This window comes from Photorhabdus sp. RM96S (assembly GCF_042879335.1).
GTDB lineage: Bacteria > Pseudomonadota > Gammaproteobacteria > Enterobacterales > Enterobacteriaceae > Photorhabdus > Photorhabdus kayaii.
Genome location: NZ_JBHFKT010000006.1, coordinates 1 through 56611, shown reverse-complemented (window position 1 = coordinate 56611; position 56611 = coordinate 1). Strand labels below are relative to the sequence as shown.

Sequence of the window (56611 nt, the reverse complement as noted above, 5' to 3'; positions counted from 1 at the left end):
TTCTGCAATAGCAGGAGCTGAAAGGGATAATATGATCCAATAAATCAAACTGCGCATATAAGGCATCTGTTATTAATTAGAATTGACACATTGTATCTCAATTCGCGCTTGAGCCCAAAAAAACGCTGCGGGGATGATAATGAGAAAAATTCTCAACAAAGTGCTTTACAAAACGTATTGATAACCATTATCATCTGTATCGCACTTCCGGGGAACAGTTTTTGTATCTCAGGAAAGGCACGACATTGCTCACATTGCTTCCAGTGTTTTTTAGCCAGCTCGGGTGCTGGCTTTTTTTTATCTGTAATCCGGATCACTTATCGCCGACGTTGATATCATGTTTCTTCATTAAGCCTCGTAATTGATAATAGGTCAGTCGTAGTTTCTCTGCTGCTTTTCTTTGGTTAAATCTGCTCTCTTTTAATGATAGCGCTATTAATTGTCGTTCGCTGTCATGTTGCCACTGTTTCAAATTAACGGGCAGTGAAGGCAGAAGTTGTGAAGATAAATCATTATTATCATCAACATTGGCTATAAAATGTGGTGTGGAGGCGAATGGGTTAATAATAATATTATCAAGTTGAGCAGAATTTTCGCCGTGACGATAAACTGATCGTTCCACAACATTTTTCAGTTCACGAATATTACCGGGCCACGTGTAATCCTGTAACTGTTGTCTTGCCTGGTCAGTGAACCCGGGAAATAGTGGTAAATCAAGTTCGCGGCACATCTGAATAGCAAAATGCTGCGCTAACAACATGATATCCTGCTGTCTTTGCCGCAATGGTGGGATTTTAACCACATCGAAAGCCAGCCTATCGAGCAAATCAGCGCGGAATTGCCCCTTAGCTGCCATTGCGGGCAGACTCTCATTGGTCGCGCATATCAGTCGAGCGTCAACTTGTAATGATTGGCTGCCGCCAACGCGTTCAAGATGCCCATATTCAATGACACGCAATAGCTTTTCTTGAACTTGCATTGGTGCGGTTGCCAATTCATCAAGAAATAGCGTTCCTCCATCAGCACGTTCAAATCTTCCTTGGTGCCTCTTTTGTGCACCGGTAAATGCGCCAGCTTCATGACCAAATAACTCTGAATCCAATAAATTTTCATTCAGAGCCGCGCAGTTTAGGGAGATAAATGGGCCTTGCCAGCGGGGAGATAAATAATGCAAACGGCGGGCAATCAGCTCTTTACCGGTTCCGCGTTCCCCAATAACGATAACCGGTTTGTTTAATTTTGCCAGCGCGGATACCTGTTCCAGAATTTCAATAAAGCTGTTTGCTTCACCCAATAGGTTTTCTGTGGCGTCATTCATGGTTATTTTCACCGATAATTGGTTATTTTAGCCACTTTATTACGTTGTGATAAAAAGTTAAATAAAAAAATTTCTTTATATTTCATGAAAATAAAGTAAATGAAAAGTTGGCACGACTCTTGATAGATAAAAGTGACATGAATAGTATTAACCAACCTTAACCAAAGAGGATAATTTGTTATGGGTATTTTCTCTCGTTTTGCTGATATCGTGAATGCCAATATCTCTTCATTACTGGATAAAGCGGAAGATCCGCAGAAAATGATTCGTCTAATGATTCAGGAAATGGAAGACACTTTAGTTGAAATTCGCTCAACTTCCGCCCGTGCTCTGGCAGAGAAAAAGCAGTTATCTCGCCGCATTACCGCAGGTGAACAACAAATGCACGACTGGCAGGAAAAAGCGGAACTGGCGTTGAATAAAGAGAGAGAAGATTTGGCACGGGCAGCCCTGCTTGAAAAACAGAAAGTGGCTGCTTTAGTGGATACATTGAAACATGAATTGACCATACTGGAAGAGACACTTGAGCGAATGAAAGGGGAGATTGTTGAGCTTGAAAACAAACTTAGCGAAACCCGAGTAAGACAACAGGCATTGGCTTTGCGTCATCAGGCGGCCGCCTCTTCCCGACAGGTTCGTCATCAGCTAGACAGCGGTAAAATTGATCAGGCAATGGCTCGCTTCGAACAATTTGAACGCCGTATCGATCATATGGAAGCGGAAGCAGAAGCCGTGGGCATGGGAAAACAAAAATCGCTGGATCAACAGTTTGCTGAATTAAAAGCAGACGATGAAATCAGTGCGCAGTTAGCGGCAATGAAGGCTAAAATAAATGCTAATAAAGAACAACATTAAGTGTTGGCGCACTCAACTAACCATTTAAGGAAAAGTGATGGGCTCTATATTTCTTGGCATTCCGCTGACTATTTTTGTACTTTTTGTGTTACCCATCTGGTTGTGGTTGCATTATAACAACCGGAATTCAAACCAAAGTCAGTTAGATCAGAATGAAATTCAGCGTCTGGCAGAGCGTGTACAACATATGCAGGCACGAATCAAAACATTGGAAGATATTCTGGATGCGGAACATCCTGATTGGAGGCAATCATAATGTCGAATGGTAACCGCCGGAAACTGTATCGAATACCTGAGAAGGGCAAAATTAAAGGTGTTTGTGCTGGGTTGGCCTATTATTTTGATGTACCAGTACGTTTGATTCGTGTCATCGCGGTATTGTCACTCTTTTTTGGCCTGTTTGGTTTTGTGGTTGTTGCTTATATTGTACTGGTTTTCGTCCTTGATCCGGCACCCACGGGTTATACCGAAGAGGCCCATTTTTCAGTACAAAACTTGCTGAATGAAATCGATTATCAATTGAAATCGGGAGAGATTCGTCTGCGCCAAATGGAGCGTTATATCACCTCAGAAACGTTCAGCGTTCGCAGTCGTTTCAGGCAGCTTTGATAGCAAAAATTACCTATGGCTCGGCTGATACAAAAAAATTGTTGTAATACTTATCTCAGGAGAGACATGAAACGGCTACAAAATGAATTAACTGCGTTGGTGAATCGTGGGATGGATCGCCATTTACGGTTAGCTGTAACAGGATTAAGTCGTAGTGGTAAAACAGCGTTTATCACATCTTTGGTTAATCAGTTACTTAACCTCCATAGCGGTGCCCGGTTGCCGCTATTTTCTGCTGTGCGTGACGGTCGCTTGTTGGGTGTAAAACGGGTTCCTCAACGTGATTTGGGCGTTCCTCGTTTTACTTATGATGAAGGGTTGACCTCACTTTACAGCACACCGCCAGCCTGGCCGACTCCGACGCGGGGTGTCAGTGAAATCCGTCTGGCACTTCGTTACCGTTCTGGGGATTCTCTGCTGCGCCATTTTAAAGAAACTGCCACGTTATATCTGGAAATTGTGGATTATCCCGGCGAATGGCTGTTGGATCTACCGATGTTGGCGCAAAGTTATTTAACATGGTCACATCAGATGAATAGCTTATTGCAGGGACAAAGAGCTGCATGGGCAAAACCTTGGTTGGAACTTTGTAAACAGTGCGATCCACTGGCACCCGCAGATGAGAATCTGTTGGCTGCTATTGCTCATGCCTATACGGAATATTTGGTTAAATGCAAAGAGCACGGTTTACATTTTATTCAGCCGGGGAGATTTGTTCTGCCCGGTGATATGATGGGTGCTCCGGCTTTACAATTTTTCCCGTGGCCGGATATCAACAATATCACTGAGTCACGATTTGCTCAGGCAGATAGACACACGAATATCGGTATGCTGCGTCAGCGCTTTGAATATTACTGCCAGTCGGTGGTGAAAGGGTTTTATAAAGCGCATTTTCTACGTTTTGATCGACAGATTGTGTTGATAGATTGTTTACAGCCATTAAACCGTGGACCACAAGCATTTAATGATATGCGTTTGGCGCTGACACAATTAATGCAAAGTTTTCATTATGGTAAACGAACGCTCTTCCGCCGCCTGTTTTCCCCTTGCATTGATAAATTAATGTTTGCTGCCAGTAAAGCCGATCACATTACCGCAGATCAGCATGCTAATTTGGTTTCTTTACTCCAGCAATTGATTCAGGAAGCCAGACAAAATGCGGTTTTTGAAGGTATCAGCATGGATTGTGTTGGCCTGGCATCGGTACGAGCGACAGAAAGTGGCGTGATTGAACACAATGGTGAAAGTATTCCGGCGTTGAAAGGATATCGGCTTACAGATGGTAAACCGCTGACATTTTTTCCCGGAGAGGTGCCACGGCGTTTACCTGAGGATAACTTCTGGCAAAAACAGGGTTTCTCTTTCGAAGAGTTTAGCCCTTGTCCGGTAAATGTGGATACACCATTGCCTCATATCCGGTTGGATACCGTGCTGGAATTTTTAGTGGGAGATAAAGTGAAATGACGGAGCCCTTGAAGCCAAGAATTGACTTTACAGAATCCTTATCGGGGCCACAAGAGCCGGTTTTAAAGCCTGCTCAGATCTTTAATGAAAAAGACACAGCAAATTTTTGTCCTGCTTCACTGGAACTTGAGGCTGAAGAACGCGAAGGTCAGGTAGAAGGGATAGTTAATGCAGCACTGAAACCTAAGCGTAGTTGCTGGCGTAGAATGGTATATGGTTCTCTGATGTTATTGGGGGTGAGTGCTGTTGCTCAGTTTGTGCAGTGGATTTATCAATCATGGCAGCAACAGGATTGGAGCGCATTAGGTGTAGCGGCAGCCGGGGGCATGATTGTCTTTGCGGGAATAGGTTCTCTTGTCAATGAGTGGCATCGTCTTTATCGGCTAAGAATGCGGTCTGAGGAACGCGATACTGCGAGAGCGTTATTGCAGCATCATGGCGTGGGTAAAGGGCGGGAATTTTGTGAGAAGTTGGCAAGTCAGGCGGGTATCGAACAGCATAACCCGGCGTTACAGCGCTGGCGAGCCGCTTTACATGATACACATAACGATCGTGAATTGGTGGTGTTGTACAGTAAATGGGTTCAACCTGTTTTGGACTCTCAAGTCAAGGCTGAAATCAGCCGCTGTGCTGCGGAATCGGCATTAATGATAGCAGTTAGCCCGTTGGCCATTGTCGATATGGCATTTATTGCCTGGCGTAATATCCGGCTAATTAATCGTATTGCAGCTCTATATGGTATTGAACTGGGATATTTCAGTCGTATTCGGCTCTTCCGCCTTGTTCTGCTGAATATTGTTTTTTCTGGTGCTTCAGAAGTGGTGCGGGAAGTGGGTATGGATTGGTTATCGCAGGATATCGCTGCGCGTCTTTCTGTCAGAGCCGCTCAAGGGATCGGTGTAGGTTTACTGACTGCCCGGTTGGGTATTAAAGCGATGGAATTATGTAGGCCATTACCTTGGATAGAAGGTGATAAACCCAAATTAGGAGATTTCCGTCGTCAGCTAATCACTCAACTTAAGAATATCCTACCAAATAAGTCTAAGAATATAGTTAATTAAATGATATATACTTTAATTCTATATGAACGCACAAAATATCCAGATAACGACAATATTTTACGTTATTTTATTAGTTTGTTTTATAATCAATCTTAGAGTTTGTTTATTTTAGTGAAAGTTTCAAATACTGTGTTATACCCAATGGATTTCAAGATGCATCGCGACGGCAAAGGAGCGAATCCCCGGGAGCATAGATAACTATGTGACCGGGGTGAGTGAGTGCAGCCAACAAAGAGGCAACTTGAAAGATAACGGGTATATTTGCGACATTAAAAAACCGGAGTCTGGTCAATTTTTACTGACAGAACGCTTCATATGAATAATTGTAGAGAGTAGTATTTTAAAAAATTATATGTATTAGTGTAAATAAGGTCAAAACAGATGCGCTTAGAAGTTGCTTGCCATGATCGAATTGGGCTGACCCGTGAACTGCTCGATCTACTGGTATTAGAGAATATTGATTTAAAAGGGATAGAAATATCTCAAATCGGCCGGATTTACCTTAATTTTTCACAAGTTGATTTCAATGTATTTCGTAAATTGATGGCAGAAATTCGCCGTATTAATGGTGTTATTGATGTTCGTACCGTCTCTTTTATGCCTTCAGAAAGAGAACACAAAGCGATGTGTGCCCTGTTGGAATCCTTGCCTGAGCCTGTTTTTTCAGTTGATCTGAAAGGAAATATTGAGCTTGCTAACTCCGCGGTGTTTAAGCTGTTTGGTGTTAGTGAGGAACAAACTTATCAAAAACCTATCGGGCAGTTTATCAGCGGTTATAACTTTTCGCGCTGGTTTGAAAATAAAAATATCCAGCAACGTGTGGAAAGGATAACTCTCAAAGGTCTGGACTACCTGATGGATATTACTCCTATTCAGCTGATTGATGAAAAGCAGAAAATGCAATGTGTTGGCACAGTGATTATGCTCAAATCTGCTGCTCGAATAGGGAATCAACTGAAAAAACTGACTGTCAATGATGGTAGTGAATTTAAGGCGATTATCGCTGTTAGCCCAAAAATGACTCAGCTTATTGAACAGGCTCGTAAAATGGCGATGCTGGATGCGCCACTGTTGCTGATTGGTGAAACAGGAACTGGCAAAGACATTTTGGCAAAAGCCTGTCATTTGCACAGCTTACGCGGAAAACAGCCCTTTTTGGGGTTGAACTGCGCATCGATGCCGGATGATGTAGTAGAAAGTGAACTGTTTGGCTATGCTGCCGGCGCTTATCCGAATGCGATTGAAGGAAAGAAAGGTTTCTTCGAGCAGGCTAATGGCGGCACTGTTTTACTGGATGAAATTGGCGAAATGTCGCCACAGATGCAAATTAAGCTGCTGCGTTTTCTTAATGACGGTACTTTCCGCCGAGTAGGGGAAGAAAATGAAGTCAAAGTGAATGTCAGAGTTATCTGTGCTACACAAAAAAATCTGGTTGAATTGGTGCAGCGAGGGGAATTTCGCGAAGATCTCTATTATCGTCTTAATGTGTTGGCGATTACCCTCCCGCCGTTGCGTGATCGTAAAGCAGATATTATGCCGCTGGTGGAGTATTTTATTGAGCGTTTTTCTGAAGAACAGGGAGTACTGAAACCGAAATTGTCCCCTGAACTTCCCCACTTTCTGACGAGTTACAGTTGGCCCGGTAACGTAAGGCAGTTACAAAATGCCATCTATCGGGCGCTGACTCAGCTTGAAAATATGGAGCTGACGCCGCGGGATATACAACTGCCAGAGTTTGAAACAGAGGTTTCTTTTAGTGAAGATGTGTTCAATGGTTCTCTGGATGAAATCAGTAAACGTTTTGAACGTTCGGTGTTAACGCGTCTTTATCGGCACTATCCCAGTACGCGTAAACTGGCTAAACGTCTTGGGGTATCGCATACTGCGATTGCCAATAAATTGAGAGAATATGGTCTGAGTAGCAGGAAGCATGCTACCGAATATGAGCCGGATGGTGATGAATAAAATAATGCCCACCGGAAGTGGGCATTATATCCCGTCATCTTTCAAGTTGCCTCTTTGTTGGCTGCACTCGCTCACCCCGGTCTCATAGTTTGCTATGCTCCCGGGGATTCACTCCTTTGCCGTCGCGATCCATCTTGAAATCCATAGGGTATAAATCATGGGATTTATTTCAGTGCGGCCAGTGCGCTATCGTAATTTGGCTCATTAGTAATTTCATCAACCAGTTGGCTATAAATCACGTTATCGCTTTCATCAAGCACAATGACTGCACGGGCTGTGAGACCGCTCAGAGGACTACCGCTGATGGCAACGCCATAATCTTCACTGAAAGTACCGCCACGTAGGGTAGACAGCGTGACGACATTTGATAACCCTTCCGCGCCACAGAAACGGGACTGAGCAAAAGGCAGGTCGGCAGAAATGCACAGTACGACGGTATTTTCCAAATCATTCGCTACCTGATTAAATTTACGTACTGATGCCGCACAAACACCGGTATCGATACTTGGGAAAATATTCAGCACCTTACTTTTTCCGGCATAGTGGCTAAGAGAGACATCGGAGAGATCTTTGGCTGTCAGAGTAAAATCTTTCGCTTTTTCCCCTGATTTTGGGAACTGGCCGCTTACGGCGATATCATTGCCTTGAAATTTTACTGTTTGTGTCATAGCTTTCTTCCTCTGATAAATGAACCACGATTGCCCAGTGTAGAAGAATATTCAGTTCTTGCCCATCAAAAATAGTGTTTGTGAGAGTAAAATTGTCTGATTGTGTCATTCTGACAATGGCTTATAATTTAGTAATGGGATATCTATTTTATAACAGGGCAGATTATTACCTTATGCGCTATTTCAATCTGATTTCTTGTGCACTACTTATCAATAGTTTTCTTATTATCAATAGTTCTCTTATCACCGTTTCTGCTTTTGCTGCGGAAGTTCCTCCTGGCACTCAGCTTAATGACAAACAGGAACTGGTTCGTCACCTAAAAGACGAACCGGCATCCTTAGACCCGATTAATGCTGTGGGTTTGACAGAGGCGCAAGTTCAGCGTGATCTGTTTGAAGGTCTGGTGAATCAGGATGCGTATGGCAATGCTATTCCCGGTGTCGCAACAGCGTGGAAAACCGCGGACAACAAAACGTGGTTTTTTACCTTGCGTTCTGATGCCCGTTGGTCAAACGGCGAACCCGTTACCGCGACAGATTTTGTGTATAGTTGGCAGCGGTTGGTCACTCCAGCTAATACGTCATCTTTTGCTTGGTTTGCCGCACTAGCGGGTATTGAAAATGCTCAGGAAATTATTGACGGTAAACTGCTACCAGCAAAACTGGGTGTTGAGGCCATTGATAAGCACACATTAAAGGTGACATTAAACCGGCCTGTACCTTATTTTCCCAACCTGACTGCGAATTTCAGTCTCTATCCGGTAAATAAGAAAACAGTAGAAAAATATGGGAAAGAGTGGATAAAAGTTGGTCATTTGGTGGGGAATGGTGCTTTCAAATTACATGATCGAATTGTTAATGAAAAAATCGTTCTGACACCAAACCCTTATTACTGGGATCATAAAAAAACCGTCCTGACCAAAGTCACATTCGTACCAATTAATCAGGAATCGCACGCGACTAAACGCTATCTGGCGGATGATTTGGATATTACCGAATCCTTCCCGAAAAATATGTATAAAAAATTGCAGCATGAATTACCTGGACAAGTCTATACGCCGGATCAGTTGGGGACCTATTATTACGCTTTTAACACCCAACGTGCGCCAACGAATGATGCCAGAGTGCGTAAAGCGCTTTCTATGACAATTGACCGTAAAATTATTGCGGAAAAAGTCTTGGCGACAGGGGAGAAACCTGCCTGGCATTTTACGCCGGATGTGACCGCGGGTTTCCATCCAGTGATCAGTGACATGGAACAACATACGCAAGCAGAATTGGACCAACAGGCTAAAGTTTTGTTACAAGCGGCTGGTTACGGGCCGAACAATCCATTGAAACTTTCTCTGCTCTATAATAATTCTGAAAACCACCAGAAAATTGCGATTGCTATTGCCTCTATGTGGAAGAAAAAACTGGGGGTGCAAGTAAGTTTGATGAATCAGGAATGGAAAACTTATATTGATAGCCGTAACACGGGTAATTTTGATGTTATTCGTGCATCTTGGGTGGGTGATTATAACGAGCCATCTACATTTCTAAGCCTGCTAACGTCAACGCATAGTGGCAATATTGCTAAATTCCATCAGGCAAATTACGACAAACTGCTACAATCTGCTAGTTTGCGAACAGATGATGGCTTAAGAAACGATGACTACAACAAAGCGGAGCAAATGATTGCTGAACAGGCGCCTATTGCACCGATTTATCAGTACACTAACGGCAGGTTGATAAAACCTTGGTTGAAAGGATATCCGATCACCAATCCAGAAGACGTGGCATATAGTCATACTATGTACATAATTAAGCATTAAGGGTAAGGAGCTGGATGTGGAAACCATTTATGGCTCATCATTGCAAGAGGCTGATGCAGTCTATGCTTGTCAGTTTAATGGTCAAGGCGGTATGACGCCGATTGACATGAATGGATTAGCCACACCAGCTCAACCTTTCTGGCAACATCTGGATTACCACAATCCCAAAAGTTATCGCTGGATAATGGACACGGATCTGTTACCAGAAACAGTCAAAAAGGGGCTGGCCGGAGAGAGTTTTAGACCAAAAATAGTTCGTACCGGAGATGGTACGATGATTACGCTGCGAACAATTAATAGCAATAAAAGTGAACGTCCCGATCAACTGGTAACGTTCCGTATTTATATTAATTCTGAAATTATCGTTTCCAGTCGCCATCGTAAAGTTCATTCACTGGAACAGGTACTGAGTGATTTACAGAATGGGATAGGCGCGAAAACGACCGGGCACTGGTTGGTTGAAATAGCTGATGCAATAACCGATGAAGTGGGTAATTTTATTGAAGATCTTCATGACAACCTTATTGAGCTTGAGAATATGATTCTTGAGCAACGGATACCGGGGCGGGGTGGGTTGGCTTTACTGCGTAAGCAATTGATTATTCTGCGCCGTTATATGGCGCCTCAAAGAGATGTATTTTCTCGTCTCGCCAATGAAAGATTACTCTGGATGAGTGATGAAGATCGTCATCGAATGCAGGAAATATCTGACCGCTTAGGAAGGGAATTGGATGATTTGGATGGTTGTATTGCTCGCACAGCGATTATTTCAGATGAAATTACCTCTATGATGGCGGATGCGATGAACCGTCGTACTTATACTATGTCATTATTTGCCATGATTTTTTTACCGACAACATTCCTGACTGGATTATTTGGTGTCAACCTTGGCGGTATTCCTGGTAATGAAAACCATCTGGGTTTTAGTATTTTTTGTTTGCTGTTATTGGGATTGATTATATTTGTTGCCTTCTGGTTAAAAAGAAGTAAATGGCTATGAAAATTAAATAGTTATTTGGAGATATGAAACATAACTACGGAGAAGTGTTACTAAAACTAGTCCTTAATTTGAGATATATCAATATTCACTAGTCGTCATTGAGGCATGATAACTCTCGCAGGTGAAAACAACGTTAAGCGATGAATGTTGTTCTCCGTAATTGTAGTTTTTCTCACATATACCCTATGGATTTCAAGATGTATCGCGACGGCAAGGGAGCGAATCCCCGGGAGCATAGAGAACTATGTGACCGGGGTGAGTGAGCAGCCAACAAAGAGGCAACTTGAAAGATGACGGGTATAAGTCTTTATACAGAATAATTGCCCATTCTTGTGCCGATATTAATTTCTAATGTCGGCTTTTTTTATTTTTCATTTGTTGCTTTAGGAAAATAAATAAAAATCAAGACGAAAGTGAAAGAGAAGCAGAAATTAACGCTCTGAAGTATATCCAGAGCGGAATAACTATTTGACTTCAATGATATCCAGCCGTTCTGATTGATAATCGGGTTGATCTTCTATATCAACAACGGGTTGTATGGGTAATTCCTCGCGGTCAAAGGCGAGATCGCCACCATCGATAATTTCGCTGTCGTGAGTGATATTTTTAAAATCGAATAGATTAAAATCGCTGAGATGTGATGGAACGACATTTTGTACCGCACGAAACATGGTTTCAATTCTGCCCGGATAACGCTTATCCCATTCCCGTAACATATCCTTGATAACCTGGCGTTGCAAATTGGGTTGCGAACCACAGAGATTACAAGGAATGATCGGGAATGCTTTGGCGGTTGCATAGCGCTCAATATCTTTCTCGCGGCAATAAGCGAGAGGGCGAATGACAATATGTTTACCATCATCACTCATCAACTTTGGTGGCATACCTTTTAGTTTGCCGCCATAAAACATATTGAGAAATAAGGTTTGCAAAATATCATCACGGTGATGGCCTAATGCAATTTTCGTTGCGCCCAACTCAGTGGCAGTGCGATATAAGATGCCACGGCGTAGGCGGGAACAAAGAGAACAAGTTGTTTTACCTTCGGGTATCTTCTCTTTCACTATGCCATAAGTGTTTTCTTCGACAATTTTATATTCGACACCCAGTTCATCCAGATAAGCGGGAAGGATATGCTCAGGAAAACCGGGTTGTTTCTGATCCAGATTAACTGCAACAAGTGAAAAATTAACCGGAGCACTTTTTTGCAGATTTTGCAGGATGGACAGCAGGGTATAGCTGTCTTTACCACCAGAAAGGCAGACCATAATGCGATCGCCTTCCTCAATCATATTGAAATCAGCGATTGCTTGACCGACATCACGGCGTAAGCGCTTCTGTAATTTGTTCAGGTTATATTGTTGTTTCTGATCCACCACGGACGCTCTGTAAATAATATTTAAATGGGATTTAGGCGGTGGAGTATACCATTTTTGTTACCTTAACACCTTAAAGAGTTTGTGATAGCTTCCGTCCGTTTTTACCTGTTGATGCGGATGGATTGACAGTTTTTTCTGTATGGAAGATGAAGATCGTCCATACTCTAAATTCTGTTGATAACCGGTATCAGAATGGAGATGAAAATCAAAACTCTGGTTGTTAAATTTGTTGAACTAGGGGTTCAATCGAACTATTATCACGTTAGGTGATATAAATTTATATCATGTTAAGTGACATCAATTTGATAAAAAACCGGTGAGCCATGTAGTACCCATGACAAATGGGATTGTTACCTATGTAAACCTTTACTGGTATCTACTAAACAAGAGAGGTGTAGATGATGAAAAGATTTATTTGTGATGAATTCGAATGGGTTTAACCATTAAAATAGTAGAGTATACAGGTAATGGACAGGTTAAGCGAAAAGCGGAGCAGAGCCTCCGCTTTTTTAAGGATGATGATATGGCAGCAGAAAGTTCGATTATTTTGAGTGAAAATTGGCAATATGCGACGGCCATCGCCCAAATAGATAAGTGCATTTGCAGTAACTATCGGTGTAATTGTTGCTATATGTGCCATAACAAGTAACTCAAAAACGGCTAGAAAGTCACAGACGGCTATTTTTCTTTCTGAAAGTAGAGTCACAAAGTTATCAGAAAAATCCATGAGTCAGGTAGGTCCTTTAGATCTTATGTCTATGACGAAGATCTAACAGAAGAAAACGTTGAAGACAGAAGGCGCATTCACTATTTTCTTAACTTTTTTGAAAGGGTATCAGTTAACGTAAAAAATAACATTTATGATGAATGTATGTTAAAGGAAGTACTGTATAGTACGGCAGTTAAAAACTTTGAGATAGTAGAACCTTTTATAAAAGCTTTGAGAGAGAAATTTAATAGCCAAACTTATTACCAAGAATATGAGTGGCTTGCTAGAAAGTGGCAAAAAGATCCGTTGAAAATCAATAGAAAATAAGATAGACCCGTCTCACTCGGTTTTTTTATCTTTAATCAGCTTGTTTCGGCAGGCTTTTTTGTGAGTGAAATTTTTTTGATTTATTTTGTAAATAGCTATAGAGATAATCATAAAAATATATAATGAAATGTAAGAAATAAATAAGATGATATATGTGACTCTGTTTATATTTATATTTAAATTAAATGTTAAATATAAGCTTGTAGTCTGTCAGGTGTATTTGAAATATAAAAAAAATATCATTCCAATAGAGAAGGATAATATGCTGATGGAGTTAGTCAAAATATAGATCTTTAACCAATTTGTCATATTTTTCGGTAATCGCTGAATAAAATCGTAGGACTCTTTATACATATATTTACTATCCTTTTCATTGATTCTTATTATTTTTCCAATGAGTAATTGGTAAAAAAACATAGCAACTTGAAACTGACCATAAACACCCCAAAAACGGCCAAACTTTACGCCTGCTGATAAATAAAGTCCCTTTCCTATATATGATTCAATAATTTCATCCATTTTACTCTGATTTATTTTGTAAATAATGATTGACACAACTAAAAAAACAAGAAATAAAATATAAAGGATAGTCATAATGATAAGAGTTAATCTGTTCATGTTAATTTCCTGTTTGTGTTTTAATCAATAGGGTGTGTTTTATGTATTCGTTAAATTCTTGTATAACAAGAGAAGTAGACAGCTTAAGATGAATAAGAATATAGAGAATAAATAATAATAGATAATCATTATTGATGCAAGTTTTTTAGGTATACTCTTTGCGAACTCATATGCTTCTTGCGGGATGGAATTACCTATAAAAGCACGAGATATTATAGTCTTTCTTCTAGTTATTATCTGGTAGAGGAAACATGATAGATAATAACTCCCATAGAAGCCAGAAAACGATATTACATATATAATTTGTGGTATAAAAAAACCATTTTGTATATATTCGCCTCTGATTTCTATGAAGGATTTTTTATTTATTCCATAAAAAACGAATAAAGATGGCAACAAAAACATACTAACTAAAAATAAAGAAATCATGATAAAGTTAACTGTATTAATTAAGATGTTCATGTTATTTACTTACTATTTTGTCTATTAAAAGATCTCCTGCTTTGCTTCCGGCAACTCCACCTACTACACTACAGACAGCTACGCATATCCATTTAGCACGATGAATAATATTTTTGAATTAATATTATTATTGTTAATATGAGAGCAAATGCTACACCTATATAAGTGATAATGATGCATGTTTTCATCCAATGCGTTAAACTGGAGGGTAGATTTTGAATAAAGTAATAAGATTCTTGGTGCATGTATTTACTATCAGGCTGATTTATCTTCATTTTTTTTCCAGTTAACAGCATGTAGAAGAACAAAACGACGTGAATCTGATCACGCATCCTTCCGAAGCGTTGTATTATTATGCCTGTTGGTAAATAAAGTCCTTCTTCTATATATAATTCAATAATTTTATCCATCTTTTTTTGGTTTATTTTGTAAATGGCTATTGATATAACCAAAAATAAAATAGATAAGAAAAAACATATGGTCATTACCAAATCCAATATGCACATAGTCAATTTCCAATAAACGAATCTACAACGAATTCAGCAGCCTTTTCGCCACCTTTACTTCCAACATAGCCTCCTGCTAAACCGCCACCAACCATGCAAAGTCCGGCAACTAAACCTCCTGTTGCAGCTCCAAGAGCAACACATGCTGCTCCTGCTGCCATAGTGCCACCATATCCTATGGCCATCCCACCACCCGTTCTACCAACAAATTTACTATATTCTTTGATAGCCACTTTTTCACATTTTCCGGTCTGCCCATAATTACAGGCATCAATAACCTGGCCGGTGGTATCGGTAAAGTCTAAGCCGATTGCAACCCAGCCACCATATTTCATCCATTTAACCATTTTAGCACTGCGGGTGATTATATGACTATATCCCTTTATCGCGCCAATCCCTGCTTTATCCCATTGGTGAGCAATGGCTTTGGTTGATAATTTTAGCGCATGTTTTAAATTAGGATGTTGGTCGATTTTCAAAGAGAGTCGGCCAACTTTATTTAATAATCCCTTTAAGTTACCCATAATCAGTTGTCTTTCTACATAAAACTCGGGACTGGCAAATTTTCGGTTTAGCCCATTTAACCGATATTCTCTTTGATAAAGCTTCTGTAACTTTGACAGATTTTTTTGATTTGGGAGAAATAAGTGTTACCCAGTGATGATGCGGTACCAACCAAGGTTCCTCCTTGATCAAGTACATAGTGAAACAGGCCAAAATGACGATGCAAAAACACAGCATATTCATTAGGCAGAGCTGAAACGGATTGGTTGACTTCATACTGAGATTGTTTTAATAGCTGTATGATATGCGGGGGATTATAGGAATCTGGATCTGCTACCAGCAGAATTTGCCCCGGTTTCAGGAATCGGTAATTTGAATTTAATGCCATAAAATAGCGAGCCGCTTCGCTATTTGAATGGCTGAATAACAGACTGGCTTGAAAACTTAATCCTCCCGGTTGCTGTACGACACAGAAACCGGGTTGAATGTTTCTTTTCATAATACTCTATTTGTTCCTGTGGTAGCTTTTAACATGTTGGCCTGACGTTAGATGACATAACTTAATCAGATAATCGGATTATTTTCAACATATAATAAATGGGTTTCTAATCTCTACAGAGTGAGAATTTATAGGGAGTCGGTGATGTATAAATTCAATCTGATGTTGTCGGTTGATATTGATTAATTTGCAGTTTTTTCTTTGCTAAAGGATAGTAATAGTGAATGGAATTTGTTTATATATTTGGTCTGACTACGAGCCTTCAATATTTACATTTATATAAGATAATTAACAATTTGTTACAATTATCTTATGGAAATTACAATTATTTTATTGAAATCAAAGGAAAATAACTCAGAATGAGAACTTGAACATAAGGTAAATTAAGTAGGTATAGTTATGGCAAATATGATTTATGTGACGATAAAAGGTGAATCTCAGGGGCTTATTTCTCAAGGATGTTCGACTTTGGATTCCATTGGTAATCGGTATCAGCATGGACATGAAAATCAAATTATGGTGTTGCAATTTAATCATGGTCTGACAGTTGCTCAGAATGTTAATTATCAGCCGGTAAACTTCATTAAACTATTAGATAAATCTTCCCCATTGTTAATGATAGCGGCAGCTAATCATGAAAGATTGGAGTTGACATTTGATATTTATCGGACTTCTCAAATAGGTTCACAGGAACTTTTTTATTCCATCTTGCTCACTGGGGCAAAAATTTGTGATTTAAATGTTAATTGTCCGCATGTTATTAATGATAATAACGGCCAGCCGGAGGAAGTTATTTCAGTTCAGTATGTTAATATTACTTGTCGGCATCATATGGCGGGAACATCAGGATATTGTATTTGGGATGAGATGGTTTATTGATAAATGCAGTTTATACGCTTATATTTTGGTTGGGATATAAGTGTATTTTTTAAATAAGTATACCCTATGGATTTCAAGATGCATCGCGACGGCAAGGGAGCGAATCCCCGGGAGCATAGGTAACGATGTGACCGGGGTGAGTGAGTGCAGCCAACAAAGAGGCAACTTGAAAGATGACGGGTATATATTGCCATTGATATAAGGAAGAGTGTCCATCCTATATTAATGGCAATATACTTTTATTCAGTGAATTAATATTGGAAGGTAAGCGTTGAATAAAATTGTAATATTATTGATGCATGTATTTACTATCAGGTTTATTTATTCTCATTTTTTCGATTAGTAATTGATAAATAAATAGCAACTTGAAACTGACCATAAACACCCAAAAAACGGCCCAGCTTTACAGCTACTGATAAATAAATCCCTTTTTCTATATATGATTCAATAATTTTATACATCTTGCTCTGATTTATTTTGTAAATAATGATTGAGACAACTAAAAAAACAAAAAATGAAATGTAAAGGATAGTCATAATGATAAGAGTTGAACTGTTTATGTTAATTTCCCATTGGTATTTTAATTAATAGGGTGTGTTTTATGTATTCGTTAAATACTTGTATAACAAGAGAAGTAGACAGCTTAAAATGAATAAGAATATAGAGGCAGAAAATAAATGATAATAGATAATCATTATTGATGCAAGTTTTTTAGGTATACTCTTTGCGAACTCATATGCTTCTTGCGGGATGGAATTGCCTATAAAAGCACGAGATATTATAGTCTTTCTTATAGTTATTATCTGGTAGAAAAAACATGATAGATAATAACTCCCATAGAAACCGGAAAACGATATTACATATATAATTTGTGGGATAAAAAACCCATTTTGTATATATTCGTCTATAATTTCTGTGAAGGATTTTTTATTTATTCCATAAAAAACGAATAAAGATAGTAACAAAAACATACTAACTAAAAATAAAGAAAGCATGATAAAGTTAACTGTATTAATTAAGATATTCATGTTATTCACTTACTATTTTATCGATTAAGAAATCTCTTGCTTTGCTTCCGGCAACTCCACCTACTACACTACCGACAGCCACACATATCCATTTAGCACAATGAATAATGTTTTTGAATTAAGACTATTATTGTTGATGTAAAAAATAATGCTCCACCTATATAAGTGGTAATGATATATATTTTTATCCAATGAGTTAAGCTGGAGGGTAGATTTTGAATAAAATCATAAGATTCTTGGTGCATATATTTGCTATCAGGATGATTTTTTTCATTTTTTTTCCAGTTAACAGCCTGTAGAAGAACATAACGACTTGAAACTGATCACGCATCCTTCCGAAGCGTTGTATTGTTATGCCTGTTGGTAAATAAAATCCTTCTTCTATATATAATTCAATAATTTTATCCATCTTTTTTTGGTTTATTTTGTAAATGGCTATTGATATAAGAAGGATAATTGTTGAAGAGATGTAAAATATAATTAAAATAATAAGAGTGATTATGTTCACATTAAAGTCCCATTGAATTTTTAGTATGATTAAGCGTATTTTTGAAATAGGCATATTGCCATTGATATAATAAAAAATGCAACACTTATATTGATGGTAATGAAACATATTTTTATCCAGTGAGTTAAATTGGGGGGTAAATTTTGAATGAAATCGTAAGACTCTTGTGGCATATATTTACTATTAGGTCTATTTATTCTTATTCTTTTTCCTGTTAATAATTTATAGAAAAATGCGGCAGTATAAAATTGACCGTGAATACCCATAAAATGCCCCATGTATGCTCCTGATGATAAACAAAAACCTTTTTCCATATATAATTCAATAATTTTATCCATCTTTTTTTGATTTATTTTGTAAATAGCTGCTGATATAATGAAAAAACCAATAAAAGAAGCGCAAGAAATAACCAAGATGATGAAAGTGATTCTATTCATATTAAAGTCCCATTGAAGATTCAACAATAAGTTCAAGGAACCATTCTCCACCTTTACTACCGGCATAACCACCTGCAAGACCACCACCCATCATGCAAATTCCAGCAACTAATCCCCCAGTTGTAGCACCAAGAGCAACACATGCTGCGTCTGCGGCAATTCCACCAGCATAACCAAAGACTGCTCCTCCGATTGTTCTACCTGAAAATTTACTATATTCCTTGACGGCCACTTTTTCACATTGTCTTGTTTGCCCATAGTTGCAGGCATCAATAACCTGTCCGGTGGTATCAACAAAATCCAGACCAATGGCAACCCGGCCACCATATTTCATCCATTTAACCATTTTTTCACTTTGTATAATTGTTTGACTATATCCCTTTATTGCGCCAATCCCTGCTTTATCCCATTGGTGAGCAATGGCTTTGGTTGATAACTTTAGCGCATGTTTTAAATTAGGATGTTGATCGATTTTCAAAGAGAGTCGGCCAACTTTATTCAATAATCCCTTTAAGTTACCCATAATCAGTTGTCTTTCTACATAAAACTCGGGACTGGCAAATTTTCGGTTTAGCCCATTTAACCGATATTCTCTTTGATAAAGCTTCTGTAACTTTGACAGATTTTTTTTAATTTGAGAAAAATAAGAGTTACCCAGTGATGATGCGGTACCAACTAAGGTTCCTCCTTGATCAAGTACATAGTGAAACAGGCCAAAATGGCGATGCAAAAACGCAGCATATTCATTAGGCAGAGCTGAAACGGATTGGTTGACTTCATACTGAGATTGTTTCAATAGCTGTATGATATGCGGCGGATTATAAGCGTCTGGATCTGCCACCAGCAGGATTTGTCCCGGTTTTAGGAATCGGTAATTTGAATTTAATTCCATAAAATAGCGGGCCGCTTCGCTATTTGAATGGCTGAATAACAGACTTGCTTGAAAACTCAATCCTCCAGGTTGCTGTACGACACAGAAACCGGGTTGAATGTTTCTTTTCATAATACTCTATTTGTTCCTGTGGTAGCTTTTAACATGTTGGTTCAACGTTAGGTAACATAACTTAATCAGATAATCGGATTATCTTCAATATATGATAAATGGGTTGCTAATCCCTACAGAGTGAGAATTCATAGGAGTTTAGGTGATGTATAGATTCAATCTGACTTTGTCTGTTTATATTGATTAATATACGGTTTTTTCTGTGATAAAGGATAGAAATAGTGAGAGGAATTTGTTATATATTTAGTCTGACTACAAGCCGACAATATTTACATTTATATAAGACAATTAACGATTCATTACAATTCTTTTATTGAAATCAAAGGAAAACAACCCAGAATGAGAACTTGAACATAAGGTAAATTAACTAGGTGTAATTTATGGCAAATATGATTTATACCCGTCATCTTTCAAGTTGCCTCTTTGTTGGCTGCACTCGCTCACATCGTTATCTATGCTCCCGGGGATTCACTCCCTTGCCGCCGCGATCCATCTTGAAATCCATAAGGTATAGGATTATTTTTAACTTATATTTCTACCGGTTTTTAATTCTACCGCGCTATGTTTTCTTAGAAATCCTAAAGGGTATCGTACGAATGAGTCTGATCTAAATCTCAAAGCGATAACCTATCATTAGCGCTTTTCTATATTCCTTGTAAAATATCTCCAACGATTTTCCTGCCTGTACAGTACTTCTGTTGAACAGGTAGCAAATAAGGTTTGAATTGGATTTAAGGAACGAAATATATCAATTTTGTTACGTTACACCTTAAAGCGTTTGTGATAGATTCAATCCGTTTTTGTCTATTAATGTTGGTCGATTTATTTTTTCTACTATAGCGAGAGTAAAGATATGAATGGATTTGTATATTTAGCAATGGCAATTGTTGCTGAAGTTATAGCAACGGCTTCATTAAAAGCCTCTGATGGGTTTAGTAAATTATTCCCTTCTATACTGGTCATTGTTGGATACGGTATCGCTTTCTGGGGGTTATCTCAGGTAGTCAAAGTTGTGCCATTAGGAATCGCTTACGCCATATGGTCTGGCTTGGGTATTGTGTTGGTTTCTGTTGCCGCGATATTTTTATATCAGCAGAAGCTGGATTGGGCGGCTATTTTAGGTATGGCTCTTATTGTTGCTGGTGTAATGGTAATAAACCTGCTTTCTAACAGCAGTGCACATTAATTAACAATTAATAGTGTTCCTGTTTTCCCTGAATCGTTTTCTGGAGAAGAGATATGTTAAACGCCAGTAATAAGAAAGGATGCCAAACAGTCTTATTAGGAGTACTCTTTAGTCTTGCTGTATTAGCTGGTTGTAGTCGCCAGACAGGGAAAACATCCACCCAATATCAGGGGATACAATACTTTCAACCAAAAAATTTTCAACCAGAAGTTGCTCTTAGGGACAATGCCAGAGCAATTTGTTCTGATGTGGGTGGTATGCCTGCATTCGCAATACAATTAAATGGTGCGCAAATACCTGTTTGCCAGTTGGTAAATGGTAAGCGTTGTGATGAAAGGGCATTGTTGCAAGGTTCTTGTGCATCAATTTGAGGTAGAAATTAACCAACTTGATATGTGCAGAACATGCCGTTCGGATTTCCGGTTATAGGAGCCTTGGGCATAATTCTGCGAGTATACCCGTCATCTTTCAAGTTGCTTCTTTGTTGGCTGCACTCGCTCACCCCGGTCACATAGTTACCTATGCTCCCGGGGATTCACTCCCTTGCCGTCGCGATGCATCTTGAAATCCATAGGGTATATATTTGATTCATCAGACAATCATTTTCACCTGTCTGAGTTGGTAATTATTTACGAATAAAAAATTGGCTGATTAATACGAGTACAGCAGTAACTAAATAAGCAGCAAAAATACCGACTAGCCATTGTGGCATCTCTAAGGTCAGGAATTGCCATTGTCTTACTGAACAATCACCTGTAGCTTCGAATACAGAAGGAAGCCATTGGTTTAACGCCAACCATGAAGGGAAGTTTACGAAGAAATCACAGGTATTAAATGGAGAAGGGTGCAACTGCATCATAGTATGTTCCCATGCGAGTTGCAGGCCACTCCAGGCACTGTAGGCCCACAAAATAATAGCCAGCCAGCGTAACGGCGTTTTTGGTGCGATTACACCTAATATCCCAGCGCCCAACACACCAAACAGAGCAACCCGTTCATAAATACACATCACGCAGGGTTGTAATTTCATCGCATGTTGAAAATATAATGCCGAGCTTTCTAGTATTAGGGCAGTCAAAATCATTAATAGCCATGCGCTTCGTCCTTGTGAACAGTGGTTCAAAAATCGCATCATTTCCGTTTTTCCATGCAGATTAAGATAAACAATTGAGCGCCTATTTTGCCGATTTACAGGTAACAAAAAAAGTCAATTAAGGTAAATCTGGCTTTTCCGGGGAAAAATAAAACCGTATTGAGCGTAATCATTGCTCAATACGGCATGGGTTGGTTATGGCAAAGCAATTAAGCCCCAATGAACCATCATGTCAGTGACTGGAATTAGCAGAAATTCTACACACAGCAAACCGACCAGCGTCATGACAATAGTATAAGGTAATGCCATTATCACCATGCGGCCATAAGATAAACGAATCAATGGTGATAATGTCGACGTCAACAAGAACAGAAATGCGGCTTGTCCGTTAGGTGTGGCAACGGAAGGCAGGTTTGTGCCGGTATTAATCGCAACAGCCAGATATTCAAATTGTTTATGTGAAATCAGGCCCTCTTGCATAGCCGCTCTTGCTTCATTGATATAAACCGTACCGACAAACACGTTATCTGATACTGATGAGAGTAAGCCATTGAACAGATAGAACAGGGAAAGTTGGGAAGTTTCAGAAACCTGTAATACGAACTGAATAAATGGCGTAAACAGTTGCTGATCAACAATGACTGCAACGATAGAAAAGAAAACGGTTAGTAATGCCGTGAAGGGTAGTGCTTCTTCAAATGCTTTACCCAGTGCATGTTCTTCGGTAATACCACAGAACGACGTAGTTAGAATGATGACTGAAAGGCCAATTAGACCAACTTCTGCCAGATGAAATGCCAGTGCGACAATGAGCCATATACCGATTAGCGCTTGAGCAATAAGCTGTGCTTTTTCTTTACGTGTTCGTTTTGCGCTGGTTTTTTTATCGTAATCTTCCAATACCTGTCGGACGCGTTCTGGCAATTCTGTACCATAACCGAACAATTTAAAGTGTTCGACCAGAAAACAGACTAGCAGCCCGCAGATAAAGACAGGTAGGGTAATTGGAGCCATGCGAATAAAGAAGGTGACAAAATCCCAATTAACGTTTTTGGCGATAATCAGATTTTGGGGTTCTCCTACCATCGTCATTACACCACCGAGTGCAGTACCTATACCTGCATGCATCATCAGACTGCGCAAAAAAGCGCGAAACTGTTCAAGAGTTTGTTTCTTTTTTGCTATATCAGTACCATTGTCATATTTAGTATTAATTACATCATGCTGCTCAGTAATGAAGTTGTTGTAGATAGAATAAAAACCAAGGGAAACACTAATAACTACCGCGATCACGGTTAGGGCATCAAGAAATGCTGACAGGAATGCGCTGGCTAGGCAGAATGCTAAGGCAAGCATACGCTTAGATTTTATGGAGAGCAGGAGTTTGGTGAAAGCAAATAAGAGTAATTGCTTCATAAAGTAAATTCCTGCGACCATAAATATCAGCAACAGTATAACTTCCAAGTTATTAGCAATTTCATGACCAACTTGTTGAGGTGAGGTCATGCCGATAATGACCGCTTCAATTGCCAACAGGCCACCTGGTTGTAGCGGGTAACATTTAAGTGCCATTGCTAAAGTAAAGATAAATTCGATAACAAGCAGCCAGCCTGCGACAAATGGATTAATAAAGAAGAATATCAATGGGTTGGTGATGAGAAAGATGGTGATAGCTAGCTTATACCAATCTGGCGAGTTGCCGAGAAAGTTTTTTACCGCTGTTTTTAGGATACTGGTTTCCATTGCAATTAAAGTTCCTCTAAATTCGTAAAATTGTGTTCTTTAAACAATAGTACGCTTTTATACAGAATGTTTTAAGGGAAATGAGGTATACCCGTTATCTTTCAAGTTGCCTCTTTGTTGGCTGCACTCACTCACCCCGGTCACATAGTTATCTATGCTCCCGGGGATTCGCTCCCTTGCCGTCGCGATGCATCTTGAAATCCATAGGGTATATAACTAAGCATTAGTACGCTTTTTTTTCATGGCCGCCTTTACGCTTTCTAGACTACATAGCTATATTGAAGTTGCGTATTCTGATATAATTTCGTCTATTATTAGTTGAAAAAATCACGTTGGAATAATAAAAATATGGTCATTAAGGCTCAAAGTCCCGCAGGTTTTGCGGAAGAGTATATTATTGAGAGTATATGGAACGGCCGTTTTCCTCCAGGCTCCATTCTTCCGGCAGAACGTGAATTATCTGAGTTAATTGGTGTGACAAGGACCACCCTGCGTGAAGTATTGCAGCGTTTGGCTCGTGATGGATGGTTAACTATTCAGCATGGCAAACCAACAAAAGTGAATAACTTTTGGGAAACATCGGGTCTTAATATTTTAGAGACTCTGGCCCGTCTTGATCACGATCGCGTTCCTGAGTTGATTGATAACCTACTGGCGGTGAGAACGAATATTGCGGCGATATTTATTCGCACGGCTTTTAAGCACAATCCGGGGAAATCATTGGAAGTATTGGCAGAAAAAGAGCATGTGGAAGATAATTCAGAGTCGTTTAGTATGCTAGATTATGATATTTTCCGTGGTTTGGCTTTTGCTTCAGGTAATCCAATTTATGGCCTTATTATCAATGGGTTGAAAGGGCTATATACCCGTATAGGACGTTATTACTTCTCTAATCCTGAGGCGCGTAAATTGGCGCTGAATTTTTATCAGCAACTGGTGATATTATGTCGTGATAAATCTTACGATAACGTTATGGAATGTGTACGTAACTATGGTAAAGAGAGCGGTATCATTTGGCACAGTATGCAAAGTACGATGCCAAGTGATTTGTCTGAAGTGCGTCGCTGATATCTCGTTAGTATTTTTACTTAATCCCAGGCCTTATCCGATCTAGTCGTTTCAAATCAAAATTATTTTAAATTGACCCGGTGCAGAATACTCTGTACCGGGCGTTTTGTTTCTTTTTTCTCATTCAATCTCAAGCCAATTGTTAATGTCTCTATTTCAGAATATTATTCTGATTTTTTGGTTTTTTATTGGGTTTTTATTTTGATTAATTGATGGTTGTTGGTATCTTGTGGTTGTTTAATTGATTCATTTTTTTCACCGAAAAACTCAGAATAATAACTTGATATGAAATAATTAGCATGTGTTTCATATCGTAATTATTATCTTAATTTTATGATTTTAATATTAATTTTCATAAGTTGGGTATGTATAAATCACAAATAAGCCTGTTGCATAAATGTAATCTAATTGTGACCTAAATCATAAATGTAGATTATTGACGTGACCGATGATTGTTCTATATTGGTTTTTTATAACCAGCATATTATGCTTGCCTAAAATTTTAAATCGTCCGGGGGCCATGATGAAAATCCTTATTTTAGGTAGTGGTGTTATTGGTGTAACCAGTGCCTGGTATTTGGTACAGCAAGGTCATGAAGTCACTGTCATTGATCGCCAGGGAAGTGCTGCTGAGGAAACCAGTGCGGCTAATGCCGGGCAGATCTCGCCGGGATACGCGACCCCATGGGGAGCGCCGGGTATTCCATTGAAAGCGGTTAAATGGATGTTTCAACGTCATGCTCCATTGGCTATTCGTCCAGATGGATCGTTGTTTCAGTTACGCTGGATGTGGCAGATGCTGCGTAATTGTGATGCAAGTCACTATGCGATAAATAAGAGCCGGATGGTACGACTGGCAGAGTACAGCCGTGACTGTATCAAACAATTGAGGGCCGATACGGGTATTCAATACGAAGGGCGGCAGGGGGGCACGCTTCAATTATTCCGCACCAATAAGCAGTTTGATAATGCCGTGAATGACATCGCCGTTCTTGAACAGGAAGGTGTTCCTTACAATTTATTAACGGCAGATAAGCTAGCGACAGTAGAGCCGGCATTGGCACATGTCGCTGACAAACTGACGGGGGGCTTACAATTACCGAACGACGAAACGGGTGATTGTCAGCTTTTTACTAAAGAGTTGGCAAAAATGGCAGAAGCGGCAGGCGTAACGTTTCTGTTTAATAAACAGGTCAAACAGTTATTGGTGGAAGGGCATCGGATTACCGGCGTCCAGTGCGAAGATGGTGTTATGACAGCAGATAACTATGTTGTTGCAATGGGAGCTTATTCCACTGAATTACTGAAAGGTCTTGTCAAAATTCCAGTATATCCACTGAAAGGTTATTCATTAACTATGCCTATTGTCGATGCACAACGGGCTCCGGTATCTACTGCATTGGATGAAACCTACAAAATTGCGATTACCCGGTTTGATAACCGTATTCGTGTGGGTGGAATGGCAGAAGTTGTCGGTTTCAATTTGAATCTGCTTAAAGCACGTTATGAAACATTGAAAATGGTGGTGCAAGACCTTTATCCAGGCGGTGGCGATATTACTCAGACTCATTTTTGGACAGGATTACGTCCAATGACACCAGATGGTACGCCAATTGTTGGGCCGACTGAATATCACAATCTCTACCTAAATACAGGGCATGGTACATTGGGATGGACAATGGCATGCGGTTCCAGTCAATTGCTGGCTGATATTATTTCGGGTAAAAAGCCTGCCATTGCATCTGATGATTTATCAGTATTTCGTTATTTTAATGGTTTTAATACAAAATTGGTGCCATTTAGCCATCAATTACACACTGAACTGAGAGGCTAAATAGAATATGCCACGTCCGATTTCGGCAACGATCCATCTTGATGCATTGGAAAATAATCTGGCGATTATTCGTAATAAGGTCGGTAATAGTAAAATCTGGGCTGTTGTTAAAGCAAATGCTTATGGGCATGGTCTGCATTGTATATGGCGGTATCTTGATCAGGCTGATGGATTTGCTTTACTTGATTTTCATGAAGCGATTTTATTGCGGGAGCAGGGGTGGCAGGGGGCAATCTTACTATTGGAAGGGTTTTTCAAACCGGAAGATTTGCCAATAATTGATGAATATCAGTTGACAACGGTAGTGCATAGCCATTGGCAACTTGAAGCAATAGAAGCAGCCAATTTGAGTAAACCCATCAATATTTACCTCAAACTCAATAGCGGTATGAATCGATTGGGATTTCCTGTGGATCAATATAGCGCGGTTTTATCATTAGCAAGAGGTATCCGGCAAATTGGGCAAATAACGTTAATGTCACATTTTGCGAATGCGGATAATAAGGAGATCGGTGTTACTGAACAACTTAACGTTATTAATTCGGTGAGTCAGGGGTTGGATATTTCTCAATGTTTGGCTAATTCAGCTGCTTCTTTGTGGTATCCACAAACTCATAGAGATTGGGTACGTCCCGGTATCGTGCTTTATGGTGCCTCACCGAGTGGAAAGTGGAAAGATATTGCCGATATTGGGTTGAAAGCGGTGATGAGTCTGCAAAGTGAGATTATTGCTATTCAGAATCTCAAGGCAGGAGACAAAATAGGTTATGGCAGTAAATATACAGTGTCAGGCCCTATGCGCGTCGGTATCGTCGCCTGTGGCTATGCTGATGGTTATCCCCGTTGTGCAATGACGGGAACACCGATTATTGTCGATGGCGTTAGGACCCAAGTATTAGGTACAGTATCAATGGACATGTTGTCGGTGGATTTAACGCCTTGTCCGCAGGCCCAAATTGGCAGTCGTGTTGAATTGTGGGGGCAAAATTTGCCGGTGGATGATGTGGCGGAGAGCTCTGGAACGATTGGCTATGAATTATTGTGCGCATTGGCAAATCGGGTCCCGGTATCTATATGATGTCGTTAAATACTAGGTAGCGTGTCAAATAGTCGTCACCGTTTGGTATTATTGCAGTAAATAAGTTACCGTTTTGGCTAAATTAATATATCTTTGTTTTCTCTAATCTGTCTATTTTTGTCAGAATAATTAGGCGGGCACTAAACATATTGTGCTTTTTAAGGCAAAATAGGACGTTATTACTTGGAAATGAGGGAAATGATCTTTTACACTTGATATAGCTAATCGCATAATTGTTTTAAAGGAAATAGTTAATCATGATCAACAAAGCTAAAATTTTAGCCACAGTCGTCACTTTTTGTCTTTCTTCATCTTTAGCTTATGCGGGACAGTGGTCAATTGGCGCCTCTGTTTTAGCTGAGGCATCACCTTATAAGGGGGTAAAGAATAAAGATAAAGTGTTGTTTGTTCCAATGGTTAATTATGAAAGTGACAATTTCTATTTTCATACTTTAGCCGCCGGGTATTATTTGTGGAATCAACCAAAAGATCAGCTATCTTTAGATGTCTATTACTATCCTCAAAATTTTCGCCCAAAAGATAATGAAGATAAGCAGATGAAAAAGTTGGATCGTCGCCATGATACTATGATGGGCGGCTTTAGCTATCGTCATATTGAAGATTGGGGAACGTTGCGTAGCTCTTTTGCTGCGGATACTTTGGGTAAAAGTAAAGGCATAACGATTGACTTAGGTTATTTATATGAATTTAAAAGTGATGATTGGTCATTACAACCAGGATTAGGTGTGGTTTGGAATAGTAAAAAACAAAATCGTTATGAATATGGTATTAAAGATAGTGAATCACGCCATAGCGGACTAGAAAAATATACTCCAGATGATAGTTGGACTCCCTATCTGGAATTATCTGCTAATTATAAATTTAACCAGGAATGGTCTGTATTTATGATGGGGCGCGTTGAGCGTTTACCGAGTGAAATTAAAGATAGCCCAATGGTTAATAAGTCATATTCAAGTATTGTTTGGACAGGTGTTACATATAGTTTTTAATTACTCACGGCGATAATATACCCAATGCATCTTGAAATCTATAGGGTATAAAAGAGCCGCCGGGGGAAGGCAGCTCTTTTCAGACAAAGTCATTACTCAGTTATTTGGAGATATGAGCAATCAGATCCAGAACTTTGTTAGAGTAACCGGTTTCGTTGTCGTACCAGGAAACCAGTTTTACAAAGTTGTCGTTCAGAGCGATACCTGCTTTTGCGTCAAATACAGAAGTCAGTTTTTCGCCATTGAAATCGTTAGATACGACATCATCTTCGGTGTAACCCAGCACGCCTTTCAGTTCACCTTCAGCCGCATCTTTGATTGCATCGCAGATTTGTTGATAAGTGGCTGGTTTTTCCAGACGTACAGTCAGATCAACAACAGATACGTTAGGCGTAGGAACGCGGAAAGCCATGCCAGTCAGCTTACCATTTAGTTCAGGGATAACTTTACCCACAGCTTTAGCTGCGCCGGTAGATGATGGGATAATATTCTGAGCAGCGCCACGACCACCACGCCAATCTTTCGCAGAAGGACCGTCAACGGTTTTCTGAGTTGCCGTTGTTGCGTGAACTGTGGTCATCAGACCTTCAACAATGACGAATTTATCATTGATAACTTTAGCCAGCGGTGCCAGACAGTTAGTGGTACAGGAAGCATTGGAAACGATCTCCTGACCTGCATAAGTTTTGTGATTAACCCCCATAACAAACATAGGCGTGTCATCTTTGGATGGGCCGGTCAGAACAACTTTTTTCGCACCAGCGGCAATGTGCTTACGTGCAGTTTCGTCAGTCAGGAAAATACCTGTTGCTTCTGCAACAACATCAACACCTACTTCATTCCATTTCAGGTTAGCTGGATCTCTTTCTGCTGTAACGCGGATAGCTTTGCCGTTAACAATCAGGTGGCCGTCTTTTACTTCAACAGTGCCGTTGAAGCGACCGTGAGTTGAATCGTATTTCAGCATGTAAGCCATGTATTCGGCGTCGAGCAAATCGTTGATTGCAACGATTTCGATGTCTGAACGTTCTTGTGCAGCACGGAAAACAATACGGCCAATACGACCAAAACCGTTGATACCTACTTTGATAGTCATAGTGTTCCACCAGCTATTTTTTAGTGAATTAAAAATTATTACTAAAGTTACCAAAACCTTGCCAGCCGTCAAGCGGAATCGTGTCAATAGCTGAAAAACATTAGCTTTGAGTTCATCATTTAGACGCTTGCTATAGGGTACTGGCAATCGAGCCGCCCATCATTATCAAGGCACAGACAGATATTGAAAGTTAATTGGTTAGATATGCGAGTCACATCACAAATAGTAGGATATACCCGTCATCTTTCAAGTTGCCTCTTTGTTGGCTGCACTCACTTACCCCGGTCACATAGGGTATAGACAGATTCAGTTAACCACTTAAAATAAATTCCACTGATGTAATGTTAATTTTTTGTTATTATTAATCAATTATTATTGAGAGCATGAGTCTTATTATTAAGGTGGTCGTTATGACTAAGAATCCTGATGTTTCCCTTTATAAAGAACTAACCGATATTCAGCGTCACGTAACCCAGAATGCCGGGACAGAGCCGCCATTCTCAGGGAAATTGCTACATAATAAGAAAAGTGGCGTGTATCATTGTTTGTGCTGCGAGCAGCCGTTATTTATGTCTGACACTAAATTTGATTCTGGTTGTGGCTGGCCGAGTTTTTACCAGCCTGCCACTCATGATGCAGTGCAGTATCTTGATGATGATAGTCACAATATGCATCGTATTGAGGTTCGTTGCGGTCATTGTAACGCTCATTTGGGGCATGTGTTCCCTGATGGACCGCAGCCGACAGGAGAGCGTTTTTGTATCAACTCGGTTGCATTAAGCTTTACTGATGAAAATACAGGCGAAAAAACAGTAGGTTAATCGTTTTTATTATTGCGAGCATAATCTTAGTTTACGTAAAAAATCGTTTCAGCTAATTCTGGAAAATAATGAGGAAATATCAATGGAACTGGATGATCTGTTATCTGTAATGACACCAGAAATATATCAACGCCTGGTTCAGGCAGTAGAACTGGGTAAATGGCAGGATGGTGAGCCTCTAACGGTAGAGCAGAAAGAGCATAGTTTGCAAATGATTATGCTATGGCAATCAAGGCATAACCATGATCCGCAACATATGACGATTGGTACTGACGGCCAGTTGGTGATGAAGAGTAAACAAGAACTGAAAGCGATCTTTCAGTCTAAAATGGTGGCAACATTCAAGCCATAATCTTTGGCAAATGAGGTGTGAAAAGGCTGAGTGTGTAAAACTCAGCCTGACCTTGGATTGATATCAGAGAAGAGTATCTTCTAGTTGATCAAGTTCTATCAATATAGCGCCTCGCTCTTTTAGCTCTTTGAAGGCTGATTGGCTATCATTTGGACTAAGGTTAACCCCTCGACAGCCATCCGTAATGACCCAGGTTTCATAACCTAATGCCAGCGCATCTAGCGCGGTAAATTTCACACAATAGTCAGTGGCGATCCCAATAATAAACAGACGTTCAATTTGCTGTGTTTGCAACCAGTCATCAAGCCGGGTTTTATTCTGACGGCCGTTGTCAAAGAAAGCACTGTAACTATCGATCTGTGGATTTTCTCCTTTGTAGAAAATTTCAACAATTGCCTGCTTGTTTAGCTGTGGATGGAAATCAGCGCCATGCTGATTTTGAACGCAGTGTACCGGCCACCATACTTGCGGAATACCGTTTAATAGACCGATATCGCCGATCTTCTGGCCGGAATTTACGGCAAAGCTCATATGTTCAGCAGGATGCCAGTCTTGGCTGGCAATAATGCTGATATTGTGTTTCAGACAAATAGCCATTGCCTGATTTGCCGCAACAATGACTTGTTCACTCTCTTCTACGGCTAAAGCACCGCCGGTACAGAAGTCGTTCTGTAGATCAATAAGTAATAGGGCCGTTTTCATCTCTTTCCTTGATTATTTATCAGCATAACTTAATTCACCGCGTAAATTTTGTTGCATTAAATAACGAATTTTTTCATTGTCATAGGGTTGACTGAGTAAATAGTGCAACTTGGTTAAAGTTGCTTCAAAAGTCATATCGTAGCCGCTTATCACCCCCGCTTCAGCCAGAGCATGGCCCGTTGCATATCCTTCCATATTTACTCGGCCAGAAATGCATTGAGTCAAATTAACGACCACGATCCCTCTCTCTGTTGCCTGTTTTAGCTCTTTTAATAATTCAGGGTGTTGAGGTGCGTTTCCGACGCCATATGAGCGCAGGATGAGAGCCTTAACCGGTTGCATCAAAATATTATTCACAATCTGACTGGAAAGGCCGGGATAAATGGTGATTACGCCAATGGGCTGAGGGGTAATCTGATGGGTAATAAATTTACCGTGACTAGCAAAGGTGGAATCTGTATTGAAGGTTTTAATATTAATACCGGCTTCCATTAATGGAGAACAGTTTGGTGAAGCAAAAGCATCGAAACCGTCGGCATGCGCTTTGACGGTCCGGTTCCCACGAAACAGTTTATTATTGAAAAACAGGCTGACCTCGTTAACCGGGTAATTAGCGGCAAGATAAAGCGCATTCAACAAGTTTGTCTGCCCATCAGAGCGCAGTGCTTCCAGTGGGATTTGTGACCCGGTGACAATGATTGGCTTACCTAGATTCTCAAACATAAAGGAGAGGGCAGATGCCGTAAATGCCATTGTATCCGTACCATGCAGGATCACGAACCCATCATAATCATGGTAATTTTCTCGGATATCATCAGCGATAAATTGCCAGTCTTCTGGGGTCATATCCGAAGAATCGATCAATGGTTGATGTTCACGGATGGTGAATGTCGGCATCTCCGGTCGATGAAATTCAGGCATCTTTGTTAATTGGCGTTGTAAATGCCCGGAAACGGGGATGTATCCCTGAGATGAGCGTTGCATCCCAATAGTTCCACCAGTATAGACGACATAAATAGATTTCTTCTGCATGACTGTACCTCATAAAAAGATCAGCAGGATTATAGGAGTATTGCAGAATAAAAAAAGCCTGACAGGGCATCTGTCAGGCTAAATTAATCGAGTTATTACTAGAATCATGCATTGTTATATACCCTATGGATTTCAAGATGCATCGCGACGGCAAGGGAGCGAATCCCCGGGCGCATAGATAACGATGTGACCGGGGTGAGCGAGTGCAGCCAACAAAGAGGCAACTTGAAAGATAACGGGTATAGGTTGTTTAGCGAACATCTCCGCAATTTAAACAGAATGCATAACGATTTTGTGGATCATTCAGATGGCGATAGAACTCACTCTGTTGTTTCACTTCCTGAGCTACCTGCACCAATGGAGCGGGTAGCCAGGCTTGAACTGCTTCCGGCACGATAGCCTGTGCGGTTGTTGTTAACTGGTTCATCAGCAACTCACTGAATGACATTTCAGGTTGCATCCAGTCAAGATCAGGGTTATCCAATTTCGCCAATTCAGCCGCTTTGGTGACCGCATCATCGAAATCCCCTAATTGGTCGACCAATCCATTGGTTTTCGCATCATTACCCGTCCACACATGCCCCTGAGCAATTTTATCGATTTCTTCACGTGTTTTATGGCGTGAAGTAGCAACAAGGCCAATAAAGTTGTTATAGCCGTTCTCAATATTAAGTTGCATCAGTGCTGAGAACTCTTTGCTGAGTCCTTTAGTAACAGAAATACCCGCGAGTGGTGTGGTAGAAACGCCATCAGTATGGATACCAATATGTTCCAGACTGTTTTCATAAGTGGTAATGACACCGAAGATACCGATAGAACCCGTCAACGTACTTTGGTTTGCGATGATGTAATTAGCCGGGGTCGCGATCCAGTAGCCACCAGAGGCCGCCATTCCCCCCATAGAAACCACCACAGGTTTATTCGTTGCACGTAGCGCAGCCAGTTCAGTGCGGATAACATCAGAAGCACTTACACTGCCACCAGGGCTGTTTACCCGCAGAATAACGGCTTTGATATTATCATCCAGACGAGCTTGACGGATTTGAGCAGCGGTTGTGTCACCGCCAACCATGCCTTGAGTCTGCTGCCCATCGATGATTGCACCTTGTGCGACAATAACGGCGATATTGCCTTTAGATGATAACCTGCCTTCTATCAATTGCGGTGCATAATCATAAATGCTGATAGCATTGAAGTGACGGTTTTTCTCGTCCCAACCAAAGGCTTTTATCAGGTCATTTTCAATGACATTGCGTGGCGCAACATAATCGACCAGTTTGTATTTAAGTGCATATTGTGCATTGTCTCCGCCAACAGCACGTAAGTTAGCAATCATCTCATCAGCACCTGGGAATACTTGATGAACAGAAAGCTTGCGGTTGGTAGCGACAGTGTTGAGGTAGTTGTGCCACAGACCGTTGACCCAGCGGTTATCAGCTTCGCGGGCAGCGGGGGACATATCATCACGCATAATTGGTTCAACGGCTGATTTATACGTCCCGACCCGGAAAATATGCGCGGTGACTTTCAGTGAATCCAACAGGGATTTGTAATACAGGTTATTGGTTGAATAGCCATAAAGGCCAACCGTTCCTTGTGGCGATAGGTAGATTTTATCGGCAAAGGTAGCCAGATAATATTGTGATTGATTATAACTATCACTGATAGCATAAACCGGTTTACCGGAAGCTTTAAACTCATTAATTGCCTTACCGATATACTGCATAGATGGCTGGTCGGTGCCGATGAAATCATCAAGTTTCAGCACCAGACCGGTGATTTTGTTATCGGTTTTTGCTTGGCGAATGCTATCAACAATATCAAACAGGGAATTTTCCTGGAATTTATTGCTGGATGTACCAAACAACTCACGGCCTAATTGAGTCAATGGAGTACGGCTGGAGACCTGATCCACAATGATACCGGTGAGATTGACATATAATGCTCCTTGATAACTATCTGCCGTTTTGTTTGTCTGTTGGTAAATCAGAAAACCACCAACCACAATCAGAATTAGCATGATAAAAATCAGGTTTGAAATGACTTCCCGAATAAAATTTAATAGTCGCCAACTCCATTTAAATAATCTTGCGATCAACTTCCATAAAATACGCATATCATCTCCAAAAATAGGATCAAGTGAAGCTATCCTAATGATCAGGCAGGTAAATGTCAGCTTCAAATAGTGGCATATTGCCTGAAAAGACGGCTTTAGGGCTTTTATTTGTTAACAAATAAACAGAAAATGTTAGCTTATACCAAAATACATTACTTAGGAGAGAAAAAATGGATGCACTAGAACTTTTGTTGAACAGACGCTCAGTATCACGTTTAACAACCCCCGCGCCTCAAGGTGAAGTATTACAGCATATTCTGGCGGCGGCAATGAGAGCACCTGATCATGGTGCATTACGTCCGTGGCACTTTATTGTCATGCAGGATGAAGGTATTGAGCGATTCAGTCGATTACTCCATCAAGCAGCCATTGATAGTCAGCTTGGCGCTGAGGCGGAAGAAAAAGCGAGAAATGCGCCTTATCGCGCGCCATTAATCATCGCTGTTATTGCAAAAGTGGCTGAGAATTCCAAAATACCTGAATGGGAGCAGGTGGTTTCAGCGGGTTGTGCTGTACATGCGATGCAAATGGCGGCTGTGGCTCAAGGGTTTGGTGGTATCTGGCGTACGGGTTCATGGACTGATGATAATACCGTGCGTGCTGGTTTGGGTTGTCATGAACATGACAAAATAGTGGGTTTTCTCTACCTTGGAACGCCTGCACTAAAAGCACCCAATAAGGTTACTGCGCCTGATATGACCAATTTTGTCAGCTACTTGTAACCGGGGTCTGTTATGTCAACAGAAGTTCGTCTTACCCAATACAGCCACGGTGCTGGATGCGGTTGTAAAATTTCACCAAAAATTTTGGAAACCATTCTGCATAGTGAGCAGGAAAAATTTCTTGATCCTCACTTACTGGTTGGTAATGAAACCCGTGATGATGCTGCGGTTTATGATATTGGCAATGGTACCGGCATTATCAGTACGACAGATTTCTTCATGCCGATTGTCGATGATCCATTTGATTTTGGGCGCATTGCTGCAACAAATGCTATCAGCGATATTTATGCGATGGGCGGTAAACCTATTATGGCGATAGCTATTTTGGGATGGCCTATTGATAAATTGGCGCCGGAAATTGCCCGTCAGGTGATTGAAGGTGGCCGGGCTGCGTGTAAAGAGGCTGGGATTGTACTGGCGGGAGGGCACTCTATTGATGCACCTGAACCTATTTTTGGTTTGGCTGTAACCGGTATCGTTAATATTGGCCGAGTGAAACAGAACAGTGCCGCGAAAGCGGGAAGCCAGCTATTTCTGACAAAGCCACTTGGCATTGGTGTATTGACCACGGCGGAGAAAAAAGGCTTGCTGTTACCTGAACATCAGGGAATTGCGATAGAAACCATGTGCCGCTTAAATAAATTGGGGATAGATTTTGCTGAGGTGGCTGGCGTTACAGCAATGACCGATGTAACCGGGTTTGGCCTCTTAGGGCATTTAAGTGAAATTTGTGTCGGATCGGGGGTTCAGGCTACTCTCCATTTTGCAAAAGTGCCTAAACTGCCGGAAGTGGAATCCTATATTGAAAAGGGTTGTGTTCCGGGGGGAACCGGGCGTAACTTTGATAGTTACGGTCATCTTATTGGTGAAATGACAGAACTTCAGCGCAAACTGTTATGTGATCCGCAAACATCCGGTGGCCTGCTGTTGGCTGTTCTACCAGAAGCTATGGACGAAGTGAAAGCGATTGCACGATGTCATGGCATCGAACTGACCGCGATTGGTGAATTGTCTGAGCAACAGTCAGGCAGAGTACTCATTGAGGTTAATGAATAATATCCATGCGGCTTTTTATTGCAGAAAAACCAAGTCTAGCCAGGGCGATTGCCGATGTTTTACCAAAACCGCATCGCCGTGGTGATGGCTTTATCGCTTGTGGAGATAACCAGTTTGTTACCTGGTGTATTGGGCACTTACTGGAACAGGCGGAACCTGATGCCTATGACAGTCGTTTTGCTCGTTGGTCATTGGTTGATCTTCCAATCATTCCTGAAAAATGGCAGTTAAAACCGCGACCTTCTGTTGAGAAACAGCTCAACATTATCCAGACATTGTTGGAAAAAGCCGATGAAATAGTGCATGCCGGTGACCCAGATCGGGAAGGGCAACTGTTGGTGGATGAGGTTTTGGATTTTTTGAAACTGGATGCTGTGAGGCGGAAAAATGTTCGCCGCTGCTTGATAAGTGATCTAAATCCACAAGCGGTAATCAGAGCTGTTGATCGGTTAAGAGATAACCGGGATTTTATTCCGCTATGTGTTTCAGCTCTTGCTAGAGCTAGGGCTGATTGGCTTTATGGCATTAATATGACCCGTGCTTATACCTTGCTTGGCCGCAATGCGGGGTATCAGGGGGTATTATCTGTCGGGCGGGTTCAGACCCCTATTTTAGGTTTAGTCGTTCGTCGGGATGAAGAGATTGAGCATTTCGTACCCAAAGATTTTTTTGAGGTGAAAGCGCATATTGTTACGCCGAAAGATGAACGTTTTATCGCTATCTGGCAACCAAGTGAATCTTGTATCGATTTTTTAGATGAAGAAGGGCGATTGATACACCGGCCTCTGGCTGAACATGTTGTTGCCAGAATAACCGGTCAACCAGCCTATGTGATCTCTTATCAGGATAAACGGGAATCTGAAGTTGCTCCTTTGCCATTTTCATTATCTTCTTTGCAAATTGAAGCCGCTAAACGTTTTGGCCTAAATGCGCAACAAGTGTTGGATATTTGTCAGCGATTGTATGAAACACATAAGCTAATTACTTATCCCCGTTCTGATTGCCGTTATTTGCCGGATGAACACTTTGCCGGTCGTCATGCAGTGCTTAATGCGATATCTATTCACGCAACAAATCTGTTGCCACAAGAGTTACTGGAAATAGATAGAAAAAATCGTTGTTGGGACGATAAAAAGGTTGATGCTCACCATGCAATTATTCCTACAGCTCGAAGTAGCCATATAAATCTGACGGATAACGAGTCTAATATTTATGGTTTGATCGCCCGACAATATTTGATGCAATTTTTCCCAGATGCCATATTCCGTAAATGTGTTATTGAATTGGAAATTGCGGGTGGAAAATTTATTGCTAAAGCCCGTTTTCTTGCTGAGGCAGGCTGGAGAACGTTACTTGGTAATAAAGAGCGTGATGAAGAGAATGACGGAACGCCATTACCCGTTGTTGCTAAAGGTGATGAATTATTGTGTGAAAGAGGAGAGGTGGTAGAGCGCCAAACTCAACCGCCAAAGCCATTTACTGATGCGACTATCCTTTCTGCTATGACCGGAATTGCCCGTTTTGTACAGGATAAAGAGCTGAAAAAAGTCCTTCGTGCAACAGATGGGTTGGGAACGGAAGCCACGCGGGCTGGCATTATCGAACTGTTGTTTAAACGGGAGTTTCTTTATAAAAAAGGGCGTCATATTCATGCAACACCTGCGGGTAGGGCGTTGATCCATGTATTGCCTGATATGGCCGCTTTACCGGATATGACCGCTCATTGGGAGTCTCGGTTAACGCAAATCAGTGAAAAACAGTTCCGCTATCAAGATTTCATGGGGCCACTTGAGGAGACATTGCAGCAATTAATTTTGCAGGCCAAACAGAACCGTAACTTAACCGCTTTTCGTGACTTACCACCACTCCCAGTGAAAGATAAAAAGGGGAAAAGAATAAAAGCAACGAAAAATGCCAAAACAGCTGCGCCATAGAGCGCAGCAATTATTGCATTATTTAAAAAAAACGATTGATATTCGGTGTTAACGGAATATCAAATTTCAAATTCTGCCCAAACTGGGGCATGATCTGACGGTTTTTCCATCTCACGGATTTTGTAATCAATGCCTGTTGCGATACAGCGCTCCGCCAAGGGTTTACTTGCAAGCAGTAAATCAATCCGCAATCCGCGGTTGTCATCAAACCCTTTGGATCGATAATCAAACCAAGAAAATTGGTCATTACATTCAGGATTGAGATGCCGGAATGTATCAACCAGGCCCCAATTTTTCAGGCGATCCATCCAATCTCTCTCTTCTGGCAGAAAAGAACATTTACCTGTTTTTAACCAGCGTTTTTGGTTGTTCTCACCAATTCCGATATCCATATCTGTCGGGCTGATATTCATATCACCCATGATAATCACTTGTGATTGAGGGGTTAAGTTTTGCTCCAGGTAGTTTTGCAGATCCTGATAAAATTTCTCTTTTGCCGGAAATTTCACTGGATGTTCACGATTTTCTCCCTGTGGGAAATAGCCATTAATAACGGTTAATAACCCGTGTGGGGTTTCTATTTCTGCCATGATAACACGGCGTTGAGCATCTTCATCATCCCCTGGAAAACCACGATACACCGCAAGAGGCATCTGGCGCGTTAACAGTGCAACGCCGTAATGGGCTTTCTGGCCGTAATAAAATACATGATAGCCAAGCTCCCCAACCTCTCCTAAAGGGAACGCTTCATCATGAACTTTTGTTTCCTGTAGACCGATAACATCGGGTTGATGTTGCTCGATGATCGCAGCTAACTGATGGGGGCGGGCACGTAATCCATTAATATTAAAAGAGATAAATTTCATCTTTTACAGCCATCCAGTAAAAAGACACAGGAACAATAGTAACAGATGGATTTTAAAAAGTAACTATTGACAATGGTCAGCACGAAATAGTAACGGAACCCCTAATATTATAATTTGCTGTGAAAAATATAATAATTTGTGGTGAGAAAGAGCCCCTGTTAGACCGTTTTTATCTCTAGTGTTACAAAAATTGATTACTGAAAAATGTAGAACCCTATCCTAATCTTTGATAGAAAATTGAGCTCGTTAGTAATGTTTATATTTTCTAATGGTTGATTGGTTGAGATTAATTTTTGAACCATGATAAACATGAATAATAGAGTTTATTGAGCCACCTATGTATTGAACATACGCTTTTTTTATGTGGTATATGTTTGAGAAGTATTTGTTTTTTTGTACAAAATTTATGCCTTCACAGTATCAAACTTGATTTAGCTGTCATTTGGTGAAGGCTATTTCAAAGAAATTATTTTAGCCACAAGTTATATAGGAACGGTGAATTATGTTTTTTTCTCGTAAATTAGAAGCATTCATGGCAGTGGTGGAAAATGGTTCTTTAAGTAAAGCGGCAAGAGTGATGAACCGTACAACTCCTCCAGTAGCTAAATCAATCAAAGACTTCGAAGCAACATTAGGGAAGCGCCTTTTCAAAAGGGAGAAATTTGGGATGAGTCTGACTAAAGATGGTTTAGAATTATATAATGATCTTAAAGATCTTTATTTACAAGAAAAAGAAATAACTAAAAAACATATCAGTGGTAGTATATGTAACATAGTTAATATTTATTACGATTGGGGGAAAAACAAACATCTTATTTATTTATATAAGGCAGCTGACAGAAATAGCTCACAGGTAAATATATTCCGGTTTAGTTATGATAACATTGAAGAAATAGTGGATTATGACGGGAATACTCTCATTCTGAGCTCAGAAAAGATACTAAGTGACCGTTTTCTTCTCATTCGCAAAATAAAAGGGCCTGAATTGGGAATTTGCTGCCGAAAAGAGTTATTAGATATTGCTAATGGCGATGTGATGCAATTACTAAAGAGTAATACTTGGCTATGCGATCCTGTACTTTATAAAAGTAGCTTCATTAAAAACTTGGAAGAAGAAGTTATTCAAAGTGGTGGAAAAGTAAATATGCGTCAGATGGATAATATGGGATGCTGCATGAATTTCATTTATTCCAGAGATTATATATTTATTACAGATTCTCATCCTGATGAATTGGAAGGAGGAGATGCTTTGAGTTTTGTTCCCATTGAAAAACCTGGTGCAGCAAATCAATGTTATATTTATAAGTCTAAATCACACTCAAGTGTTCTTAATCGTTTTATCGATTCAGTTAATGACATGAGTTAAAATTTATCTACGCGGAGAGGATTATTGTAAGCTCCGCGTTGTTATTATGCGGAGATAATCATAAAGATTTTTCACTGTACCTAAATGATAAATTTAAATTTATATTTATAATTCTTATTTGAATATTCCGAGTGAATGTTTGGTCGTGGTGAGGAAAAATGGACCGTTCCTCGCCTTTTGGCGCAACTTGTACTACAAGCTCGACATTATCATACCCTATGGATTTCAAGATGCTTCGCGACGGCAAGGGAGCGAATCCCCGGGAGCATAGATAACGATGTGACCGGGGTGAGCGAGTGCAGCCAACAAAGAGGCAACTTGAAAGATGACGGGTATATTCATCCGCGTCTGGTGTTTGGCACGGCCCATTGTGCATGCACAAATCTGCATGGCTTTTGCTTTACTGCTTTAGCCATGGTGTTGTGGTACTCCAAAAAATAATGTTAGCCCCCAAATAGTTTTCAGCAAAATTAGTAAACTCCTCCTCAGTGAAGGGTTTTTTAGTTTTTGGGTTGGTGTAGGTCAGTGTGGGTTCTTGGACTGCCATTGTCACCAAATCCAGCTTGCCTTTGTAACGATTGAAAAAGGGATAAGCGTTTTTCATCTGAGCAGATTGATATGGCACGATATCGGGACCACCGAGACCGATCTTATTTTTTGACGCGAAATTAAAAAAGCGAGACATATACTGATGCTCGGAAAGCAGATCCTGATAGCGTTTGCGCAACGCTGTATTCCACTGAATAGCAACCCAGCCATAACATTGTGCTTTGCCTTCACCGGGATTATCAACTTGAGCAACTAAACCGCCTTGGTATTTTGTGCCTTGTTAGAGATAAAATGGCATAAACAACTTGTACACCGTCAATATTTTGACGTTCTAACAGAGGACGTAATTGATCGAGCTCATCGGATGAAGTGTAGAGATAGTTTTGTGGTTTTCCTGCGAGTGCATCAGTTGACAATAAACTAAAAATCAGAGTGGCTAAGATGAGTTGTTTTAGCACCATGATTATTTCCCTCCTTAATTGTAAGGGAATAAGTAACCGGCTTATGACAGTTTAACAAGACAGATAGTTCCATGACTTTACGAATTTATTTAACACCACAAAGTTACTTTATTGATTAATTGATAATTATTTTCTGCATCTTAGTACTCATTTATCCCTATCTTTGTAAATAAGTTCTCATTAAAAACAAATAAGAATATTATTAATTAATATAATTTTATTAGGATTGTTGACTGTTTTTTTTGGAATTATTTAGTTATTTAGTTATTTATTGTTGAAGTTAAATAAAAATTAAACGAACGGTATTTTGTGATAATAAAGTCTTGAGTTTGTTATCAGATAATTAAGGGGATTATCCCATCTATAAATAATTTATCTTGCTGTGGAAGATAAGGAATAAATGGTGGGCATATCAGTGTAAAATATAATTTATACCCTATGTATGGGTTTCAAGATACATCGCGGCGGCAAGGGAGTGAATCCCCGGGAGCTTGTTATTCGCATAACATGAATGAGAATTATTCCTTTTTACAGCGATTTTATGAATGATATTTAAAAAGGAATAATGAGATTTAAATTAATGTAACATGTTGAATGATAATGAAAATAGTATATTTCTCTCATGGAGTGATTATCTGATTATAACCGAATGTTCAACTCTTTGTCATTTTATGGCAACCAATGTAAGCTTATTTTTTTTCAATAAATGTCATGTTATTGTTATGGGGATTAAATATCCTGCCTGATACGTTGTTATATCGATGGCGATAGAGTCTAGGAATTAAAAATCGTATTTTTTTGAAAAAAAGAGTTGATCTTTATATACATCCATTAAGAGGATAGAGGAATTAGGCAATCGCTTATTTTGTTCATGTGTTGGTGTGTTGCGAAAGCCTGAATGGCCCATGTAAATATTTACAGCTTAGTTAACTACTGGCTAGGAAATACCGATGCGGCTGATTTCCCGATATGACAATAATGGCATGGCCTTATATTAAGTTCTTATTGTTGACTAATGACCGCAGAAAATTTAGGAGAAAATATGACGAATCCAACACCGGTGATTATCTTCGATCACAATCGCTACAGACTAAAAGTTTGGCGGGCAGAGTGTTAGTCTGGCTGTACAGCAATGGCAAACAGCAAATTACGCTGTATTACATTGAATTCCAGGCTACGCATTGCGTGGTTTTTTCTTTTCACACCTGATAGGTGCGCAATTGAAGCAATTTGATGATGCGGCTCAGCACATGGGGCGCACGACAGAATACAGCGCAAGTCAGACCGCAACAGCATTAAAGCTAATGGCTAGTGCAAAACCCGAACTGATGAAAATCAACGACGGGCTGATTAAGGTAACAAACCGCGCATTGATTCTGGTACAAGCTGGTGGCACGACTTTGCCGGATACCACCTGAACGTTAGCTCTGTGATTGAATCAGTTCGGTGTATCAGCAGCCGAGGCAGATTGTTATATCAACGTTCTTGCAGTCGGCGCAAAATACGGTTCATCTGAAATTACAGATACAGCCGCAGCAATTTTAACGATGCGTTAGTGATGGCTTAAATAATCACCTTTTCTTACATTATTATGTGGGTTATTATTAACCAATAGCGAGCATTAAGGGGGCATCATGAGCAACACAGTTTACAAAGCACATTTCGGTGATCGACAAACTAGTTTTGTTGTAAAAATCACACATGATGACGTATGGATTGCGGAATGTGATGAGCTTGGCCTTGTTACGGAAGCTAAGTCATACGATGAATTAACAGAGCGAGTGTGGGAGATAGCTCCCGAACTATACGAGCTGAATGAATTTGGTAGTAACCCTGATGGAATGAAAATTAGTTTCGTTCAGGAACAAGCTTATGATTCAAGGATGGCGCTCTGACATGGGATCTGGCTTATATCCACAACTTAAAGAAATTCTATACCCTATGGATTTCAAGTTGCATCGCGACGGCAAGGGAACGAATCCCTGGGAGCATAGATAACTATGTGACCGGGGTGAGTGAGTGCAGCCAACAAAGAGGCAGCTTGAAAGATGACGGGTATATTAGTTCATGGCTGTTATTTTATTAGGCAAGGTAAAGGCAGTCATGAAATCTGGCGTAGCGATATCACAAACAAAAATTTCAGTGTTCCATACACAATAGTTTCAAAACATACAGCTAACGCTATTCTTAGGCAGGCCGGAATTAACCTAAAAATATAGCCCTTACGGGATTTTTTATACACACACGCCGCTTAACTACGGTTTTTTATTTAATCAACCTCGCTGAAATCGCGAGGTTTTTTTATGGAATTTTTACAATATCAATCTATTGGAAATAAATCAGGAAATAGCGTAACTGTTAACTGTTTTCGTTAACTGAATAGCTGTTAGGATAAATATTACTACAGATATTCCGATGAAGATATTTGGCTATATGGATGAAAAACCAGATGATACTTTTCTCAGTGAAGAAGGAATATTGTTATAGGGTTTTCTTGATGCTATTGACCATCTTATTATTCGCATGGTACGAGTGAGAATTATTCTTCTTTATAGTGATGGGTGATTGAAATTTAAAAAGGAGTGATGGGGAGTAATCTAAAATCGGAAGATAATGTCCCGGTCTGGTTGGTAAATTCTAAGCTTGGTGTTGCAAATGGGATGGCAAAGAATGCTTCTTATAAATCTGATTGTGCTTTGATAAGCAAGCATGCAGAATAGTGTAAGGTAGTGCGGAAGGCGATATGTATACTGTATTCCTATATACTTATCCCACAGACAGATCAAAGGGGGTCACATGACAGTAGGAATGACAACGTTAGTAACGTTGCTAACTCCACTTCCAGACGTTAATCAGTTAGCAAAATTGCCAGAGTATCTTTCTGCTCCGATTACGCAATTGGTGCAAGACAGAGCAGGGCAAAAAATGCTGACTGCTCAAGAGGTAATGTCATATTTCTCTGAATCTAAAATGGCGCTTGCCTACCTGAAAGAAAATACCCAAATTGGTATTGAATTACTTGAAACCATTGACCGTGACGGGATCGAACCAGATATAGATATTCGTGATGTAGTCGAACGTTACGAATCCGCTGCAAAAATCGCCACGAGTCAACTCCATCTCTTGAAATTAAGTTATATTCTTGCGGAGTCTTCGCCTGCATGGGGACCGCATGTCAAGCTATTCCAAACGCATTCTCAGAGAGCGTTGAGGATTTTTGCAAATAATAGAAACGTTTTATTGCGTATTGCAACAATGTTAAAGCAGTACTTGCCAGTTAATGCAGGTGAATATACACCGAAAGCCGACGCGGAAAGTTACAAAGAGTTGGTGAATCTCTCGCATAAAAAGCTCGGTATTTCATTGCCTGTGTGGGGTTAGGTATATGGTTTACGTCAGCGTGGCGGAAGAGCTACTTTTCAATGCGGCTGCTCATGATTACGCAACCATGTTGGTTAAATATTTGAGTGGTGCAGAAGAGGTGTCTGGTTGGCTTGGATGCCAAGGGCGTTTTGAGCGCAACATGCAGGCTATGGAATCAGGAATATGGAAGTTACATATTCTTCCCCTGAATGAAAAACCGTGGCCGACAAATGTGATGCTACACAACAGGAAAAGTGACAATTATCTGGTTTATGCTCAACATTGGTATTATGAAAATCATTATCAGGTCATGGCCGTGGTGATGCCAGATGCACATTCGCGTATTGATAGGCTCTTGGATAAGCTAGTTCATATCGTAGAAGATTCTTTCCAGTGTCTAAATGAGCGGGAATTAAGGCTGCTTAATCATGTAAGCGCATGAACCCATTTACTAAGAAAAGCATATAGACCTGCTCCGGCAGGTTTTTTTATGGAATTTTACAATATCAATCTATTGGAAATAAATCAGGAAATATCGTAATCACTAACTACTCTTATTAATAGTTTAGGCTTAGCACTCGCGGTGCTTTACCGTCTATGCAGTAGTAAACTTAAGAATATTCTATTGAAGTAAGAATCTAATTTGAATAATATCTTATGGCTATTTGGCAGTAAGATGAAATTACCTTTATTAATAAATAATTAAGTGAGGTGTTTATGTCTGAAATTAATAAGCCAGAAGTTACTGAAATAGAAAATAAACTCCCTGAGCATAAATCATTAAACCCTGATCAATACAAATGTAATCATGTTGTTGCCCCAGAAAATTCTTGTCCGTGGGCGATTATTCAAGTGTATCTAGGAAATCAAGCACGTCGTGGTGATTGGGATTCTCCTAATGAATGCATACGCCTTATTCCTGAATCGAACGCTAACAGTGAAGGCAATAATCTGATTTATATTGAGAAGTGCGATAAGCATGGGCATTGGTTACCTTGGCAACCAACGCCGGAAGATATAATGGGTAGTGATTGGTCATTGTTAGAGCCAGATAACAATATGATGGTTTTTGATGTTACCTTGGGGACTAGTAAGTATGATACTGGGCAGGACTGGGGATATATGAGTGGCAAGGGAGCCTTTGGTAAGGGAGAATCTACTTTCGGTACTTTAAATATAACCCAAAATAAAATAGATATTAAAAGCATTTTAATGTTCTACTATAATAGCAGCGGATTGTATTTGAGAGTATATTTTGATAAAGCTAATTATCAGAAAGTTAAAGAAGTACTCAAGAAGAATTTTTATGTCTCAGTTGATAATGTAACTTATGATTTTGGAACTTTCTTGCATGATCATGATGCAGATAACGATAATTATGAATACGATGTCTACTATTATGAATCGGAAAACCCAACCGTAGAAAAACTAGGTGCCATATTAAAGCAGACAGGTGAAACCAAGCGTTTTTACTGTAACTGGCGTTAACTATACCCAATGGATTTCAAGATGGATCGCGACGGCAAGGGAGCGAATCCCCGGGAGCATAGCAAACTATGCGACCGGGGTGAGCGAGTGCAGCCAACAAAGAGGCAACTTGAAAGATGACGGGTATATATTATGTTGAATTCCAAGCCTCTTACTTGCGGAGTTTTTCATATATAAAGTCCACTTCCACGTTCTCAGATAATGTCTGATGTGGCATTCAATTTCAACTACCGAGTAATCCTCGGTAGTTGATAAGTATTTAGCAGAGAATGAAGATGTTACTTTCTGCGTAGTGAAGTTTGAGCTATATTGAACTAAATCTTCTTATATACGAGAGATATATAGCTAACTCTTAAGAATCTTTATATCCAATTAAACTCAGCTTCTGTGGTTAGAGTTGCGTCTAAATTGACGGCTGTAATTCTATAGTAATAAACAGCGTTAGGAGGCGCGTTGAGTATTTTAGTTTCTCCAGGCCAGACATCAATAGAATTATAGAATTCATACTCCCCAAATGGGGATGCCCAGAAATTTAAAACCCTCATTGCTGCTTGGCCGTTGTTTTTTATTGCTATACTTCTCCATCGAATAGGAATGGCTATATTCCCATTTTTATAAGCTTCGATAGCTTGGTTAGGGTTTAGGAATATTTTGAAATTTGTTGATATCATATTGGTTTCCTTATTATTGCTGTTATTTGTTGGCATATATAATCAGGTGATTTCACCTGTGACATTTAACTTAACACTTTCTATGAGCAGTTAAATATTGAAATTTATCAGTGACGTAAAAGGAATAAGGTAAACGTAAAAGCGGTTAATACACATTCCATGCTACGCATTGCGTGGCCTTTTCTTTTTTCACACACGTTTAACGGGATCTTAATTTCTGGTTGGGGTGGAAATTGAAATTCATGGACAAGCCGATTGACATCTGGATGTTATCAGTCAAAGAGATACGAAAATCCCGACAGTGGCGGGGACATGTATTCCTGACGGATTTATTGCCGATAGCGGTAGTCGTAATTAATGACGAAGGAGTTACACCGATAAAAAATAGATAACTTAATATCATGAATCATGATCTTTTCTTATTAAAGCGGCCCATAACTTGCTGAAATGAGCCGTAAAGAAGTGGATGAAACCCGCTTGTATGCTGTTTAATTTAATGGACCATCCATTGATGGGGATTTAATCATTTTTTAAATAAAAATCATCATTATCTCTTAGCCAGAAAAGGAGCTGTATATAGGATAGTTGATATCCAAATGATTGCGGTGATAAACATAACAATCATCCTGGTGAAACGCCAATAAAATGGCTTTGGCGGTGTAGCGATGGGAATAGGTAATTGAGTATTTTGGAGCTGACGATTATCTTGTTCGTCATCTTGAAGTGGCAGGATAAAACGATAACCTTGTCGGTATACTGTGTGTATGGCTTCACCTAGATCACAATAGCGTAATGTGCGGCGTAACTTACAGATTAATTGCAATAAATTGGTTTCTGCTACTCCATTTTTGCGTTCAGGCCAAACCAGAGGGATAAGTTGTTCCCGGTTTAATGTATTCCCTTGTGAGGCATGTTCCCACAGTGCGAGTAGCAGGCGTTTCTCTTTTTCTGTAATGATAAATATATTTTTACCATGAATTATTTTGTTTGAGTCACAGTCTAAATAAACATCTCTAGTTATTTTCAACATAACGCATTCTCTGCCTCTGTTTAGTGTTTGTCTATTCTCTATAGCCAGGAGGGCTCAATTAGGCTTATGCCTGTTAGAATTTATATAGCTTCTGCATGAGTAATGCAAGAAAATAAATAATTTAAAAATTTTTATTTTATTTTTTCATATGGGTTATTTTTCTGTTTTTTATTAAGAAATAAAACTAATGATAATTAATTGTTAGTTTTATTTATACTTGCAGTGATTCTAACTCTATTGTCCATGAAGTAAGGGAAGATTTAGAAATATAGATATACCCGTCATCTTTCAAGTTGCCTCTTTGTTGGCTGCACTCACTCACCCCGGTCACATAGTTATCTATGCTCCCGGGGATTCGCTCCCTTGCCGCCGCGATGCATCTTGAAATCCATAGGGTATATCATATTGAATTGTAAGTAAAAATAGAGACAAAAATAATTATTTTTTATTTTTAACTTTTATTTGGCGGTATGGGGGTATTACTGTTTCGATGAATAGTTTAAAGCTCCAACAGTGTGATGTTTATCACGTATTAACTTACGTTAACCAGTAGTCAGATCGCCTCATTACTTGAATGAGGGTTTGGATATTAAAGCACGGTGAATACACAAGTAAGGCATTAGGCATGATACCTAAGGGCGGTAGCGTACCTAAAATGATGTGTATTCTAACCCGGTTATGAATTTAACTCTTAAGGAAATAACAATGTCTACAACTGCCGATCAAATTGCTGTTCAATACCCCATTCCAACTCACCGTTTTGTCGTGACCGTTGGTGATGAGCAAATGTCTTTCCAAAGTGTATCGGGATTGGATATTAGCTATGACACCATTGAATATCGTGATGGAATTGGTAATTGGTTACAAATGCCCGGTCAGCGTCAGAGGCCAACAATTACCTTGAAGCGCGGTATTTTTAAAGGGCAATCTAAATTGTACGATTGGATTAATTCTATTTCGCTTAATCAGATAGAGAAGAAAGATATTTCTATTAGTCTCACCGATGAAACAGGTTCAAATTTGCTAATTACTTGGAATATTGCTAATGCTTTCCCAGAAAAACTGACGGCACCCAGTTTTGATTCTACCAGTAATGAAGTTGCGGTGCAGGAAATGAGTTTGAAAGCCGATCGGGTGACTGTTGAATTCCATTAATATACTGTTTGGTGTCAGGAATAGTCTGACATATCAATTCAATGCAGTACTGTTTAAAGGCGAATATTATGACAATGAGTACAACCTATCCGGGTGTCTATATTGAAGAAGATGCTTCATTGGCGCTTTCTGTTCGTACAAGTGCAACGGCGGTTCCTATTTTTGCGGTTGCAGATAATAATAAATTTTTATCCACAGATGCTCATCTTCGTATTAGTGGTTGGCTGGATTATTTGACACGAAAAGGTGAGCAATTTAATCCTGATGATAAGCTTGATATTTCACTACGGGCCTATTTTATTAACGGTGGTGGATATTGCTATCTCGTGAAAATTAAAGACTTAGTCGGCCAAGTTCCAACACTGGATGATGTCACATTGTTGGTTGCTGCGGGAGAAAATATTACTACTGCTGTCGCGGAACTTTGCAAACCGGGTAAAGGATTATTTGCTATTTTTGATGGTCCAGACGTTGATATCGCGAAAGAAAAAGAAGATGGCGCTCCTAAACCTAAACACCGAAATAACACCACTAACATAAAAGAACCAGAAAATATACTCGACTCTTATCCTTCTACCCCCTATGGCGCAGTTTATTATCCTTGGCTGACCGCTGAATGGGGGAAAAATAAAACGCTTGTTGATATTCCACCCAGTGCGGTGATGGCCGGTATTTATGCCAGTGTTGATAACAACCGAGGTGTTTGGCAAGCACCTGCTAACGTAGCTATTCAAGGAGGACTCCAGCCTAAATACCCGGTGACTGACGACCTGCAAGGACAATATAACCAAGGTAAGGCACTGAATATGATCCGTAACTTCCCTAAAAGCGGCACATTGGTTTGGGGAGCTCGTACGCTTGAGGACAGCGATAATTGGCGTTACATCCCGGTTCGCCGCCTGTTTAACAGCGCGGAGCGAGACATTAAAAATGCTATGAGTTTTGCGGTTTTTGAACCTAATAGCCAACCTACTTGGGAAGCTGTGCGTCGGGCTATTGATAATTATCTTTATTCTCTTTGGCAACAAGGTGGATTGGTGGGAAATAAAGCTGATCAGGCTTATTTTGTTCAAATAGGTAAAAATATCACGATGACTGATGACGAGATTAAACAGGGCAAAATGATTGTCAAAGTGGGTATGGCGGCGGTTCGTCCAGCCGAGTTTATTATCTTGCAGTTTACGCAGAGCGTCGCACAATAATTGGAGGCCATATGCCAATAGCACCAACTTATCCGGGCGTCTATATTGAAGAAGATGCATCACTGGCGCTTTCTATTAGTCAAGGGAACACGGCAATCCCTGTTTTTATTGGCCGCTTCTCACCTAAGAAAACCAGCTCAACGCCACAAGTGACACGGGTTAGTAGCTGGTTGGATTTCACTAACCTATTTCATGTAGGTGGTGTTATGTCGATAGCTATCAAATCAATACCGCCATCTCCGCCTCCGTCTCCCCCTAAAAAATCTAAAAAAGTTGAAGGTGATATATCAGTTGAAAACAATGAAGTCGTTAATGACGATACAAATGGAAAAGAAGAAAAAAAAGCGGATTACACTTACGAGGTGATCGCTAACTACACGACAAGCAGTGATGCTTTAAAACTTTATTTCCAAAATGGCGGTGGACCTTGTTATATCTTGCCAATTGCTGATTTGGAAGATACTAAAACTCTGGGCTTAATCCCTGAATTAATTGAGCAGGCTTTAGAAATTACTCTGATCGTCTGCTCTGAACAGAATTCTGGTTATCAGAGTCAAATATATAACAGTTTGACGCCTTCATTATTGAATGCTGGCTATTTCCTTATCGCTGATAACCAAGGTAAAACAACCGCCCTTAGCGCTAACGTACCTTCACAAACCGCAACGTATTATCCAGCGGTGAAAGTCTCACAGCCTATACAAATGGAAGAGAGCCTTGTAGTGGTTTCAGGTTATCAGGATGCAGAAAAAAACGAGGTTACCAATCTGACGGAACTCAAAGAGAAAAACCTGAATGTCTATCAGGAAGCTATTTGTAAAATACAAAACATAAATAGAATGATTCCCGCCAGTGCAGTGATAGCTGGTGTTTATTGTGCCACTGATACCCATCGTGGTGTCTGGAAAGCGCCGGCTAATGTTGTTTTGAGTGGCATTAGTGATATAGAAGAACGGCTCACCGAAGATGAGCAAGGTACCATGAATCAAAAAGGTATCAATGTTATCCGCTATTTCAATAATCGAGGGTTTGTCGTGTGGGGTACACGTACCCTGAAAGATGATGACAACTGGCGCTATATTCCGGTACGGCGTTTATTTAATGCGGCGGAACGGGATATCAAACAGGCCATGCTATTTGCCGTCTTTGAACCCAATAGTCAACCGACTTGGGAACGAGTAAGGTCAGCCATTGACAACTATCTCCATCAACTCTGGCAACAAGGGGCGCTGGTTGGCAATAGCCCACAGGAAGCCTATTTTGTGCAAATTGGCCAAGGTATCACCATGTCCGAGAGCGATATTAGGCAAGGAAGAATGATCGTCAAGGTTGGGATGGCGGCGGTCCGTCCGGCTGAATTTATTATCCTGCAATTTTCGCAAAAAGTAGCACAGTAACCATACTGGGGCGCGGTTTGCCGCGCCTGTCCTGTAGAGGAAACGATAATGGAAATAAAACAGCCTGGCGTCACAGTAACGGAGAACCTAATATCCCAGAAGCCAGATGATGCATTTGTTGGTATGCCGGTTTTTATTGGTTACATTCCAAGAAGTGCGGGCAATAAAACCGCGGTTAAATTGAACAGCCTGACCGATTTTACCCTAACATTTCGAGAGTCAGGATTAATGTACTACTCTGTACGTCACTTTTTTGAAAATGGCGGCCAACAAACCTATGTATTGTCGCTAGACTCGCCACTGAACGATTTTCAATCATTGATCACCGCACTGCAACAGGATTGGCTTAAACAGGCGATTGCCGCAGAGAGTGCTATCACGCTGATTGTCGTCCCTGATGTTATCCGCTTTAGTCAGATGAGTGAATCCGGTGCCAACAGAGATCTTTGGCTACAGTTTTGGCAATCAGTACTCAACCTTTGCAAGAGTCGGCGCGGCATCATGGGATTGCTGGATGCCCCGGATGATCCGGTACTGGCCGCGACATGTTTAGAGCAGTTTTCCTCAAGTGATCGGCAATGGGGCGCGGTATATTGGCCGGGACTGAAAACCACATACCAAGAAAGTGGTAAACATATCATCCTTTCGCCTACTGCTGCGGTGGCGGCTGTTATCCAGCGTAATGATAATCAGCAAGATATCTGGACCGCGCCAGCCAACGTAGTGCTAGCTAAGGTAGTCAGCCCGGTACGCTCTTTTATTGAAGCTGATGCGCTCTTTAATCAGCATGGCGCTTCGTTGAATCTGGTTCGCAGCTTCCCCGGCAAAGGAATTAAAGTTTGGGGATGCCGAACTCTGGATAACATTTTCGACTCCCCTTGGCGCTATATCCAAATCCGTCGTCTGGTCTCCTATATTGAAGCGCATATCACCCGATTAGGCCGAGCCTTTGTGTTTGAACCTAATAACGCTATCACTTGGATGAAACTTAAAGGCCAAACTTACAACTGGCTGCATCAGTTGTGGTTGAGAGGTGGGCTACGGGGTACTGAGGAAGAACAGGCATTTGACATATTACTTGGTGTTGACGAATCAATGAGTGAAGCGGATTTGCGGGCCGGGAAAATGATTATGAAAATCAAACTGGCTCTGCTAGTTCCGGCGGAATTTATTGAACTCAGTCTGACGTTTGATACGCGTACCGGGACAACAGGACTAAATTAAACAGGGGCAAAATATGTACAATCTATATACCCCATCAGTATCACACCGTTTTATCGCCAGTTTTCTGTTTAACAATATTCCCAGTCCACTTGATATTGCTTTTCAGCGCATATCGGGGCTCAGCCGTGAACTGCAAACCACCCAACACAGCCAGGGCGGGGAAAATGCCAGAAATGTTTGGCTGGCCGAGAAGATCCAGCACGGCAGTTTGGTACTGGAACGTGGTGTTATGACGATTACACCGCTGACTCTGATATTTGATCGTGTCTTGCGTGGAGAAAAAGCGGTTTATGCTGATGTGGTCATTATGTTGCTGAATGAAAATTTTTTACCTGTGGCAAGTTGGACCGTAAGTAACGCGTTACCGGTTCGTTGGTCTACCGGTGATTTTGATGCCAATAGCAATGCCGTTTTGGTCAATTCTCTGGAGTTACGTTACCAAGATATGCGCTGGTTAGGAGTGAAAGCATGACTGTAGAAATTAAAGAACTGATTATTCAGGCTAAAGTTACCGATTCTGCGGGTGATTTATCATCTCCGCGAACATTAGCCCAAGAAGCGTTGGATGAGGCTCGCCTGATTGAGAAGGTGAAACGGGAGGTGCTAGAGGCATTATGTGAAACAGGAGGCCATTATGAGCTTAATTGAACGTAGCCTATCCAAACTCACGCTGACGGCTTTTAAAGATCGGGAAAGTAAAATATTGGTGGGTAGTTTACCGGTTATATATAACCCCGATGCAATCCAGTTCAATTATCAAGCCAATTATAAAAACGATGAAAGCATTACCCATATCCACCAAAGCAACCACTATATGTCGTCTCAGCCCGCTGGCCTGTCATTAGATCTGTTATTTGATGCCTCCATGCCCGGCAATAATATTCCGATAGAAACCCAGCTGACGACCTTGAAAACCCTCTGTGCCGTTGATGCCGGTACCAAAGTTCCACACTTTCTTAAAATCAAATGGGGCAAAATGCGTTGGGAAAACAAAGGCTATTTTGCCTGCCGGGCCAGTGGTCTTAGTATTCATTACACCTTATTTGATCGGGATGCCACGCCGTTGCGGGCAATTGCCACTTTATCGCTGGTGGCGGATGAGAGCTTTGTTATTCAGACCACTGAACAACAGTTAAAATCGCCGCCAGCCACTGCGGTTAGTGTAACTGATATGCTCTCCCTGCCATTAATCGCGCTGGGCGCTGGTGCTGCTTTAGCGGGTGGTATCGATTATCTCTCTTTGGCTTGGCAAAACGGTCTGGATAATCTTGATGATTTTACTCCGGGACAGACGCTACAAGCACGGAGGGAAGCATGAAAATACCTCCGATTGCGGTTAAAGTAGGCGGTAAAACACTCAATCAGTTTACGGTTATCGGCCTGTCAGTAAATTACCCTATCAATGGCATTCCTTCGGCTAACGTCACTTTGGCTATCATCGGTGATACCAACCATATTTTTGATGCTAAGGTGCAAGCTGAGTTGGCAGGTTGCCGCCCGAATCATGAACTTATTGTGCAGATACAAAAAAATGTGTTGTTTAAAGGGATCATCGTCCGGCAGACACTGAAGCTTAAAGGTCAGGACAGTCTAGTGATTCTGACGGCAAAACATCCATTGCAAAAATTAACCCATAGTTTCCGCTCGCAGCTATTCAGTAAACAGAGTGATGAGGCGATTATCAAGAAGCTATTCAGCCAGGCCGGTGTGCCTGTCACGATAAAACAGGCGCCTCAACTTAAAACGGTACATGAGCAAATGGTGCAGTTTCGTTGCAATGATTGGACATTCTTAAAAAGCCGACTTACTGCTACGAATACTTGGCTGCTCCCCGGCCATGATACCGTTACGTTGGTAACACCGGAATCACTTAATCAGTCAACCGTACACACCATTCGCCAGCGCGGTGACCACCAGAGTGTTGTGCTGTTTGAAGCCAATCTGCAATGGGATAATCAGCGCAGCCCTAAAACAGTAAGTGTGCAGTCTTGGGACATTAGCCAACAAAAATTGTCTCAGGCGATTCAGGCAAAAAATAGTGGCTTTGGTCGCGGTCAACTTGCTACGGACAGTTTGAAATCGCTGACCGATCAAGAGTGGCAATGGATTTTCAGCTATCCATTGGATAATGAACAAACCAAACAATTTACTCAAAGCATCATGGGTAATCGGCGAAGCCATAATGTATCCGGCAGTTTTGAAGTCGAAGGGGATAATCGTTATTGGCCGGGTGATGTTTTGGCGTTGACTGGCTTCGGGCAAGGGATGGATGGACAGGCGATTATCACCGGTGTTAGCCAGACCATCAACCAGCGACAAGGTTGGCGTACCCGGTTAACGTTAGGCGTGCAATCAGATGTAGAACAGGCTGTACCGCCGGTTAAAGAGTTACATGTTGGTATCGTGGAAAAATGCCAACCAGACAGCCAGTCGCTGGATCGTATTCCAGTCAAAGTACCCGCCTTAAGCTTAACCGGCGGCACACTTTTTGCCCGCTTAGGTAAACCTTATGCCAGTCATGAAAGCGGATTCTGTTTTTACCCAGAAGCGGGGGATGAGGTGATAATCGGTTTCTTTGAATGTGATCCCCGTTTTCCGGTGATATTAGGCGCTATGCATAATCCCAAAAACAAATCCCCGTTAGAACCGAGTGAAAAAAATCAAATAAAAACATTAGTGATTAAACAGGGGGAAAATCAGCAGGCGTTAATCTTCGATAATAAAGAGCAGACGCTCGCATTTAATAGTGGAAAAAATATTTTATCTCTGCAACAGGATAAAGATATCACGTTTAATTCTGCTAAAAATATAATAGCGAATGCACAGGAAATTAATATCCGGGCTGAAAAATCCCTGTCAGCCGCTGGAAAATCTGGCGTCGATATTAAAGGTGCGAAAATTAATTTAACACAATAATAGGGTAGTGAAATGGCAGACAAAATATTAGCCGATATTTATGGTCGGGGTTGGGCATTTCCGCCTCAATTTTCTTCTCAGACTGGAATCATCATGGCGGAAGGGGCAGAACATGTTCGCCAGAGTATGAAAATTCTTTTTCTGACTGAACCCGGTGAACGGATTATGCGTGAAGATTACGGTTGTGGTCTCAATGATTATCTGTTTGAAAATATTAGTGATGAATTGATAGCTAACCCGAATTCTGCTTAAGCCGTCATTGAGAAATCTTCTTCTGAGTAGAAAACTTTCAGTGATGGCTTCTTCAATTTAAGGCAGTAAGCAATCAATCCACCTAAAACGCACAACAGAAAACCTTTTATACTTCGGTGGCGGGAATGCTCTATTTGAGAAATAGTTTTTAATTGCCCATTAATCGTTTCAATGATAAAACGCTTTGACAACATTATCTTATCCCACTCAGCTTG

General features: G+C 40.5%; 63 protein-coding genes and 2 pseudogenes (1 of these 65 cut by a window edge). 42 read left to right on the top strand and 23 right to left on the bottom strand.

The window, feature by feature from the left end:
* Window positions 1–57, bottom strand: the 5' portion of a protein-coding gene (gene sapA, locus ACGF49_RS05320) for an ABC transporter substrate-binding protein SapA (protein WP_228901941.1). 1608 nt of this gene lie to the left of the window's left edge; 57 of the gene's 1665 nt are visible here — the first part of the coding sequence; the start codon lies at window positions 55–57; the stop codon falls past the left edge of the window.
* 256 nt (window positions 58–313) lie between these two features.
* Window positions 314–1318: a phage shock protein operon transcriptional activator gene (pspF, locus tag ACGF49_RS05315; RefSeq protein ID WP_113043924.1), complete on the bottom strand. Its 1005-nt coding sequence runs from the start codon at window positions 1316–1318 to the stop codon at window positions 314–316.
* 180 nt (window positions 1319–1498) lie between these two features.
* Between pspF and pspA the strand changes: the two genes are divergently transcribed.
* From pspA to tyrR, 6 genes are all read left to right on the top strand, one after another.
* Window positions 1499–2173, top strand: coding sequence for a phage shock protein PspA (gene pspA / locus ACGF49_RS05310; RefSeq protein ID WP_228901936.1), 675 nt, complete (start codon window positions 1499–1501; stop codon window positions 2171–2173).
* 37 nt (window positions 2174–2210) lie between these two features.
* Window positions 2211–2429, top strand: a complete 219-nt coding sequence (gene pspB, locus ACGF49_RS05305; protein ID WP_113043922.1) for an envelope stress response membrane protein PspB — start codon at window positions 2211–2213, stop codon at window positions 2427–2429.
* Window positions 2429–2782: an envelope stress response membrane protein PspC gene (pspC, locus tag ACGF49_RS05300; RefSeq protein WP_113043921.1), complete on the top strand. Its 354-nt coding sequence runs from the start codon at window positions 2429–2431 to the stop codon at window positions 2780–2782. The genes pspB and pspC overlap by 1 nt, the downstream gene beginning before the upstream one ends.
* Before the next feature lie 66 nt (window positions 2783–2848).
* Window positions 2849–4246 carry a YcjX family protein gene (locus ACGF49_RS05295; RefSeq protein WP_113043920.1) on the top strand — a complete coding sequence of 466 codons (1398 nt, stop codon included), beginning with the start codon at window positions 2849–2851 and terminating at the stop codon, window positions 4244–4246.
* A complete protein-coding gene (locus ACGF49_RS05290; RefSeq protein WP_228901934.1) occupies window positions 4243–5307 on the top strand; it encodes a YcjF family protein in 1065 nt (354 codons plus the stop codon). Before ACGF49_RS05295 ends, ACGF49_RS05290 begins: the two co-directional genes overlap by 4 nt.
* A 381-nt stretch (window positions 5308–5688) precedes the next feature.
* A complete protein-coding gene (tyrR, locus tag ACGF49_RS05285) occupies window positions 5689–7272 on the top strand; it encodes a transcriptional regulator TyrR (protein WP_113043918.1) in 1584 nt (527 codons plus the stop codon).
* Between the two features lie 164 nt (window positions 7273–7436).
* Here the strand turns inward: tyrR and tpx are convergent, their stop codons facing one another.
* Window positions 7437–7940 (bottom strand): thiol peroxidase, encoded by a 504-nt coding sequence (gene tpx, locus ACGF49_RS05280; protein WP_113043917.1) that lies wholly within the window; start codon window positions 7938–7940, stop codon window positions 7437–7439.
* Window positions 7941–8113: 173 nt separating this feature from the next.
* On the opposite strand from tpx, the gene ACGF49_RS05275 reads away from it, so the two are divergent.
* The 3 genes from ACGF49_RS05275 to ACGF49_RS05265 all read left to right on the top strand — a co-directional run bounded on the left by ACGF49_RS05275 (window position 8114) and on the right by ACGF49_RS05265 (window position 11048).
* Entirely contained in the window at window positions 8114–9754 is a 1641-nt protein-coding gene (locus tag ACGF49_RS05275; RefSeq protein ID WP_113043916.1) for an ABC transporter substrate-binding protein, read from the top strand.
* Window positions 9755–9770: 16 nt separating this feature from the next.
* The gene (gene zntB, locus ACGF49_RS05270) at window positions 9771–10754 is read left to right on the top strand and encodes a zinc transporter ZntB (protein WP_113043915.1); all 984 of its coding nucleotides are present in this window, start codon (window positions 9771–9773) and stop codon (window positions 10752–10754) included.
* Window positions 10755–10898: 144 nt separating this feature from the next.
* The gene (locus ACGF49_RS05265) at window positions 10899–11048 is read left to right on the top strand and encodes a hypothetical protein (protein ID WP_271865677.1); all 150 of its coding nucleotides are present in this window, start codon (window positions 10899–10901) and stop codon (window positions 11046–11048) included.
* 170 nt (window positions 11049–11218) lie between these two features.
* On the opposite strand, the gene ttcA is transcribed toward ACGF49_RS05265, so the two are convergent.
* Together ttcA and ACGF49_RS05255 are read right to left on the bottom strand one after the other, a co-directional pair.
* Window positions 11219–12148, bottom strand: coding sequence for a tRNA 2-thiocytidine(32) synthetase TtcA (gene ttcA / locus ACGF49_RS05260; protein WP_191214959.1), 930 nt, complete (start codon window positions 12146–12148; stop codon window positions 11219–11221).
* 421 nt (window positions 12149–12569) lie between these two features.
* Window positions 12570–12860: a hypothetical protein gene (locus ACGF49_RS05255; RefSeq protein ID WP_387489992.1), complete on the bottom strand. Its 291-nt coding sequence runs from the start codon at window positions 12858–12860 to the stop codon at window positions 12570–12572.
* On the opposite strand from ACGF49_RS05255, the gene ACGF49_RS05250 reads away from it, so the two are divergent.
* Window positions 12846–13169, top strand: coding sequence for a DUF4760 domain-containing protein (locus ACGF49_RS05250; RefSeq protein WP_324251602.1), 324 nt, complete (start codon window positions 12846–12848; stop codon window positions 13167–13169). The two genes, ACGF49_RS05255 and ACGF49_RS05250, sit on opposite strands and share 15 nt — an antisense overlap.
* Window positions 13170–13379: 210 nt before the next feature.
* Here the strand turns inward: ACGF49_RS05250 and ACGF49_RS05245 are convergent, their stop codons facing one another.
* The 3 genes from ACGF49_RS05245 to ACGF49_RS05235 all read right to left on the bottom strand — a co-directional run bounded on the left by ACGF49_RS05245 (window position 13380) and on the right by ACGF49_RS05235 (window position 15758).
* Entirely contained in the window at window positions 13380–13787 is a 408-nt protein-coding gene (locus tag ACGF49_RS05245; RefSeq protein WP_387489990.1) for a hypothetical protein, read from the bottom strand.
* A gap of 970 nt (window positions 13788–14757) precedes the next feature.
* Window positions 14758–15279 (bottom strand): hypothetical protein, encoded by a 522-nt coding sequence (locus tag ACGF49_RS05240; RefSeq protein ID WP_387489988.1) that lies wholly within the window; start codon window positions 15277–15279, stop codon window positions 14758–14760.
* 56 nt (window positions 15280–15335) lie between these two features.
* On the bottom strand, window positions 15336–15758 hold the full coding sequence (locus ACGF49_RS05235; RefSeq protein ID WP_387489985.1) for a hypothetical protein: 423 nt from the start codon (window positions 15756–15758) through the stop codon (window positions 15336–15338).
* Between the two features lie 399 nt (window positions 15759–16157).
* Here ACGF49_RS05235 and ACGF49_RS05230 point away from each other — a divergent pair, with 399 nt between their 5' ends.
* Both ACGF49_RS05230 and ACGF49_RS05225 read left to right on the top strand, forming a co-directional pair.
* Complete coding sequence (locus ACGF49_RS05230) at window positions 16158–16637, top strand: Hcp family type VI secretion system effector (protein WP_011146791.1); 480 nt, start codon at window positions 16158–16160, stop codon at window positions 16635–16637.
* A 40-nt stretch (window positions 16638–16677) separates the two neighbouring features.
* The gene (locus ACGF49_RS05225) at window positions 16678–16839 is read left to right on the top strand and encodes a hypothetical protein (protein WP_158536640.1); all 162 of its coding nucleotides are present in this window, start codon (window positions 16678–16680) and stop codon (window positions 16837–16839) included.
* A 1363-nt stretch (window positions 16840–18202) separates the two neighbouring features.
* On the opposite strand, the gene ACGF49_RS05220 is transcribed toward ACGF49_RS05225, so the two are convergent.
* On the bottom strand, window positions 18203–18610 hold the full coding sequence (locus tag ACGF49_RS05220) for a hypothetical protein (protein ID WP_113041279.1): 408 nt from the start codon (window positions 18608–18610) through the stop codon (window positions 18203–18205).
* A gap of 1 nt (window position 18611) precedes the next feature.
* Window positions 18612–19613 (bottom strand): hypothetical protein, encoded by a 1002-nt coding sequence (locus ACGF49_RS05215; RefSeq protein WP_262978374.1) that lies wholly within the window; start codon window positions 19611–19613, stop codon window positions 18612–18614.
* Between the two features lie 853 nt (window positions 19614–20466).
* On the opposite strand from ACGF49_RS05215, the gene ACGF49_RS05210 reads away from it, so the two are divergent.
* Complete coding sequence (locus ACGF49_RS05210; protein ID WP_049581354.1) at window positions 20467–20799, top strand: multidrug efflux SMR transporter; 333 nt, start codon at window positions 20467–20469, stop codon at window positions 20797–20799.
* Window positions 20800–20852: 53 nt separating this feature from the next.
* Window positions 20853–21170: a DUF333 domain-containing protein gene (locus ACGF49_RS05205; protein ID WP_113041281.1), complete on the top strand. Its 318-nt coding sequence runs from the start codon at window positions 20853–20855 to the stop codon at window positions 21168–21170.
* An 8-nt stretch (window positions 21171–21178) separates the two neighbouring features.
* Here ACGF49_RS05205 and ACGF49_RS05200 read toward each other — a convergent pair whose 3' ends face one another.
* The 3 genes from ACGF49_RS05200 to nhaB form a co-directional block, all read right to left on the bottom strand.
* Complete coding sequence (locus ACGF49_RS05200; RefSeq protein ID WP_262405116.1) at window positions 21179–21310, bottom strand: hypothetical protein; 132 nt, start codon at window positions 21308–21310, stop codon at window positions 21179–21181.
* 114 nt (window positions 21311–21424) lie between these two features.
* A complete protein-coding gene (gene dsbB, locus ACGF49_RS05195; RefSeq protein ID WP_113041282.1) occupies window positions 21425–21934 on the bottom strand; it encodes a disulfide bond formation protein DsbB in 510 nt (169 codons plus the stop codon).
* Between the two features lie 153 nt (window positions 21935–22087).
* Window positions 22088–23635 (bottom strand): sodium/proton antiporter NhaB, encoded by a 1548-nt coding sequence (gene nhaB / locus ACGF49_RS05190; RefSeq protein WP_113041283.1) that lies wholly within the window; start codon window positions 23633–23635, stop codon window positions 22088–22090.
* A 348-nt stretch (window positions 23636–23983) separates the two neighbouring features.
* On the opposite strand from nhaB, the gene fadR reads away from it, so the two are divergent.
* The 4 genes from fadR (at window position 23984) to ACGF49_RS05170 (ending at window position 28625) form a co-directional block, all read left to right on the top strand.
* The gene (fadR, locus tag ACGF49_RS05185) at window positions 23984–24703 is read left to right on the top strand and encodes a fatty acid metabolism transcriptional regulator FadR (protein ID WP_113041284.1); all 720 of its coding nucleotides are present in this window, start codon (window positions 23984–23986) and stop codon (window positions 24701–24703) included.
* 523 nt (window positions 24704–25226) lie between these two features.
* Window positions 25227–26537 (top strand): D-amino acid dehydrogenase, encoded by a 1311-nt coding sequence (locus ACGF49_RS05180; protein WP_113041285.1) that lies wholly within the window; start codon window positions 25227–25229, stop codon window positions 26535–26537.
* Window positions 26538–26544: 7 nt separating this feature from the next.
* Window positions 26545–27615 carry a catabolic alanine racemase DadX gene (gene dadX / locus ACGF49_RS05175; protein WP_113041286.1) on the top strand — a complete coding sequence of 357 codons (1071 nt, stop codon included), beginning with the start codon at window positions 26545–26547 and terminating at the stop codon, window positions 27613–27615.
* A 257-nt stretch (window positions 27616–27872) separates the two neighbouring features.
* Window positions 27873–28625, top strand: a complete 753-nt coding sequence (locus ACGF49_RS05170) for a MipA/OmpV family protein (protein WP_228901586.1) — start codon at window positions 27873–27875, stop codon at window positions 28623–28625.
* Window positions 28626–28725: 100 nt separating this feature from the next.
* Here ACGF49_RS05170 and gapA read toward each other — a convergent pair whose 3' ends face one another.
* The gene (gene gapA / locus ACGF49_RS05165) at window positions 28726–29721 is read right to left on the bottom strand and encodes a glyceraldehyde-3-phosphate dehydrogenase (protein ID WP_113041288.1); all 996 of its coding nucleotides are present in this window, start codon (window positions 29719–29721) and stop codon (window positions 28726–28728) included.
* Between the two features lie 410 nt (window positions 29722–30131).
* Between gapA and msrB the strand changes: the two genes are divergently transcribed.
* Both msrB and ACGF49_RS05155 read left to right on the top strand, forming a co-directional pair.
* Window positions 30132–30542 carry a peptide-methionine (R)-S-oxide reductase MsrB gene (msrB, locus tag ACGF49_RS05160; protein ID WP_112875821.1) on the top strand — a complete coding sequence of 137 codons (411 nt, stop codon included), beginning with the start codon at window positions 30132–30134 and terminating at the stop codon, window positions 30540–30542.
* 82 nt (window positions 30543–30624) lie between these two features.
* Entirely contained in the window at window positions 30625–30894 is a 270-nt protein-coding gene (locus ACGF49_RS05155) for a YeaC family protein (RefSeq protein ID WP_112893898.1), read from the top strand.
* Window positions 30895–30957: 63 nt separating this feature from the next.
* On the opposite strand, the gene pncA is transcribed toward ACGF49_RS05155, so the two are convergent.
* From pncA to sppA, 3 genes are all read right to left on the bottom strand, one after another.
* Window positions 30958–31596, bottom strand: coding sequence for a bifunctional nicotinamidase/pyrazinamidase (gene pncA / locus ACGF49_RS05150; protein ID WP_262978372.1), 639 nt, complete (start codon window positions 31594–31596; stop codon window positions 30958–30960).
* A gap of 12 nt (window positions 31597–31608) precedes the next feature.
* Complete coding sequence (gene ansA, locus ACGF49_RS05145; protein WP_113041290.1) at window positions 31609–32628, bottom strand: asparaginase; 1020 nt, start codon at window positions 32626–32628, stop codon at window positions 31609–31611.
* Window positions 32629–32878: 250 nt separating this feature from the next.
* A complete protein-coding gene (sppA, locus tag ACGF49_RS05140; protein WP_113041291.1) occupies window positions 32879–34744 on the bottom strand; it encodes a signal peptide peptidase SppA in 1866 nt (621 codons plus the stop codon).
* Between the two features lie 170 nt (window positions 34745–34914).
* On the opposite strand from sppA, the gene ACGF49_RS05135 reads away from it, so the two are divergent.
* Genes ACGF49_RS05135 through ACGF49_RS05125 form a run of 3 tightly spaced genes read left to right on the top strand, consistent with a single transcriptional unit; the run spans window position 34915 to window position 38456 of the window.
* On the top strand, window positions 34915–35466 hold the full coding sequence (locus ACGF49_RS05135) for an NAD(P)H nitroreductase (RefSeq protein WP_113041292.1): 552 nt from the start codon (window positions 34915–34917) through the stop codon (window positions 35464–35466).
* Between the two features lie 12 nt (window positions 35467–35478).
* Window positions 35479–36522: a selenide, water dikinase SelD gene (gene selD, locus ACGF49_RS05130; protein ID WP_113041293.1), complete on the top strand. Its 1044-nt coding sequence runs from the start codon at window positions 35479–35481 to the stop codon at window positions 36520–36522.
* 5 nt (window positions 36523–36527) lie between these two features.
* Window positions 36528–38456 (top strand): DNA topoisomerase III, encoded by a 1929-nt coding sequence (locus tag ACGF49_RS05125; protein ID WP_271859752.1) that lies wholly within the window; start codon window positions 36528–36530, stop codon window positions 38454–38456.
* Between the two features lie 59 nt (window positions 38457–38515).
* On the opposite strand, the gene xthA is transcribed toward ACGF49_RS05125, so the two are convergent.
* Window positions 38516–39322, bottom strand: coding sequence for an exodeoxyribonuclease III (gene xthA, locus ACGF49_RS05120; protein WP_113041295.1), 807 nt, complete (start codon window positions 39320–39322; stop codon window positions 38516–38518).
* A gap of 502 nt (window positions 39323–39824) precedes the next feature.
* On the opposite strand from xthA, the gene ACGF49_RS05115 reads away from it, so the two are divergent.
* Window positions 39825–40688, top strand: coding sequence for a LysR family transcriptional regulator (locus ACGF49_RS05115; protein WP_112875830.1), 864 nt, complete (start codon window positions 39825–39827; stop codon window positions 40686–40688).
* A 135-nt stretch (window positions 40689–40823) separates the two neighbouring features.
* Window positions 40824–41129 carry a hypothetical protein gene (locus ACGF49_RS05110; RefSeq protein WP_146748057.1) on the top strand — a complete coding sequence of 102 codons (306 nt, stop codon included), beginning with the start codon at window positions 40824–40826 and terminating at the stop codon, window positions 41127–41129.
* Here ACGF49_RS05110 and ACGF49_RS05105 read toward each other — a convergent pair.
* Window positions 41089–41415: a Mammalian taste receptor protein (TAS2R) gene (locus ACGF49_RS05105; RefSeq protein ID WP_324251595.1), complete on the bottom strand. Its 327-nt coding sequence runs from the start codon at window positions 41413–41415 to the stop codon at window positions 41089–41091. The two genes, ACGF49_RS05110 and ACGF49_RS05105, sit on opposite strands and share 41 nt — an antisense overlap.
* 61 nt (window positions 41416–41476) lie before the next feature.
* Window positions 41477–41698, bottom strand: a complete 222-nt coding sequence (locus ACGF49_RS05100; protein WP_324251596.1) for a hypothetical protein — start codon at window positions 41696–41698, stop codon at window positions 41477–41479.
* A 1229-nt stretch (window positions 41699–42927) separates the two neighbouring features.
* Here ACGF49_RS05100 and ACGF49_RS05095 point away from each other — a divergent pair.
* The 7 genes and pseudogenes from ACGF49_RS05095 to ACGF49_RS05065 all read left to right on the top strand — a co-directional run.
* Window positions 42928–43239: pseudogene (locus ACGF49_RS05095) on the top strand (phage tail tape measure protein); the annotation flags it as partial.
* A 93-nt stretch (window positions 43240–43332) separates the two neighbouring features.
* The gene (locus tag ACGF49_RS05090) at window positions 43333–43593 is read left to right on the top strand and encodes a DUF1902 domain-containing protein (protein ID WP_113041296.1); all 261 of its coding nucleotides are present in this window, start codon (window positions 43333–43335) and stop codon (window positions 43591–43593) included.
* Window positions 43594–43746: 153 nt separating this feature from the next.
* Complete coding sequence (locus tag ACGF49_RS05085) at window positions 43747–43917, top strand: type II toxin-antitoxin system HicA family toxin (protein WP_228903067.1); 171 nt, start codon at window positions 43747–43749, stop codon at window positions 43915–43917.
* A gap of 577 nt (window positions 43918–44494) precedes the next feature.
* Window positions 44495–45079: a hypothetical protein gene (locus tag ACGF49_RS05080; RefSeq protein WP_113041298.1), complete on the top strand. Its 585-nt coding sequence runs from the start codon at window positions 44495–44497 to the stop codon at window positions 45077–45079.
* Window positions 45080–45083: 4 nt separating this feature from the next.
* The gene (locus ACGF49_RS05075; protein ID WP_113041299.1) at window positions 45084–45503 is read left to right on the top strand and encodes a type II toxin-antitoxin system YafO family toxin; all 420 of its coding nucleotides are present in this window, start codon (window positions 45084–45086) and stop codon (window positions 45501–45503) included.
* Window positions 45504–45778: 275 nt separating this feature from the next.
* A complete protein-coding gene (locus ACGF49_RS05070; protein ID WP_113041300.1) occupies window positions 45779–46549 on the top strand; it encodes an MW1434 family type I TA system toxin in 771 nt (256 codons plus the stop codon).
* A complete protein-coding gene (locus tag ACGF49_RS05065) occupies window positions 46515–46688 on the top strand; it encodes a hypothetical protein (RefSeq protein WP_158536497.1) in 174 nt (57 codons plus the stop codon). Before ACGF49_RS05070 ends, ACGF49_RS05065 begins: the two co-directional genes overlap by 35 nt.
* A 223-nt stretch (window positions 46689–46911) precedes the next feature.
* Here ACGF49_RS05065 and ACGF49_RS05060 read toward each other — a convergent pair whose 3' ends face one another.
* Entirely contained in the window at window positions 46912–47256 is a 345-nt protein-coding gene (locus ACGF49_RS05060; RefSeq protein WP_011146757.1) for a hypothetical protein, read from the bottom strand.
* A gap of 206 nt (window positions 47257–47462) precedes the next feature.
* Here ACGF49_RS05060 and ACGF49_RS05055 point away from each other — a divergent pair, with 206 nt between their 5' ends.
* Window positions 47463–47612, top strand: a complete 150-nt coding sequence (locus ACGF49_RS05055) for a hypothetical protein (protein WP_228902163.1) — start codon at window positions 47463–47465, stop codon at window positions 47610–47612.
* Window positions 47613–47767: 155 nt separating this feature from the next.
* Here the strand turns inward: ACGF49_RS05055 and ACGF49_RS05050 are convergent, their stop codons facing one another.
* Complete coding sequence (locus ACGF49_RS05050) at window positions 47768–48250, bottom strand: winged helix-turn-helix domain-containing protein (protein WP_229015676.1); 483 nt, start codon at window positions 48248–48250, stop codon at window positions 47768–47770.
* A gap of 705 nt (window positions 48251–48955) precedes the next feature.
* On the opposite strand from ACGF49_RS05050, the gene ACGF49_RS05045 reads away from it, so the two are divergent.
* The 9 genes and pseudogenes from ACGF49_RS05045 to ACGF49_RS05005 all read left to right on the top strand — a co-directional run.
* Window positions 48956–49405 (top strand): phage tail protein, encoded by a 450-nt coding sequence (locus ACGF49_RS05045; RefSeq protein WP_387489966.1) that lies wholly within the window; start codon window positions 48956–48958, stop codon window positions 49403–49405.
* Window positions 49406–49473: 68 nt separating this feature from the next.
* Window positions 49474–50607: a phage tail sheath C-terminal domain-containing protein gene (locus tag ACGF49_RS05040; protein WP_228902166.1), complete on the top strand. Its 1134-nt coding sequence runs from the start codon at window positions 49474–49476 to the stop codon at window positions 50605–50607.
* Between the two features lie 11 nt (window positions 50608–50618).
* The gene (locus ACGF49_RS05035; protein ID WP_387489963.1) at window positions 50619–52004 is read left to right on the top strand and encodes a phage tail sheath family protein; all 1386 of its coding nucleotides are present in this window, start codon (window positions 50619–50621) and stop codon (window positions 52002–52004) included.
* A gap of 48 nt (window positions 52005–52052) precedes the next feature.
* Entirely contained in the window at window positions 52053–53228 is a 1176-nt protein-coding gene (locus ACGF49_RS05030) for a phage tail sheath family protein (protein WP_387489961.1), read from the top strand.
* A gap of 13 nt (window positions 53229–53241) precedes the next feature.
* Window positions 53242–53700, top strand: a complete 459-nt coding sequence (locus ACGF49_RS05025; protein ID WP_113041304.1) for a phage tail protein — start codon at window positions 53242–53244, stop codon at window positions 53698–53700.
* Entirely contained in the window at window positions 53697–53876 is a 180-nt protein-coding gene (locus tag ACGF49_RS05020) for a DUF5908 family protein (protein ID WP_228902169.1), read from the top strand. Before ACGF49_RS05025 ends, ACGF49_RS05020 begins: the two co-directional genes overlap by 4 nt.
* The gene (locus ACGF49_RS05015; RefSeq protein ID WP_113041306.1) at window positions 53863–54546 is read left to right on the top strand and encodes a hypothetical protein; all 684 of its coding nucleotides are present in this window, start codon (window positions 53863–53865) and stop codon (window positions 54544–54546) included. Before ACGF49_RS05020 ends, ACGF49_RS05015 begins: the two co-directional genes overlap by 14 nt.
* Entirely contained in the window at window positions 54543–56144 is a 1602-nt protein-coding gene (locus ACGF49_RS05010; protein ID WP_387489957.1) for a phage baseplate assembly protein V, read from the top strand. Before ACGF49_RS05015 ends, ACGF49_RS05010 begins: the two co-directional genes overlap by 4 nt.
* A gap of 12 nt (window positions 56145–56156) precedes the next feature.
* Window positions 56157–56378 (top strand): annotated as a pseudogene (locus ACGF49_RS05005) (GPW/gp25 family protein); the annotation flags it as partial.
* 14 nt (window positions 56379–56392) lie between these two features.
* On the opposite strand, the gene ACGF49_RS05000 reads toward ACGF49_RS05005, so the two are convergent.
* Window positions 56393–56611, bottom strand: a 219-nt coding sequence (locus tag ACGF49_RS05000) for a transposase (RefSeq protein ID WP_387489954.1), incomplete at its 5' end; no start/stop codon positions are given.

Bases quoted from the DNA above. Each gene is read 5' to 3' on its own strand.
- ACGF49_RS05100 (WP_324251596.1), bottom strand. From the start codon at position 41,698: ATGGTGCTAAAACAACTCATCTTAGCCACTCTGATTTTTAGTTTATTG.
- fadR (WP_113041284.1), top strand. From the start codon at position 23,984: ATGGTCATTAAGGCTCAAAGTCCCGCAGGTTTTGCGGAAGAGTATATT.
- ACGF49_RS05110 (WP_146748057.1), top strand. From the start codon at position 40,824: ATGTTTGGTCGTGGTGAGGAAAAATGGACCGTTCCTCGCCTTTTGGCG.
- pspB (WP_113043922.1), top strand. From the start codon at position 2,211: ATGGGCTCTATATTTCTTGGCATTCCGCTGACTATTTTTGTACTTTTT.
- ACGF49_RS05240 (WP_387489988.1), bottom strand. From the start codon at position 15,279: ATGGGTAACTTAAAGGGATTATTAAATAAAGTTGGCCGACTCTCTTTG.
- ACGF49_RS05025 (WP_113041304.1), top strand. From the start codon at position 53,242: ATGTACAATCTATATACCCCATCAGTATCACACCGTTTTATCGCCAGT.
- ACGF49_RS05045 (WP_387489966.1), top strand. From the start codon at position 48,956: ATGTCTACAACTGCCGATCAAATTGCTGTTCAATACCCCATTCCAACT.
- ACGF49_RS05035 (WP_387489963.1), top strand. From the start codon at position 50,619: ATGCCAATAGCACCAACTTATCCGGGCGTCTATATTGAAGAAGATGCA.
- ACGF49_RS05020 (WP_228902169.1), top strand. From the start codon at position 53,697: ATGACTGTAGAAATTAAAGAACTGATTATTCAGGCTAAAGTTACCGAT.
- dsbB (WP_113041282.1), bottom strand. From the start codon at position 21,934: ATGATGCGATTTTTGAACCACTGTTCACAAGGACGAAGCGCATGGCTA.
- ACGF49_RS05205 (WP_113041281.1), top strand. From the start codon at position 20,853: ATGTTAAACGCCAGTAATAAGAAAGGATGCCAAACAGTCTTATTAGGA.
- xthA (WP_113041295.1), bottom strand. From the start codon at position 39,322: ATGAAATTTATCTCTTTTAATATTAATGGATTACGTGCCCGCCCCCAT.
- ACGF49_RS05010 (WP_387489957.1), top strand. From the start codon at position 54,543: ATGAAAATACCTCCGATTGCGGTTAAAGTAGGCGGTAAAACACTCAAT.
- ACGF49_RS05295 (WP_113043920.1), top strand. From the start codon at position 2,849: ATGAAACGGCTACAAAATGAATTAACTGCGTTGGTGAATCGTGGGATG.
- gapA (WP_113041288.1), bottom strand. From the start codon at position 29,721: ATGACTATCAAAGTAGGTATCAACGGTTTTGGTCGTATTGGCCGTATT.
- ACGF49_RS05060 (WP_011146757.1), bottom strand. From the start codon at position 47,256: ATGCCAACAAATAACAGCAATAATAAGGAAACCAATATGATATCAACA.
- tyrR (WP_113043918.1), top strand. From the start codon at position 5,689: ATGCGCTTAGAAGTTGCTTGCCATGATCGAATTGGGCTGACCCGTGAA.
- ACGF49_RS05235 (WP_387489985.1), bottom strand. From the start codon at position 15,758: ATGAAAAGAAACATTCAACCCGGTTTCTGTGTCGTACAGCAACCGGGA.
- tpx (WP_113043917.1), bottom strand. From the start codon at position 7,940: ATGACACAAACAGTAAAATTTCAAGGCAATGATATCGCCGTAAGCGGC.
- ACGF49_RS05230 (WP_011146791.1), top strand. From the start codon at position 16,158: ATGGCAAATATGATTTATGTGACGATAAAAGGTGAATCTCAGGGGCTT.
- ACGF49_RS05170 (WP_228901586.1), top strand. From the start codon at position 27,873: ATGATCAACAAAGCTAAAATTTTAGCCACAGTCGTCACTTTTTGTCTT.
- ACGF49_RS05275 (WP_113043916.1), top strand. From the start codon at position 8,114: ATGCGCTATTTCAATCTGATTTCTTGTGCACTACTTATCAATAGTTTT.
- ACGF49_RS05220 (WP_113041279.1), bottom strand. From the start codon at position 18,610: ATGAATAGAATCACTTTCATCATCTTGGTTATTTCTTGCGCTTCTTTT.
- selD (WP_113041293.1), top strand. From the start codon at position 35,479: ATGTCAACAGAAGTTCGTCTTACCCAATACAGCCACGGTGCTGGATGC.
- ACGF49_RS05155 (WP_112893898.1), top strand. From the start codon at position 30,625: ATGGAACTGGATGATCTGTTATCTGTAATGACACCAGAAATATATCAA.
- ansA (WP_113041290.1), bottom strand. From the start codon at position 32,628: ATGCAGAAGAAATCTATTTATGTCGTCTATACTGGTGGAACTATTGGG.
- ACGF49_RS05265 (WP_271865677.1), top strand. From the start codon at position 10,899: ATGTTGTTCTCCGTAATTGTAGTTTTTCTCACATATACCCTATGGATT.
- ACGF49_RS05135 (WP_113041292.1), top strand. From the start codon at position 34,915: ATGGATGCACTAGAACTTTTGTTGAACAGACGCTCAGTATCACGTTTA.
- ACGF49_RS05125 (WP_271859752.1), top strand. From the start codon at position 36,528: ATGCGGCTTTTTATTGCAGAAAAACCAAGTCTAGCCAGGGCGATTGCC.
- ACGF49_RS05290 (WP_228901934.1), top strand. From the start codon at position 4,243: ATGACGGAGCCCTTGAAGCCAAGAATTGACTTTACAGAATCCTTATCG.
- ACGF49_RS05015 (WP_113041306.1), top strand. From the start codon at position 53,863: ATGAGCTTAATTGAACGTAGCCTATCCAAACTCACGCTGACGGCTTTT.
- ACGF49_RS05210 (WP_049581354.1), top strand. From the start codon at position 20,467: ATGAATGGATTTGTATATTTAGCAATGGCAATTGTTGCTGAAGTTATA.
- pspC (WP_113043921.1), top strand. From the start codon at position 2,429: ATGTCGAATGGTAACCGCCGGAAACTGTATCGAATACCTGAGAAGGGC.
- ACGF49_RS05255 (WP_387489992.1), bottom strand. From the start codon at position 12,860: ATGGATTTTTCTGATAACTTTGTGACTCTACTTTCAGAAAGAAAAATA.
- ACGF49_RS05055 (WP_228902163.1), top strand. From the start codon at position 47,463: ATGGACAAGCCGATTGACATCTGGATGTTATCAGTCAAAGAGATACGA.
- msrB (WP_112875821.1), top strand. From the start codon at position 30,132: ATGACTAAGAATCCTGATGTTTCCCTTTATAAAGAACTAACCGATATT.
- ACGF49_RS05180 (WP_113041285.1), top strand. From the start codon at position 25,227: ATGAAAATCCTTATTTTAGGTAGTGGTGTTATTGGTGTAACCAGTGCC.
- ACGF49_RS05215 (WP_262978374.1), bottom strand. From the start codon at position 19,613: ATGAAAAGAAACATTCAACCCGGTTTCTGTGTCGTACAGCAACCTGGA.
- ACGF49_RS05030 (WP_387489961.1), top strand. From the start codon at position 52,053: ATGGAAATAAAACAGCCTGGCGTCACAGTAACGGAGAACCTAATATCC.
- ACGF49_RS05080 (WP_113041298.1), top strand. From the start codon at position 44,495: ATGACAGTAGGAATGACAACGTTAGTAACGTTGCTAACTCCACTTCCA.
- ACGF49_RS05090 (WP_113041296.1), top strand. From the start codon at position 43,333: ATGAGCAACACAGTTTACAAAGCACATTTCGGTGATCGACAAACTAGT.
- ACGF49_RS05075 (WP_113041299.1), top strand. From the start codon at position 45,084: ATGGTTTACGTCAGCGTGGCGGAAGAGCTACTTTTCAATGCGGCTGCT.
- pspF (WP_113043924.1), bottom strand. From the start codon at position 1,318: ATGAATGACGCCACAGAAAACCTATTGGGTGAAGCAAACAGCTTTATT.
- ACGF49_RS05115 (WP_112875830.1), top strand. From the start codon at position 39,825: ATGTTTTTTTCTCGTAAATTAGAAGCATTCATGGCAGTGGTGGAAAAT.
- ACGF49_RS05070 (WP_113041300.1), top strand. From the start codon at position 45,779: ATGTCTGAAATTAATAAGCCAGAAGTTACTGAAATAGAAAATAAACTC.
- ACGF49_RS05245 (WP_387489990.1), bottom strand. From the start codon at position 13,787: ATGAACAGATTAACTCTTATCATTATGACTATCCTTTATATTTTATTT.
- dadX (WP_113041286.1), top strand. From the start codon at position 26,545: ATGCCACGTCCGATTTCGGCAACGATCCATCTTGATGCATTGGAAAAT.
- ACGF49_RS05050 (WP_229015676.1), bottom strand. From the start codon at position 48,250: ATGTTGAAAATAACTAGAGATGTTTATTTAGACTGTGACTCAAACAAA.
- nhaB (WP_113041283.1), bottom strand. From the start codon at position 23,635: ATGGAAACCAGTATCCTAAAAACAGCGGTAAAAAACTTTCTCGGCAAC.
- pncA (WP_262978372.1), bottom strand. From the start codon at position 31,596: ATGAAAACGGCCCTATTACTTATTGATCTACAGAACGACTTCTGTACC.
- pspA (WP_228901936.1), top strand. From the start codon at position 1,499: ATGGGTATTTTCTCTCGTTTTGCTGATATCGTGAATGCCAATATCTCT.
- ACGF49_RS05040 (WP_228902166.1), top strand. From the start codon at position 49,474: ATGACAATGAGTACAACCTATCCGGGTGTCTATATTGAAGAAGATGCT.
- sppA (WP_113041291.1), bottom strand. From the start codon at position 34,744: ATGCGTATTTTATGGAAGTTGATCGCAAGATTATTTAAATGGAGTTGG.
- ACGF49_RS05085 (WP_228903067.1), top strand. From the start codon at position 43,747: ATGACGGGTATATTAGTTCATGGCTGTTATTTTATTAGGCAAGGTAAA.